The following is a 57,671-nucleotide window of genomic DNA, read 5'->3' on the forward strand; positions in this document are numbered from 1 at the left end:
CGCGCGGGTCGAGGACCTTGCCCGAGAGCGTGAACACGTCGGTCTGGATGTGTCCGGCCGGGCCGTCGATGGCCACGAAGTTGGTATTGAACGGGCTGCCGGTCACTGCCTCGGTGATATTGGGGTCGCCGATGAAGGTATCGGTGGCGCCGGTGTCCGGGTTGAGCTCGGTATAGAAGCCCGTGGCGCTGCGCAGGAACGGCCCGATGTCGCCTTTGAGTGCACCGCTGAAGTCACCTGGAGCGCCGATGCCGATGTCACGGGTGATGTTGATCGCGCGCCGGCCGGGGGTGTTGACCACCACGGTTTCGACACCATAGGGGTGGGTGATGCGGTAGGTGCCAGCGGTCGGCACCGAGGCGCGGATACGAATGCGGGCGAAACTCTGCTGGTCGCCGTCCACCGGGTTCTCGGAGGCGAACGCCGCTTCGATGCCGGCGACGTACACCTCCAGTTCATAGCCGCTGTTGCCCACGGCAGGAATCGACGTTTCGGCCAGGAACCAGAACATCTCAGGCGGCCAGTTATCCGGGAATACCAGCGGCAGTGTGTCGTCATACACGCCCGGCTCTGGCAGCAAGGTGCACATGTACGCAGGTGCTCCGGGTGCGCCGGGTGCCCGTGAGCTGGTGGCGCGCGACTGGCACAGCTCCAGCGACAGTTCGCTGGCGTCCTTGTACCACATCGGATAACCGCCGGTGGCCAGGGTGTAGGGGCCTGGATCGACCTCGGTGAGCGCAGCCGATACCGCGCCGCTGAGAGAGAGGGAGAGCCCGGCGGCGTAAAGCGCCCGGCGCGGCCAAGTGTTCATGCTGCCTCCTTGAAGGCGAAGCCTTTGTCTGTTCATGGCACCAGCACCACGTCTTCGCTGTCGCTACCGCCGTTGTCGCTGGTGACGTGCACCTTCGCGGGCGGAATCGGCGAAAGCCCTGTGCTCAACGTCTTCACCGCACCGTCGCCGGAGAGGCTGCCGATCAGCGCGCCATTGCCGGTGCGCGCGACCATGGGCGGTGGGGAGGTCTCGTCGCTGCTGCTGGCGACCAGGGTCAGCTGACCGCTGGACAAGCTGTATTCGGCGCGGGTGATGGTCACCAGGTCGGTCAGCGGCAGATTGGCGGTGGTGGCGGTGCTGGTGGGAATGGCCAGGCTGTTGTCGGCGCTGAGGGTCAGGGTGGCCGGCAGCGTCGGGTCGAGCGTGGACTGGCCGTACCAGGTGCCGGTCTTGTTGGCTTCGGTCAGCGGCAGGTTGGGGGACTGGCTGGTCAGGCTGACCGTGGCCGGTGGCGGCGGCGCCAAGGCGAACACATCCTGCTGGGCGCGCAGGTCCCCATTTTCGGTGTGCCGTGAGTAGGTGCTGCGTTGAGGCAGCAACGGGGTCGGCAGGTTGACCGTGGACAGTTTGCCGGACACGGCGAACAGCTCGGTACGCAGGTCGATGCCGTTAGGGCCCTCGATGCGTACGAAGTTGGTATTGAACGGGCTGCCGGTCACGGCTTCGTTCAGGTTGGGGTCGCCGATGAACTGCTCGCTGGCCCCGGTGCTGGGATTGGTTTCGGTGTACGGGCCGTTGACACTGCGCAGGAACGGGCCGATGTCACCTTTGAGCGCACCGATGAAGTTGCCTGGCGAGCCGATGCCGATGTCGCGGGTCATGTTGATGGCCCGACGGCCCGGGGTGGCCACGTCGAACACCTCGACGCCGTAGGGGTGGGTGATGATGTAGGTCCCCGCAGTGGGGACATCGACGCGGATGCGCACCCGGGCGAAGCTGACTTGGTCGCCTTCGAGAGGGTCGCCACCGCCGAACGCGGCCTCGATCGCCGAGACATAGCCCAGGTTGACTCCGCGGGCGGCATCATTGATGGCCGCGTCGGCGGTGAACCAGAACGCCTCGTCAGGGAAGTTGCTGGGGAAGACGATCGGCTGGGTATCGTCGAACACGCCCGGGGTCGGCAGCAACGTGCACATGTACGACGGCGCGCCTGGAGCACCTGGCACCCGTGAGCTGACCGCTTTGGTCAGGCACAGGTCCAATACCCGGCCATGGGTGTCCTGATACCACGCGGCGAAGCCGCCGTTCTCCGGTGTGTAGGTGCCCTGGTCGACTGCATTGAGCGCAGCCTGGGCCGGAAGCTGGAGCATGCTGGCGAAGATCGCCACTGCCAGCGGGTGGGGTGTCGGTCGGTGCATGAGTCAAACCCTCCTGCAAACGGGCCCATGGGTTGGGGCGTCTGCACAGGGATCGGCAACAGCCGTGCCAGTTTTTTGATATTGCGCTGCAGGCCTTGCAGGACTTGGCGTCTGGCACACTGCAGGTTGCTTTTTCGCCAGCCGGTGGTGGGCTGAGTCCCCCAGCATTGGGGAATTGGGGCGCGACTTGTGGGGCGTCGTCTTGGCGGTCAGGCCCGCTCCCTCAGGGGGCACGCCGACCGGTAGCGCGGATACACCTGCGAAAGGTCGCGCACCGGCAGTCAGTGCCTTTACGTAAACGTAAGCTTTATGCCAACCTCCACCTCAACCGGATGACGGCCCGGGGATTCTGACGCACACTGCAACAAGTCCCGGAGCCCTTCCCCTGTGGGGGCACAGCTGGAGTAAACGATGGCGCGACAATACCCAATAACAAACGCCTCTGACCCTTTGCAGGAATCCCGCCAGGCCCGGCTCAAGCTGGCCAACGAAGGCGAACTGCCCTCCGGGATGCTGCGCGAGGAGATCGATGCTTCCTGGCGCCGCAGCCTCGGCCATGGCCTGGACTGCCTGCAGGACGAACAGGTGGGCCTGGGCACCCAGCAGGGGCTCGACCTGCGCTCGCTGCTCGAACACAACCGCCTGCTGATCGACGCGGTCGCCCCGGAACTCGATTACCTGGTCAAGCGCCAGGGCAAAAGTGGCATCGTCATCCTCGGTGACGCCCAGGCCAACGTCCTGGCCATCGAGGGGCAGACCCACGTGCTTGGCCGTGAAGGCCTGCGTGATCTGCACCCGGGCAGTTGCTGGAGCGAGGCGCTGCGCGGCACCAATGCCATAGGCACGGCGGTGGTCGAAGGCCGACCGACCCTGATCAACTGCGGCGAACATTATCTGGACCGCCTGAGCCCGTTCTCGTGCACCTCGGTCCCCCTGCGTGACCCGCATGGCGAGGTGATCGGCGTGCTGGACATCACCCGCGAAGGGGTGATGACGCAACCCCAGGACAACCTCTCCACGCTGATGCTCGCCGCCGGCAACATCGAAAGCCGGCTGTTCGGCCTGTGCCACCGCGAGCATCTGGTGCTGGCATTGCACAGCCGTCCGCAATACCTCACCAGCGCCTGGCAGGGGCTGTTGGCACTGAGCCTGGACGGCGAAGTGCTGGCGGCCAACGACAACGCCTGCCAACTGTTGCAGGTCTCACGTCAGGCGCTGATCGGTCGGCGCAGCAGCGACCTGCTCGGCGAGCGCTCACCGGCGTTCATCGCCCGCTTGTGGCAGGGCGGTGTGAGCAGTGTGCAGACCGCCAAGGGCGAGTTCTTCTTCCGCGCCTTGCAACTGCCGCGTCACGGCAACCTCAGCGTCAACGTAGCGCCTGGCAGGGCGTCTGCCTCGAACCAATCCCCAGCCCTGCAAGCCCTGGCCGGTGGCGATGCGCGTCTGTCCCGAGGCCTGCGCATGGCGCGGCAGGGCCTGGTCAATGGCCTGCCCGTGCTGCTGCTGGGCGAGACAGGCACCGGCAAGGAAGTGGCCGCCCGTGCCTTGCACCAGGCCAGCCCGCGCGCGGACAAACCCTTCGTTGCCGTCAACTGCGCGGCGATTCCCGAAGGCCTGATCGAGTCTGAATTGTTCGGTTACCGGGAGGGCGCCTTCACCGGCTCGCGCCGGGGCGGCATGGTCGGACGCCTGATGCAGGCCCATGGCGGCACCTTGTTCCTCGACGAAATCGGCGACATGCCCCTGGCCTTGCAGGCCCGTCTGCTGCGGGTGTTGCAGGAACGCCGCGTGGCGCCCTTGGGGGCTGGCGAAGAGCAGGAGATCGACGTGGCATTGATTTGCGCCACCCACCGCGACCTCAAACGCCTGGTGGCCGAACAGCATTTTCGCGAGGACCTGTACTACCGGGTCAACGGCGTCTCCCTGCGCCTGCCGGCGCTGCGCGAGCGGGACGATCTGGCGAGCATCATCGAAGGCCTGCTGGACAAGTTCGGTGCCAAGGGCGTGACCCTCGACCCGCCCCTGGCCGAGCTGCTCGAGGGCTTCGACTGGCCGGGCAACATCCGCCAGCTGGAAATGGTGCTGCGCACCGCCCTGGCCATGCGCGAGGACGATGAGCAGGTGCTGAGCCTTGAGCACCTCACCGACTGCCTGCTGGACGAGCTGGCCAGCGGCGCGGCGCCCTCCGGCAGCCTGCGCGAAAACGAACTGGAACTGATCCGTGGGGCCTTGACCCGGCACCAAGGCAATGTCTCGGCCGCCGCCGAGGCCCTGGGCATCAGCCGCGCCACGCTGTACCGCAAGCTCAAGCAGCTGCGCAGCTGACATGGGCGGGCTGTTCGCACGGCTGGTGGAAACCAGTGACCCGCAACTGATGCGCCAGGCTCTGGCCTGGTTGTACAGCTTCGTGCGCCCGCACCGGCGGGCCATCGCCATGCTCCTGGGCTTGTCGCTATGCGCCTCGCTGTTGGCCCTGGCCCAGCCTTGGCTGGTCAAGACCCTGATCGACGAGGGCCTGTTGGCACGCGATTACACGACCCTCTGGCACATGGCTGCGGTGATGATCCTGGCCGGCGTGTTCGGCACGCTGCTGGCGGGCATCAACCGCTACCTGCACACGCGCTTGTCGGGGCGCATCCTGTTTGCCCTGCGCGATGACCTCTATCGGCATTTGCAGCAGCTCTCGCCGACGTTCTACGGGCGTCGACGTACCGGCGACATCCTCTCCCGGCTCGACGGCGATGTCGCCGAGATCCAGCGCTTTGCCGTGGACTCGCTGTTCTCGGCGGTGTCCAGCGTGATCGGCTTGCTCGGCGCGTTGGCACTGATGCTGATGCTCTCCTGGCAATTGTCGCTGTTGCTGGCGCTGTTGATTCCCATCGAAGTGCTGTGGCTGCGCTGGATGCGGCGCAAGGTCGAGCGCGAGGTGCGCAGCCTGCGCGAGCGTTCGACGGATGTGTCGTCGTTTCTGGTCGAAACCTTGCCGGCCATGAAGTTCATCCAGGCGGCGGGGCAGCAGGCCCGCGAGGCCAGGCGCCTGGAGCAGCTCGGTCAGGGCTACATGGGCCAGTTGCTCAAAGTCCAGGTCACCGAGTTCTTCACCCAGGCGGTGCCCGGGACGCTGACCTCCCTGTGCCGCGCCTGTGCGTTTCTGGTCGGTGGTTGGTGGGTGATCCAGGGCACCTGGCAGTTGGGCGCCCTGATCGCCTTTTCCACCTACCTGGGGATGGCAGTAGGGCCGGTACAGAGCCTGCTGGGCCTTTATGTGGCGGTGCAGCGTATGGCGGTGAGCCTGGGCAGGGTGATGGAGCTCAAGCAGGAACCGCTGGCGGTGCATGAGGCCCAGACGCCCAGGCCCATGCCCGATGGTCCGGGCGAGCTGCGTCTGGAGCAGGTGGCTTTCGCCCACGAAGGACGCCAGGGCGCGGTGCTGCAGGACGTGAACCTGTGCATACCGGGCGGGCTGAAGGTTGCCATCAGCGGCGCCTCGGGCGTTGGCAAATCGACCCTGATCGACCTGCTGCAACGCTTTTACGACCCCGATGCCGGGCGCATCCTGCTGGACGGCACGGACCTGCGCGAGCTGGACCTGCAGGCGCTGCGCCGACGTATCGCCGTGGTCAGCCAGGACATCGTGCTGTTTCGTGGCACCTTGGCGCAGAACCTGGCCTACAGCACGCCCGAGGCCAGCCTGGCCGATCTTGAGCGCGTGGTGCGTCTGACCCAGCTCCAGAGCCTGGTGCAAAGCTTGCCGCTGGGCCTGGATGGCCTGCTCGGCGAGCGTGGCCAACAGTTGTCCGGCGGGCAGAAGCAACGCATCGCCATTGCCCGCGCGCTGCTACAGGACCCTGCGATCCTGGTGCTCGACGAGGCCACCTCGGCGGTGGACGAAGCCACCGAACGTGAAGTCATCGCGGCCATCGACCAGCTGTTCGCCGGCCGCACTCGCATCCTCATCAGCCACCGTGCCTCGACCCTTGCCGATGCCGACCTGCACCTGCAGGTGCAGGATGGCCAACTCAAGGTCAGGCCCCGGGAGGTTGCCGGCCATGGCCACTGAACTGCGCATCGGCGTGATCGACAGCGGCTGCTCGCCTGAGCAGGCCGCGACGTTGGTGGCGGCTCGGCGCTTTCGGCTCGAAGAAGGTGTGCTGTGCGAAGGGGAGCCGGTGCCCGACCACCTGGGACATGGCAGTGCGGTGTTGGCCCGCCTGCAATCGGAGGCCGGCCAGTTGCCGGCGCTGATGGCCCAGGTCTTCGATCGACAGTGGAGCACCAGCGCCCTGCAGGTCGCCGGGGCATTGCTCTGGCTGGTGGAAGAGGGCGCGACCCTGGTCAACCTGAGCCTCGGCCTGCATCAGGACCGACCTGTGCTGCGCCAGGCCTGCGCAGAGGCACAGGCCGCTGGCGTGCTGCTGTGCGCCTCAAGCCCCGCCCGGGGTGGGCCGGTGTATCCGGCCAGCTATCCTGGCGTGCTGCGTATCACCGGCGATGCCCGTTGTGCGCCAGGGCAGTGGTCCTGGCTGGGCAGCGGCCAGGCCGACCTCGGCGGGTATGTCGGCGGGCAGGGCATGGCCGGTGCGAGCCTGGCCTGCGCGGCCTTGAGCGGGCAGATAGCGCGTCTGCTGGCGCAACACCCGGACATGGATCATCCGCAGTTGCTGGCGCACCTGCGCGACGCGGCCGCCTTCACCGGCCCTGAGCGCAGAGGTGCCTACAATGGCTGACCCGCGCATCCTGGTATTGGGCGCAGGCCCTGCGGGCGCGGCTACGGCCCTGGGCCTGCGGCGCCTCGGCTACGCCGTCACGGTCGTCTCGGACTGGCGCCGTTTCGCCGCGGTCGAGGGGATCTCCGAGCGGGTGCTGGAGGGGCTGCGCCATGCCGGTCTGGGCAGGGCGCTGGGCGAGGCGGTGAGCCTGGCGAAGCGCCAAGTGCTCTGGAATGGCGAGCATCTGCGACTGAATCAGGAATACTTGCTCGACCGCCCAGCGTTCGACCGTGCCTTGCGTGGCGATCTGCTGCGGGCAGGCGTGACCGTGATCGAAGGCCGGGTGCGCGAGCTCCTGCACGAGGACGGGCACCAGGTACGGCTGGAAGATGGCCAGGTTTTGCGGGTCGATTTTCTGGTGGAAGCCCGTGGCCGCCAGGCACCGCTGGCGGCTGACCGATCACGCGGTCCGGAAACCGTCAGCCTGCTCAACCGTTGGCAGGGTGCGCCCGGGGAACCGGCATCGGCGGTGCAGAGCCTGGACGACGGCTGGGCCTGGATGGCACGCCTGGCTGATGGGCAGTGCTACTGGCAGATCACGCTCGATGCCGGTGCGGCAAGCCTGCCGGGCAAGGCCGCGCTGCCGGCGTACTGTGCCGCGCGGCGTCGGCAGTCGACGCTGGTGGCACAGCTATTCGACGAGCAGGCGTTGCTGCCTTGCCAGGTGCATGCCCGTAGCAGCACAGCGATCCTGGCAGGCGAGTGTGTGGGCAATGATTGGATCCGGGTGGGCGATGCGGCCATGGCCGTGGACCCGCTGTCGGGCAATGGCATCTTCCAGTCGCTATCGTCAGCGCTGCAGGCACCGGTGGTGATCAATACCTTGTTGCGCCGGCCCGAGCGCGCGGTCTTGGCGCGGCAGTTCCACCAAGCGCGGGTCGAGCAACTGTTCCTGCGCTTTGCCCGCATCGGACGGGACTTCTACGCCCAGGAGCAGGGCCGTGCCGAGCACACGTTCTGGGCCCGGCGCCGCGCGTGGCCAGACGCTCAGCCGATGCACGCCGAGGCGCACTGGCAGGCTGTGCAGGTGGCGCGTCGACCGGTGCTGCGCGACGGCCTGGTGGAGGAGGCCGAGGTGGTCGTGACTCGGGACCAGCCATTGGGGATCTGGCATCTGCATGGGGTCGAACTGGCACCGGTGGTGCGAGCCGTGCAGGCGGGCGAGGCGTTGCAGTCGGTACTGGCCGGGATGGCTGTGGAGCAGCAGGGGATGGTGCGCCGGTGGTTAGCCGAGCAGGGGTATCGGTGAGAGCGTTGAGGCCCATCGCAGGCGAAGCTGCGATGGGCCGCTCAGCAACTGCGCGTTGCTAGAAGAAGGTCCCGACCAACAGTTGCAGGTAGGTTCCGGTATCCCGCCCACCCAACTGAACGCCGCCGTCACTGGCGCTGCGCTCAGGTTTGTAGAACCCCACCAGAGGGCTGATCAAGACGTGGTCATTGACCATCCATTCCACATACAGGTCCAGTTCACGCCCGCCCAGATTGCCTTGGTCGGTTTCGAGGGTATCGAAGTCGAAATACAGTGCGCCCAGGGTCAGGTTGTCCCTTGGCTTTGCCTTGAGCCCCACGTGATGCACCTGGGTGTTGCTGTTGAATGGCCCGGCATAGTTGGCCGCTACCTCGCCCTGGAACCAGGTGCCATAGCCACGGCTGGCGCCATAGAACAGCGGGTCGAAGTCTTCGGAGAAGCGGCTGTAGCGGTAGGTGGCCGTCGGCGACCAGGGCACGTCGGAGAAGGTCCAGTTACCTTCCAGGTACCAGGCGTCCTCGCGCCCGCCGGTACGGTCCTGGGTGACGTATTCCGCTGCCAGTTCCAGGTCTTTCACTCCTAGGCTGCCGCGCCCGCGCAGGCTGTAGGTATCCATACCGTCGCGGTGCTCCAGGCCCATGATCTGGGCATAGCGCCGGTCGACGTCCAGCCCTCGGATCCAGCTCACGCCAAGGGTACCTGCGTCGGCGACATGCTCCAGATTGGTCACGGCCAGGGAGGTGTCCGCCTGGTAGTGGTTGTCGGATTTGAGCCACATCAGATCGCCTCGCCAGCCCTGGCTGCCACCCAGGCGCAGCACGGCGGTACGGTCGAAGGCCTTGCGTGCGGCCAGGTAATACGCGCCACCTCGGTCGAAGTTGGCGCCCAGATCGACGTTGCCGAGATTGACCGGGTCGCCCTGGATCAGGAAACCATCGCCCAACGTCACCACCTGGCGTCCGCCGGAAACATCGATGCCATCTTCGCCCAATGCCGGGAACAGGGTACCCGAGCGCCAGCCCAGGTAAGCGTCCTCGACGGCGGTGCGGCGCTCATCGCCCAAGGACAATCCGGCAGCATCGCCATCGCCCCAGGTCGCGGAACTGAGCAGGCTGAAGGCGCCATACAGCGTGCCGGTGCCGGCCAGCGCCTGGCTACCGCTAAGCCCATACTTGACGTAGCCCTCGCGCCAGTCACTGCTGCCCGGTCGGCGGTTGCCGGCCAGGTTGAAGCTCTCGTCACTGTGGAACGCGCCGAACAGGGCCTCGAGCTCAGCGTTCAGGACGGTGCCCTCCTGGTTGTAGAGTTCGTGGGCCTGGGTCAGAGGGGCGGCGGCCAGCAGGGCCAACGTGCAGGCGAGTGTGTGCCTCATGGTGTGCTCCATGTTTGTTTTTGTTGTGTGTGTTGCCTGCTCCGGCCTGTTCGCGGGGGTTCACACAAACCCCGGGGGAGCGGGTCTACCCGCGAACGGACCGCAACGGCGTGCGCGTCAAAGCTTGATCAGCACCGACTTGAGCTCGGTGTAGTGCTCGATGGCATTGGCCCCCATCTCGCGACCGACCCCAGAGAGCTTGTAGCCGCCGAAGGGCAGGGATGGGTCCAGGGCGCTGTGGCAGTTGACCCACACCGAGCCGGACTTGATACGCGGAATCATCCGGTGCACCGCGCCCAGGTCGTTGGACCAGATGCTCGCACCCAGCCCGTAGGGGTTGTCGTTGGCCAGGCGCACCACTTCGTCGATGTCGTCGAAGGGCATGGCCACCAGCACGGGCCCGAAGATCTCCTCCTGCACCAGGCGATGGCGTTGGTCGACATCGACGATCACCGTTGGCTTGACGAAGTAGCCTGGCCCGAAGCCCTCGCCGCCGCAGGCAATGGTGGCGCCCAGCTCACGGCCGAGCTCGATGTAGCCGGTAACCCGATCCTGTTGCTTGGCCGAAATCAGCGGACCCATCTGCACCGACGGGTCCAGGCCATTGCCCAGCTTCATGCCATTGGCAATGCCGGCGATGTCGGCGACCACATTGTCGAAATGCTTGCAGTGCACATACAGACGCGAGCCGGCGCAGCACACCTGGCCCTGGTTGAAGAAGATCGCCGTGGCGGCGCCGGCGGCGGCCTCCTGCAGGTTGGCGTCGGGCATGACGATGGTCGGCGATTTGCCGCCCAGCTCCAGGGTGACCCGGGTCATGTTGTCCATGGCCGCCTTGCCGATCTGTTTGCCGACTTCGGTGGAGCCGGTAAAGGTCAGTTTGTCCACCCCAGGATGGCTGCTGAGGGCGGCGCCAGCGTTAAGGCCGGTGCCGGTGACCACGTTGAAGACCCCGGCCGGATAGCCGGCTTCATCCACCAGCTCGGCAAGCTTGAGCGCGGTCAGCGGGGTTTCGTCGGCGGGCTTGAGCACCAAGGTGCAACCGGTCGCCAAGGCCGGGCCGAGTTTCCAGCAGGCCAGCAGCAGCGGGAAGTTCCAGGCCACGATGGCGCCGACCACGCCCACCGCCTCGCGACGGATGAACCCATGGAACTGCTCGTTCGGCATCAAAGGCAGGGACGGCTCGACCGTGCTGCCTTCGATCTTGGTCGCCCAACCGGCCATGTAGCGCAGAAAATCGATGGCCAGCTGCACGTCCATCACCTGGGCCACGGCAGCGCTCTTGCCGTTGTTCAGGCACTCGAGCTCGGCCAGTACTTGGGCGTCGCGCTCCATCAAATCGGCCAGGCGCCACAGCAGGTTCTGCCGCTCCCGTGGGCGCAGGCGGCTCCAGGGCGAGTCGTCGAAAGCCTGGCGCGCGGCTTTGACTGCGCGGTCCACATCCTGCGGGTCGGCCGAGGGCACTTCCCCCAGTACCTCGCCAGTGGCCGGGTTGCGAAAACTCATGGTCCGTCCGCTGGCGGCGTCCTGCCAATCGGCGCCGATGCGCATTTTCAGCTTGCGCTCGAGAAACGCACGGGTGGCAGGGAGGAGGGGCAGTTGGCAATGCATGGTTCGGTGCCTCTTGTCATGGGAGTGTGGAGGCACCTGCGCAATGGCCGTGCCAAGGCCGGGCGGGTGCGGCAATGGCCTTGAACGACAGGGGTTTGGTGCTGGGTGGAGGTCGACTGCCAAGGGCTATGCTGTTGCACATTGAGACGGGATGAGACGGTGCTGAAACAGTGGGGCCGGGCCGGGTGCTTCGCGGGTTTGGCGCCGCGAAGCGCCCGATGCCGGAGCTGTGTCTCACACTGAAACAGTCTGTCGCGAAATGGGACGTTCCGGTTTGCCGGTGGCTAGATGAAATCCTCGGCGAAAAGCCCCCAATCTATTGAAAACAAAGGTTTTTGCGCAGGCTGGCACACTTTCTGTATCAGCCCTCGTCACATGCACCAGCGGTATCAGAGCGTGCGATAACGATAAGAACAACACCGTGGAGGTCTGACCTTGAAGACGACTCGACTCCGGCGGCATGCGGGCAAACTGGCGCTGGTCGCCGCCGCACTGCTGAGCACCCAGGCCATGGCGGCCGAGCAGGGCCCGAGCCTGTTGCAATCGAAGTGCATGGGGTGCCACATCCCCGAAGGTAACGACAGTTACAGCCGCATCAGTCACCAGCGCAAGACCCCCGAAGGCTGGCTGATGAGCATTGCGCGCATGCAGGTGATGCATGGGCTGCAGATCAGCGACGATGACCGTCGCACCCTGGTCAAGTACCTGGCGGACAAGCAAGGCCTGGCACCCAGCGAGACCGAAGGCGTGCGTTACGCCATGGAGCGCCGGCTCAATACCGTCGAGCATTTCGACGACCAGACCAGCCAGATGTGCGGCCGTTGCCACTCCGGTGCCCGCGTCGCCTTGCAGCGTCGCCCGGCCCAGGAATGGGAACACCTGGTCAACTTCCACCTCGGCCAGTGGCCGTCCCTCGAGTACCAGGCCCAGGCCCGCGACCGCGACTGGCTGGACATCGCGCTCAAGCAGATGGTCCCGGACCTGGCCAAGCGTTACCCCCTCGACAACCCGGCCTGGACCCAATGGCTCAAGAACCGGCCCAAGGCCGATGCCTTGCCGGGCCAGTGGGCCTTCAGCGGGCACATGCTGGCCAAGGGCGATGTGCGCGGTGTGATGAGCGTGACTGCCGACAAGGACGACACCTTCAAGGTCGAGGTCAAGGGCACCTACGCCGACGGCACGCCGTTCAACGGCAGCGGCTCGGCGATTCTCTACAACGGCTATGAGTGGCGCGGCACTGTGAAGGTCGGCGACAGCAACCTGCGTCAGGTGTTCGCCGCACTCGATGGCGAGATGAAAGGCCGCATGTTCGAGGCCGAGCACGACGAGCGTGGCCTGGACTTCAGCGCGGTGAAGGAGGGCAAGGCACGCCTGCTGGCGGTGCAGCCGGCGTTCATCAAGGCGGGCAGCGAAAGCGAGATCACCCTGGTCGGCAGCGGCCTGTCCGGCAAGCCGGCATTGGGCGCCGGGGTCGAGGTGACCGAGGTGCTGGAGTCCACGCCGACGCAGGTGCGGGTCAAGGCACGCGCTGCGGCCGATGCCGCGCCGGGTCAGCGCGAGGTGGCCATTGGCGCGCTCAAGGGCGTGAATCTGGCGGTGTACGACAAGGTCGAGGAGGTCAAGGTGGTCCCGGCCTTCTCCATCGCCCGTATCGGTGAGAACGGCGGCTCCACCCCCAAGGTCCAGGGCCGCTTCGAGGCCGAAGCCTGGGGCAAGGACGCCAGTGGCCAGCCACTGCGTATCGGCTACCTGCCGGCCAAGTGGAAGGTCGAGCCGTACAACGAGCGCGCCGTGGAAGACGAGGACGTGAAGTTCGCAGGCCAGATGCAACCTGACGGCATCTTCATGCCGGCCGGTGCCGGCCCCAACCCCGAGCGCAAGATGATGACCAACAACGCCGGCAACCTGAAGGTCATCGCCGAACTCGAAGACGGCGGCCAGAAGGGCGAAGGCCACATGATCGTCACCGTGCAGCGCTGGAACAACCCACCGTTGCCATGACGGCCGGGTGTCGCGCGTGCCATCCAAGAACGGGCTGAAGAATCATCGAGAGGTCGCCATGGGCGCACTATTGAACCTGGTCGAACGCAACCTGCACGAGGTGCGGGTGGATGCCGACCGCATGCTCTTTCATATCCCCAGCAGTTCGCTGTTCGCCGCCGACGCGGTGACCGGCGACATCATCGACACCCTGCGCCAACAGGGCTGCTCGGCCGAGGAGCTGGTACAACGCCTGGGCCAGCGCTTCGCCGGCCAGGACGTCGAAGACACGCTGCGCGAGCTGATCGCCTTGGAGCTGGTCAGCGACGGCTCGCCACTGACGCCGGAGATCGCCCTGCGCAAGGTCGAGCGCACGGCGCTCAACACTGTGGTGCTCAACGTCAATACCGGCTGCAACCTCAGCTGCACCTACTGCTACAAGGAAGACCTGGACAAACCCTCGGCCGGCAAGAAGATGAGCGCCGCCACCGCCGAGGCCTCGGTGGAGATGCTGCTCAAGGAATCGCCCGACGAGCAGCGCTACAGCGTGGTGTTCTTCGGCGGCGAGCCGCTGTCCAACCGGCCGCTGATCGAGCACATGGTCGCCTACTGCGAGCGGCGTTTCGCCGAGGCGGGCAAGCAGGTCGAGTTCATCATGACCACCAACGCCACGCTGCTGACCGAAGAGATCGTCGACTGGCTCAACGCCCATCGTTTTGGCCTCTCGGTGAGCATCGACGGACCCAAGACCGTGCACGACCGCAACCGCATCACCGTGGGCGGGCAGGGCACCTATGACGTGGTGCGGCGCAAGGTCGACATGCTGCTGTCGCGCTACCACAGCCGGCCGGTGGGTGCGCGGGTGACCCTGACCCGTGGCATCACCGATGTGGAGACCATCTGGAACCACCTGTTCAACGAGCTGGGGTTCGCCGAAGTCGGTTTCGCCCCGGTCACCTCAGGCGACATGGCCAGCTTCAACCTGACCGGCGAGGAGCTGGTGCAAGTCTTCGCCAACATGAAAGCCCTCGGGCAGCGCTACCTGGAGGCGGCACTGGAGCATCGCAACATCGGTTTTTCCAACCTGCATCAGCTGATCACCGATATCCACGAGGGCCACAAGAAGGCCCTGCCGTGCGGTGCCGGGCTGAAAATGCTGGCCGTGGACCACGAAGGCGAGCTCAACCTCTGCCATCGCTTCACCGGCTCCAGCCTGCCCACCTTCGGCAATGTGCACCAAGGCGTGAAGCAGGCGCAGCTCAATGATTTTCTGTCCCAGCGCCTGGACCGCAGCGGCACCGGTTGCGACAGCTGCCGTATCCGCAACCTGTGCTCCGGTGGCTGCTACCACGAAAGCTATGCGCGCTATGGCGACCCCACCCACCCGACCTATCACTACTGCGAACTGATGCGCGACTGGGTGGACTTCGGCATCGAGGTCTACAGCCGCATCATGGCCGCCAATCCGGCCTTCATCGATCGCTACATCACTCCGCGGAAGGCGCACTGACATGAAGCACTTGAAGCCCCTGAACAACAAGGCCCGCATCCTTGAGCAGGCCGCCGCCGAAGACCGTGTGGAAGAGGTCGTGGCCATGAGCGCGGTGGCAGGCTGCACCGCCACCACCGACCCGGGCTGGGAAGTGGACGCCTTTGGCGGCGTCAGCTCCCTCTGCCAGCCGATGGAGGCGGACCTGTATGGCTGCTCCGACCCGTGCTGGTGGCCTGCCCAGGTGCCGGACATGATGAGCACCTACCAGGACTGGAACGCCCAGGCCACCAACTCGATGGAAGACTGGCGCAACCTGGGCACCGTATTCCCGAAAGACAAGTGACCGGCCAGACAAGAACAACAAGGGGAAACCGCATGAAACCTGGATTCTGCGCACAGCTCGCGCTCACCGCCGCCGTCTGTGCCGGCGCCTGGACGGCCCAGGCGGCCGACACCGGGCCCGCCCTCACGGCCGGCCACGAATACCTGATCGCCACCAACTACCCGAACAACCTACACGTGGTGGACGTGGCCAGCGACACGCTCTACAAGACCTGCCGCATGCCCGACGCCTTCGGACCCGGCACGGCGATGATGGCGCCGGACAAGCGCACCGCCTACGTGCTGAACAACCATTTCGGCGACATCTACGGCATCGACCTGGACACCTGTGGCACCACCTTCCATGCCAACCTGTCCAATGTACCGGGGGAAGTGGGGCGTTCGATGTTCTCCTTCGCCATCAGCCCCGACGGCAAGGAAGTGTATGCCACGGTCAACCCGACCCAGCGCTTGAACGATCACTACGTGGTCAAGCCGCCGCGCCTCGAGGTGTTCCGCACTGCCGATGGGCTCAATGCCAAGCCGGTTCGCCACTTCCCCATGCCGCGCCAGGTCTACCTGATGCGCGCCGGGGACGACGGCAGCCTGTACGTGGCCGGGGCGGACATCTACAAGATGGACGTGAACACCGGCAAGTACGAAGTGGCCTTGCCCCTGCGCAACTGGAACCGCCCAGGCTATAGCGCGCCGGACGTGCTGTACTTCTGGCCGCACCAGACTGGCCGTCACGAGTTCTCGATGCTCTACACCGTGGCCAAGTTCAAGGACGCCAAGCAGGACCCGAACGAGGCCGCGCTGCTGTATGGCTACCTGAGCGTGGACCTGAAAACCGGCAAGACCCACACCCAGGAGTTCGCCGACCTCACCGAGCTGTACTTCACCGGCCTGCGCTCGCCCAAGGACCCCAACCAGATGTACGGCGTGCTCAATCGCCTGGCCCGCTATGACATCAAGGAGCGCAAGCTGATCCAGGCTGCGAATTTGGACCACACTTACTATTGCGTAGCGTTCGACCGTGCTGGCAGCAAGCTGTACCTGGCCGGGACCTTCAACGACATCGCGGTGTTCGACCCGCAGACGATGAAGAAGGTGAAGAACATCAAGCTGCCCGGCGGAGACATGGCGATCACCACCACCCAGGTGTTCGTCCGCTAGGTCGGTGTGGGCTTCTTCGCGGGTTTACCCGCGAGGAGGCCGATCGGTAAACGCCAGAACAACAAGAGAACCCCCATGCCTGAGCCAAGCTACTCCCAGGGCAGCCCGGACAAGGCCTTGCTCACTCACTGTATCGGCGACGCCTTCGACGCCACCGTCGCGCGCTTCCCTGATCGCGACGCCCTGATCGTCCGTCACCAAGGGCTGCGCTACACCTGGCGCGAGCTGGCCGAGGCCGTCGACCGCCATGCTCGTGCATTGATGGCCCTGGGTGTACAGGCCGGCGATCGTCTGGGCATCTGGGCACCGAACTGCGCCCAGTGGTGCATCACCCAGTTCGCCAGCGCCAAAGTCGGGGCCATCCTGGTCAACATCAATCCGGCGTATCGCAGCAGCGAACTGGACTATGCGCTGGGGCAGGCTGGTTGCCGCTGGGTGATCTGCGCAGGTGCCTTCAAGACCTCCGACTACCACGCCATGCTGCTGAGCCTGGTGCCGGGGCTGCAGGGCAGCCGCCCAGGTGAGCTGCACTGCGAACGCTTGCCTGAGTTGCGCGGGGTCATCAGCCTGGCCAAGGAACCGCCGGCGGGCTTTCTCGCCTGGGATGATTTGCAGGCACGTGCCGATGAGGTCAGCGCACAGGCGTTGGCCGAGCGCCAGGCGCAGTTGCAGCCAAACGATCCGATCAACATCCAGTACACCTCGGGCACCACCGGTTTTCCCAAAGGGGCGACCCTGAGCCACCAGAACATTCTCAACAACGGCTACATGGTCGGCGAAAGCCTGGGCCTGACCGAGCACGACCGCCTGGTGGTGCCGGTGCCGCTGTATCACTGTTTCGGCATGGTCATGGCCAACCTGGGCTGCCTCACCCACGGTAGCACCCTGATCTACCCCAACGACGCCTTCGACCCGCTGGCCACCCTGCGCGCGGTGGCCGAGGAACATGCCACCGCGCTCTATGGGGTGCCGACGATGTTCATCGCCGAGCTCGATCATCCTCAGCGCGGTGAATTCGACCTCTCCAGCCTGCGCACCGGCATCATGGCGGGCGCCACCTGCCCGATCGAGGTGATGCGCCGGGTGATCGACGAGATGCACATGGCCGAGGTACAGATCGCCTACGGCATGACCGAGACCAGCCCGGTGTCGCTGCAGACCGGCCCGGACGATGAGCTGGAACTGCGCGTGACCACGGTGGGCCGTACCCAGCCTAGGCTGGAAAACAAGATCATCGACGCCGAAGGTGCCACCGTGCCCCGAGGGCAGATCGGCGAGCTGTGCACCCGCGGCTACAGCGTGATGCTCGGTTACTGGAACAACCCCAAGGCCACCGCCGAGAGCATCGACGCCGAGGGCTGGATGCACACCGGTGACCTGGCGGTAATGGACGAGCATGGGTATGTGCGCATCGTCGGGCGCAGCAAGGACATGATCATTCGTGGCGGCGAAAACATTTATCCGCGTGAGTTGGAGGAGTTCTTCTTCACCCATCCGGCGGTGGCCGATGTGCAGGTGATCGGTATTCCGTGCAGCAAGTATGGTGAGGAGATCGTGGCCTGGATTCGCTTGCATCCTGGGCATGTCGCCAGCGAAGAGGAACTGCGCGAGTGGGCCAAGGCCCGCATCGCGCACTTCAAGGTGCCGCGTTACTTCCGCTTCGTGGAGGAGTTTCCGATGACGGTGACGGGGAAGGTGCAGAAGTTTCGGATGCGGGAGATCAGTATCGAGGCGTTGAAAGGGTAGGTTTGGGTTTTTTTGGTTGTGTCCATTTTTTTGTGGTGGCACGGCTGACGCTTTCCGCCTTTACGGCGGGTTACTTTGGTCTTGGCCAAAGTAACCAAAGCCGTTGGCTCCCCCATACGGCCCCTGCGCTGCGCTCCGGGGTTCCCTGCGCTCCGGTGCCTTGCGGGGCTTCGCGGCCTCCGGCTTGCTGCGCAAGCCTCCATCTCGCGACTTCGGCTGCGCCGAAGGGCGCTGCGCGCCAACCCCTCCAGACACCTCCACTTGGCCTTCTGAGGTCGCGATAGGTGGTGTCTGGACTGGCGTGTAGTAAGTATCCGTGCGGTCGGTGAAGGTGTCTGGGCTGGCGTGTAGCAAATATCCGTACGGTCGGTGGTGGTGTCTGGACTGGCGTGTAGTAAGTATCCGTGCGGTCGGTGGTGGTGTCTGGGCTGGCGTGTGGTAAGTATCCGTGCGGTTGGTGGTGGTGTCTGGGATGACGTGTAGTAAGTATCCGTGCGGTCGGGGATGGCGCTTGGGGGTACTGGCCAAGCCTGCTATGGGCCGCGCAGCGGCCTTGGTCACTGTTCGAGCCACTGGGGGCTGTTGAAGTTGCTCAGCCGACTATCTGTCTCGGTACATTCCAGCCCTTGCACGGACGTGCGCAACAGGGCCTTCTGCAAGCTCCGTTCGCCAGTGCTCCAGGCCTGTTCCAGCAGCGGCAATACCTTGCGTGGCAACACACTGAACATCGGCTGCCAGAACCCACCTTGGCGCACCATGGCCGGGCTGTCGTGCTCGACTGCCAGGCGCAGCAGGTCGGTGACCAACGCTTGATCCAGGCGTGGGGCATCGCACGCCAGCACCACCACCCAGTCATGCCGTGCTGCCGCGAGCCCGGCGATCACGCCGGCCAGCGGGCCGGGGAAGTCCGCCTCGGCGTCGGACACCAACTGATCGGCATAGGCCCGGTATGCCTCGTGGTTGCGGTTGCACGAGATCACCACATCGTCACTCAGCGGCCGTACCACCCGCTGCACATGGGCCACCAGCGGCTCGCCGTGCCAGGGCACCAGGCCTTTGTCGCGGCCGCCCATGCGCTGGCCGCGGCCGCCGGCAAGAATGAGAACGGAACAAGGGGGCAGGGGAGCAGACATGAAAAAGGGTTCCAGGCAGTCATTGCCCGGAACCCTCCCATGTCACGCAGGTGTTGTCCAGTCAGGCTTCGTGGGGCTGCGCCTGGCTGTCCTTGGCCTGGCGTCGCCCGGCCAGGCGCATCACCACCACGAAGAACACCGGCACGAACACCACCGCCAGGGTGGCGCTGAGCATGCCGCCGATCACGCCGGTGCCGATGGCTTGTTGGCTCGCCGAACTTGCGCCTGTGGCGATGGCCAGGGGCACCACGCCGAGGATGAACGCCAGCGAGGTCATCACGATTGGCCGCAAGCGCAGACGCGCGGCCTGCACCGCGGCGCTGACCGGGTCTTGGCCCTGGTCCACCAGGCTTTTGGCGAACTCGATGATCAGGATGGCGTTCTTCGCCGACAGGCCGATCAGGGTGATCAGGCCGACCTTGAAGAACACATCGTTGGGCATGCCGCGCAAGGTCACCGCCAGCACGGCGCCGAGCACGCCCAGCGGGACCACCAGCAACACTGCGGTGGGGATCGACCAGCTCTCGTACAGCGCCGCCAGGCACAGGAACACCACCAGCAGCGACAACGCCATCAGCAGCGGCGCCTGGCTGCCGGACAACCGCTCCTGCAGCGATAGGCCCGTCCACTCAAGGCCTGCGCCGGCCGGCAACTGGTCGACCAGGCGCTGGATTTCGGTCATGGCCTCGCCGGAGCTGTAGCCAGCGGAAGGCTCTCCGGAGATGGACACCGCCGGGTAGCCGTTGTAGCGGGTCAACTGCACCGGTCCACTGACCCACTTGGCCTGCACGAACGCCCCCAGAGGCACCATCTTGCCGCTGCTGTTGCGCACGTGAATCTTGAGCAGATCTTCCACCTGACTGCGTTGATCGCCTTCGGCCTGCACCACCACCCGCTGCATGCGGCCCTGGTTGGGGAAGTCGTTGACGTAGTTCGAGCCCACGGCCGTGTCGAGCACCGCGCCGATGTCGGCGAACGACACGCCCAACGCGTTGGCCTGGCGTCGGTCGATCTCCAGCTGGACCTGCGGGCTCTCGGCCAGCGAGGCTTCGCGCACGTTGGTCAGCACTTTGCTCTTGCGGGCCTCGTCCAGCAATTGGTCTCGGGCTGCCATCAACGCCTCGTGGCCCATGCCGCCGCGGTCCTGCAAGCGGAACTCGAAGCCGGTGGACTCACCCAGCCCGTCGATGGGTGGTGGCAGCACGGAATACGCCACCGCGTCCTTGAGCTGGGCAAAGGCCTCGGTTGCGCGGTCGGCGATCGATTGGGCGCTGTCCTTGGCACCGCGCTCGGACCAGTCCTTGAGCGTGGTGAATGCCAGTGCGGCGTTCTGCCCGCTGCCCGAGAAGCTGAAGCCCAGGATCAGCGTGGTGTTGCCCACGCCAGGCTCGCCGGCGTTGTGCGCCTCGATCTGCGCGGCCACCTGCTCGGTGCGCATGCGACTGGCACCCGGCGGCAACTGGATGTCGGTGATGGTGTAGCCCTGGTCCTCGGTGGGCAGGAAGGCGCTCGGCAGTTGGCTGAAGCCATAGCCGAGCACCGCCAGCAGTACGCCGTAGACCAACAGGTAGCGGCCGCTGCGCTTGAGGGCATGCACCACCCAGTGTTGATAGCCTTCGCTCATGCGTTCGAAGCGACGGTTGAACCAGCCGAAGAAGCCCTTGCGCTCGTGGTGCTCGCCTTTGGCCAAGGGCTTGAGCAGGGTCGCGCACAGGGCCGGGGTCAGGCTCAGGGCCAGGAACGCCGAGAACAGGATCGATACCGCCATCGACACCGAGAACTGCTGGTAGATCACCCCCACCGAGCCCTTCATGAAGGCCATCGGCAGGAACACCGCCACCAGCACCAGGGTGATGCCGACGATGGCGCCGCTGATCTGGCCCATGGCCTTGCGCGTGGCCTGCTTGGGCGAGAGGCCTTCCTCGGCCATGATCCGTTCGACGTTCTCCACCACCACGATGGCATCGTCCACCAGAATGCCGATGGCCAGGACCATGCCGAACAACGTCAGCACGTTCACCGAAAAGCCCAGTGCGAGCATCGTGGCGAAGGTTCCCATCAGCGCCACGGGCACCACCAAGGTCGGAATCAGCGTGTAGCGGATGTTCTGCAGGAACAGGAACATCACCAGGAACACCAGCAGCATGGCCTCGAACAGGGTGCTGATCACTTGCTGGATCGACACCTTGACGAAGGGTGAGGTGTCGTAGGGGATGTCATAGCGCACGCCCTCGGGGAAGTAACGTGCCAGCTCTTCCATCTTGGCCCGCACCAGGGTCGCGGTCTCCATGGCGTTGGCGCCCGGTGAGAGCTGGACGCTGAAGGCGGTGGACGGTTTGCCGTTGAGGCGTGTGCCGTACTGGTATTCCTGGGCGCCGATCTCCACCCGGGCGACATCGCCGATGGTCACCGTGGAGCCGTCGGGGTTGGCGCGCAGGACGATGGCGGCAAATTCCTCGGGTGTGCCCAACTGGCCCTTGACCACCACGTTGGCGGTGATTTCCTGAGTGCCGCGCCCCGGCAGATCGCCGATGCTGCCGGGGGCGACCTGGGCGTTCTGCGCGGCAATGGCGTCGGCCACGTCATTGGGCGTGAGGTTGAAACCGATCAGCTTCTGCGGGTCGATCCAGATCCGCATGGCTCGCTCCGAGCCATACAGCTGGGCCTTGCCCACGCCCTTGAGGCGGCGGATCTCGTTCATCACGTTGCGCGCGAGGATATCGGAAAGGGCGGTCTCATCGAGGCTGCCGTCCTCGGAAGTGAGGGTGGCCAGCAGCAAAAAGCCCGTGGAGACCTTCTCCACTTGCAGGCCCTGCTGCGTCACCGGGCGTGGCAGGCGTGACTCGACCACCTTAAGGCGGTTCTGCACGTCCACTTGGGCCAGGTCCGGGTGGGTGCCCGGCTCGAAGGTGGCAGTGATGGTGGCGCTACCCAGGCTGCTCTGGGACTCGAAGTACAACAGGTTGTCGGCGCCGTTGAGCTCCTGCTCGATCAGGCTGACCACGCTTTCGTCCATGGTCGCCGCCGAGGCGCCCGGGTAGACCGCGTAGATCTCCACCTGTGGCGGCGCCACGTTGGGGTATTGGGCCACCGGCAACTGGGGCAGGGCCAGGGCGCCGGCAAGCAGGATGAACAGCGCGACCACCCAGGCGAACACCGGGCGGTCGATGAAGAACTGCGGCATGAATCAGGCCCTCACTGGCCAGTGTGCTGAACGATGGGCAGGGTATCTGGGGCAGTGTCGACCTGGACCTGGTCGCCTGCCTTGACGTGTTGCAGGCCTTCGATCACCACGCGCTCGCCTGCGGCCAGCCCCTGGGTGACGATCCAGCGATCGCCCTGGGCGTTGCCCAGTACCACCTGGCGTTCGCTGATGCGCGCCTGCTCATCGACCACCAGCACCTTGGGCACACCGGCGCTGTCGCGCAGGATCGCGCGCTGCGGCACGCTGATGCCCTTCGGTTGCACGGCCTGGTCCAGGCGCACGCGCACATAGCTACCCGGCAGCAGGTCGAGGTCCGGGTTGGGGAACTCGCTGCGCAGGGTGATCTGGTTGGTGCTCGGGTCGACGCTGATGTCTGAGAACAGCAGCTTGCCCGGCAGCGGATAGGCCGTGCCGTCGTCCTGGATCAAGGTCGCCCTGGCCTGGCCTTCGCCGACCTGCTGCAACTCGCCGGCGCGCATGGCCCGGCGAAGGGTGTTGAGCTCACGGGTCGACTGGGTGACGTCGGCGTGGATCGGGTCCAACTGCTGGATGGTCGCCAGCGGTGTGGTTTCGTTCTGGCCCACCAATGCGCCCTCGGTGACCAGGGCCCTGCCGATGCGTCCGGAAATCGGCGCGGTGACCGTGGCGTAGCCTAGGTTCAGGCGGGCACGTTCCAGGGCTGCCTTGGCCTCGGCCACGACAGCGCCGGCCTGGAGGAAGGCGGCGCGGGCATTGTCGTACTCCTGGCGGCTGACTGCCTTGTCGTCCACCAGCTCGCGGTAACGCTGCTCTTGCAGGCGCGCCTGGTACAGGTTGGCCTCGGCTTTGGCCAGGGTGGCGCGGGCGGCGTCGTGGTCGGCCTTGAACGGCGCAGGATCGATCAAGAACAGGACATCGCCCTGTTTGACGTCGCTGCCTTCGCGGTACACGCGCTTGAGCACCACACCGCTGACCCGTGCGCGGACCTCGGCGGTGCGCGGCGCGAGGATGCGACCGCTGAGCTCAGTGCTTATGGCCAGGGGCTGAACCTGCACGGTTTCGACCCGAACCTGGGGCGGGAGTGTCTGTGCGTCCTGCTCGGCGGCGTTGTCGCAGCCGGCCAACGACAGGGTCAGCAGCGCCAGAAGCGCCAGGGGGCGCAGACGAAAAGGGAAAGAAATTGACATGCGGATCTTCCGAAAATGACCGAGCCTATGCTAAGGCAGCCGCTCCTGCGTTGGCTGTGAAGCTATGTAGGGCGAATGTGAAAAAGTGTAAGAATTCTCATTGACGGCCATGGGATTCTATATCCTGCAGCGCGTCAATCCTCTTCATTCACCCGTTCTTCTCACCGCCTATGCCGAATATTCTCCTGGTCGAAGACGACAGTGCCTTGTCCGAACTGATCGCCAGCTACTTGCAACGAAACGATTTTCACGTCCGGGTGATTGCCCGAGGCGACCACGTGCTGGAAGAGTTCCGCCGGCAAAAGCCCGATCTGGTGGTGCTTGACCTGATGTTGCCGGGTCTGGATGGCCTGCAGGTATGCCGCTTGCTGCGTCAGGAGTCGCAATCCCTGCCGATCCTCATGCTCACTGCCCGCGACGACAGCCACGACCAGGTGTTGGGGCTGGAGATGGGCGCCGACGATTACGTCACCAAGCCGTGTGAGCCGCGCGTGCTGCTGGCACGGGTACGCACTTTGCTGCGTCGCAGCACGGTCAACGAACCTCGCCTGGACAGTGACCTGATCCAGGTTGGGGGCTTGCGCATCGACCTGGCCGAGCGTGTCGTCACCTGGCGCGGCGACGAGGTGGAGCTGTCCAGCAGCGAGTACAACCTGTTGGTGGTGCTGGCCCGCAATGCCGGCGAGGTGCTCAGCCGCGACCGCATTCTCCAGCAATTGCGCGGCATCGAGTTCAACGGCACCGACCGCTCGGTGGACGTGGCCATCTCCAAGCTGCGGCGCAAGTTCGATGACCACGCCGGTGAGGCGCGCAAGATCAAGACTGTGTGGGGCAAGGGTTATCTGTTCAGCCGGGTCGAGTGGGAGTACTGACACGCCATGCTGAAGATTCTGGTGCGCCTGTATCTGGTGATCATCGCCGCCTACGCCGGCGCCCTGCTGTTCATCCCCGACACCATCGTCGGCCTGTTCCATGACCGCTTCATGGCCTACAACCTGGAGCAGGCCAAGGGCGTGCAATCGCTGCTGGTGCGCCAGTTCCAGCAAACCCCGCGCGAGCAGTGGCCGCAGGTGGAGCGGCAATTGGCGCAGAGCTTCGCGCCACTGGAAATCAAATTGCTGCGCATGGACCAGGCCGAACTGACGGCGCCGGAGCGCGCGCGCCTGACGCAAGGCCAGAACGTGGTGCGTATCGCCGACTGGGGCTACTACGACACCGCCCTGGCGCCGTTGGACCAGGACTGGCTGGTGAGCCTGTACACCCCACCGGACCCGTTGGACATCAACCTGTTGTCCTGGGGAGTCACGGTGCTGATCGGCGCCGCCATGCTCGGTTGCCTGCTGCTGTGGGTGTGGCCGCACTGGCGTGATCTGGAACGCCTGAAGGAAACCGCCCGGCGTCTGGGCCAGGGGCAGATGGCCGAAAGGACACATATTTCACCACGCTCGAACATCGGCGAGCTGGCCGGGGTGTTCGACACCATGGCCAGCGACCTGGAGCGGCATGTCAATCAGCAGCGCGAGCTGCTCAATGCGGTGTCCCACGAGTTGCGCACACCGTTGACTCGGCTGGATTTCGGCCTGGTGCTGTTGTTCGATGAGGTGCCACCACCATGCCGCAAGCGCCTGCTGGAACTGGTCGGGCACGTGCGTGAACTCGATGAGCTGGTGCTGGAGCTGCTGTCCTACAGCCGCCTGCAGAACGCCGACCAGGCCCGCGAGCGGGTCGAGGTGTCATTGCTGGAGCTGGTCGACAGCGTGCTCGGCGGGTTCGCCGAAGAGCTCGACGGGCGGGGCATTCAGTGGGAAGTGCGGGCCGAGACCCGGTTGCCGCGTTTCGTGCTCGACCCCCGTCTGACCGCGCGCGCCGTGCAGAACCTGGTGCGCAATGCCATGCGCTATTGTGACGAGAGCCTGCTGCTGCGCCTGCGCGCGGAAGAAGACGGCGCGTGCCTGGTGACCGTGGAAGACGACGGCATCGGCATTCCTCCCGAGGAACGCGAGCGGATCTTCCAGCCGTTCTACCGGCTGGACCGTAGCCGGGACCGCAGTACCGGTGGTTTCGGGCTGGGGCTTGCCATCAGCCGGCGGGCCATCGAGGGGCAGGGCGGGACACTGACCGTGGCCCAGTCGGCGCTTGGTGGCGCGCAGTTCAGGATTCGTCTGCCGGCAGGTTAGAGAACGGCCAGGTTGTTCCGACACCAAGGTGCGTTCTTGGCGGGTAAATCGGAGTGCGCAACCCAGCCACTAGGCACCTTTTGCCAGTTGCGCCGACCAGCAGACGAACCGGTCCTTGCCACTGTGCTTGGCTTCGTACAGCGCCTGGTCGGCCCGCACCAGCGCCATGCTCAGGGTGTCACCCTGCTCGACGCGGGTCAGGCCGATGCTGATGGTCACCGGGTGCGCGTTCAGGTCTTCGCGCACCCGCTGACACAGCGCTCCCACTTGCCGCTCGGCACCTTGCTGATCCAGCCCTTGGAAATAGATGGCGAACTCTTCGCCGCCCAGGCGTGCATAGGCATAGCTGGCCATGCTCGCCTTGATGTGCGCGGCCACACGCTTGAGCACCTCATCACCGATGTCATGGCCGAAGCGGTCGTTGACCCGCTTGAAATTATCGATGTCGATCATCGCCAGGTACTGCCCGGATGGGGCCTGTTGCAACTGCTGTTCGGCCTTGAGCATGAACGACCGGCGGTTTGGGATTTCAGTCAGGGCATCGATGTAGGCCTGCTCCATCAGGACCTTGGACAGGTAGAAGTTGTGCAGCTTGGCTTGGCGCATCCGCAAATAGGCGTAGATCACCAGCCCGCAAAGAAACACCGCATAGCTCGTCAACATCGCACCTTCGAGTTCGAGAAACTCGATACGCGTGTGCTGGAAAGGATTGAGCACCAGCCAAGTGATGGCCATGGCACAGAAGAACGACCAACGCTGTACCGGCAGCACCGAAACGCTGTAGAGCACCGTCGACACCCCCAACACCAGCCACACGGGGCGCAGGGCAATGGGAATGCCGTCTATCACCAGGCGCATGCCTAGGGTGATGGTCGCGATGAACATCAGGTTGAGTACGTCGAAATGCTGGCTTTTGCGGATAAACCCAAGCACGACCGTGATGGCGCACAGTGCAGCGAGAAACACCATCGATCGCCAGGTGAATTCCTGATCGCCCAGGTAGCTGACGATCAGGTCGAAGATCAGCCAGATGACGATGCTGACGCTGAATATCAGCAGGCAGAACCGGCGCATGGCCTCGAATTCGTGCTGGCGGAATTCGGCGCGCAGCGCAGCGGGGGCCACCTGCTTGCGCAACTGGTCTTCGATGGTCTTGAACATGCTGGACGGGAACTCCTTGAAGTTCTCTGGTGTTTGATTGGCGCTGTGCTGCAGCGGATGTCTCCGCCCTCAGAGAGTCAAGCCCAGACTGCTCAACTGGTCCAGCCAAGTGCTGGCGTCCCGTCGGGCGAACGTCTGCTACTGCTACCGCGGCGTCGACTGCCGCTCGCCAAGCGCTAGATTGACGCGCTTAATGCCTGGCGGGGAATTTACCTGAAAGAGGAGGTGTTGACTTCCTACGGGGTGGCGGGCTAATTTCCCAACCCATGAACCCATACCTGCAGCGTCGCGCCATTATTATTACCGCCATTATCGGATTGGCGGGCTAGCGCGTACGTGCACCGAACCCGCCCTGGAGGCGGGTTTTTTCTTTCCGACTCCTGGGCCCTCGAAAACACCAGGAGTCATCGATGACCAACCTCAGCGTCAGCCCTCGTAACACCGCCTCGCCCGCGCAGCTGCTTTCAGAGCAGGTGCGCCGCATTCTCAGCGCCCCGGTGTACGACCTGGCCATCGAGACACCCCTGCAACTGGCACCCGCGCTGTCGGCCACCTTGGGCAACCAAGTGCTGCTCAAACGCGAAGACCTGCAACCGACGTTTTCTTTCAAGATTCGCGGCGCCTATACCCGTTTGTCGCGCTTGACCCCAGCCCAGCGCGAGCGCGGCGTGATCACGGCGTCGGCGGGCAACCATGCCCAAGGCGTGGCGCTGGCCGCCTCGCGGCTGGGCATGCGGGCGACCATCGTCATGCCGACCACCACCCCGGAACTCAAGGTGCAAGGGGTGCGCTCGCGCGGGGGGCACGTGGTACTGCATGGCGAAAGCTTCCCCCATGCCCTGGCCCATGCCCTGCAACTGGCCGACAGCGACGGCGCGACCTTCGTGCCGCCGTTCGACGACCCGGACGTGATCGCCGGCCAAGGCACCGTGGCGATGGAAATCCTGCGTCAGCAACCCGGCGCCCTGGACGCGATCTTTGTGCCGGTGGGGGGCGGTGGCCTGGTGGCGGGCATCGCGGCGTACGTCAAGTACCTGCGCCCGCAGGTCAAGGTGATCGGGGTCGAGCCTGAGGATTCCAATTGCCTGCAGGCTGCCCTGGCGGCGGGCGAGCGGGTGATCCTGCCCCAGGTCGGTACGTTCGCCGACGGCGTGGCAGTGGCGCAGGTCGGTGCCCATTGCTTCGAGTTGTGCCGCCATTTTGTCGATGAGGTGGTGACGGTCAGCAGCGACGAGTTGTGCGCGGCCATCAAGGACATCTACGACGACACCCGCTCGATCACCGAGCCCTCCGGTGCCCTGGCGGTGGCCGGAATCAAGAAGTATGTGGCCCGCGAAGGCGTCCAAGGCCAGACCCTGGTGGCGATCGATTCCGGCGCCAACGTCAATTTCGACCGCCTGCGTCACGTGGCCGAGCGCGCCGAACTGGGTGAGCAGCGCGAGGCGATCATCGCCGTTACCATCCCCGAGCGCCCCGGCAGCTTCCGGGCGTTCTGCCAGGCGCTGGGCAAGCGCCAGATCACCGAATTCAACTACCGCTATTTTCCTGGGAAGGAGGCGCGGCTGTTCGTGGGCGTGCAAACCCACCCCCAGCACGACCCGCGCGAGCGCCTGCTGGCCAGCCTGCGCGAACAGGGCTACAACGTGCTGGACCTGACCGACAACGAACTGGCCAAGCTGCACGTGCGCCATACGGTGGGCGGCCATGCTGCGCCAGGGGCGGATGAGCGGGTGCTGCGCTTTGAGTTCCCCGAGCGCCCCGGGGCATTGCTGGGCTTTCTCGAGCGCTTGGGCAAGCGCTGGAACATCAGCCTGTTCCACTACCGCAACCACGGTGCGGCTGAGGCGCGGGTGTTCGCTGCGCTGGAGGTCCCGGGCGATGAGCTGCCAGGCCTGCCCCAGGCCCTGGATGACATGGGCTATCGCTATTGGGATGAAACCGACAACCCGGCGTATCGGTTGTTCCTGGGCTAGGGCAGCGCTCGAGCGCGGATTTCGTGCAGAACCTAGCGCGCAGGGACCGCTTTGCGGTCCTTCAGCGTGTCAGCCACGCTGCGTTTGTAGGCGTGGCCTTGCGCTGGATCAACACCCCTCACTGCAATCAGGCAGATCCTCGAAGACAAACAGACTTTTCGCGAGGGTTCGGCCATGAGCAGCACGTTCTTCATTCCCGCCGTCAACATCATGGGTATCGACTGTCTGGAGGAGGCGATGGCCGCCATCGCAGGTTTCGGCCTGCGCAAGGCACTGATCGTCACAGACCCTGGGTTGGTCAAGGCCGGGGTCGCCGAGCGTATCGCCGGCATGCTGGCCATGCGCGACATCGATTCGGTGGTGTTCGATGGCGCCAAGCCCAATCCGAGCATCGCCAACGTCGAGGCGGGGCTGGCCTTGCTGCGTCAGGCGCGGTGCGACTGTGTGGTTTCCCTGGGCGGTGGTTCGCCCCACGACTGCGCCAAGGGCATCGCCCTGTGCGCCACCAATGGCGGTCACATCAGTGATTACGAGGGCGTCGACCGTTCCAGCAAGCCGCAGTTGCCGCTGATCGCGATCAATACCACCGCCGGCACCGCCAGCGAGATGACGCGGTTCTGCATCATCACCGACGAGGCGCGGCACGTGAAAATGGCCATCGTCGACCGCAACGTGACGCCGATCCTGTCGGTCAACGACCCGGCGTTGATGGTCGGCATGCCGCAGAGCCTCACCGCCGCGACCGGCATGGATGCCCTGACCCATGCCATCGAGGCCTATGTGTCCACGGCGGCAACGCCGATTACCGACGCCTGTGCACTCAAGGCCATCACCCTCATCAGCGACAACCTGCGACAGGCCGTGGCCGATGGTGGCGACCTGAAGGCGCGGGAGAACATGGCCTACGCCCAGTTCCTCGCCGGCATGGCGTTCAACAACGCTTCGCTTGGGTATGTGCATGCCATGGCGCACCAGTTGGGCGGTTTCTATGACCTCCCTCACGGCGTGTGCAATGCGGTGTTGCTGCCCCATGTGCAGCGCTTCAACGCCCAGGTCAGCGCCGCACGGCTGCGTGACGTGGCCAAGGCCATGGGCGTGAAGGTCTGTGCGCTGGATGCCGAGCAGGGCGCTGGCGCGGCGATTTCGGCCATCGAGCATCTGGCGGCGGCGATCGGGATCCCGGCGGGGTTGGCGGAGTTGGGGGCGAAGGTCGAGGATGTGCCGCTGCTGGCGGCCAATGCCCTGAAGGATGCCTGCGGGCTAACCAACCCACGCCCTGCGAGCCAGGCGCAGATCGAGGAGATCTTCAAGGCGGCGTTCTAGGCCAAGTCTTGGGGCGTCTGTACTGACGCTTTGGCGGGTAAACCCGCTCTCACTGGCACCGCGCTGTGCTTCAGGGCAACAGCGAACCTGTGGGAGCGGGTTTACCCGCGAAGAGGGCAGCGCAGGCTTCAGCGCTCGCGCATGAAGAAGCCGGCGACGAACTTGCGGAAGGTCTCAAGGCTCTTGAAGTCGGCGTAGCGCTTGAAGTTCTCGGTGTCTGGCTCAGGTCCGATCGGTTGTTCGAGCAGTGACACTGACAGCACCCGGTCCTGATCCGAGGTCAGCACCAGCTCATCCATCACCTGGCCGCCGATCACCGGCCTGCGCATCAACACCTTGACCCCCTTGCTCGCCATCCAGTCGATCAACGACACCAAGGCTTTGAGCGGCTCGCGCTCTTCGTCGCGGTACACCGGGAACAGGTGCCCACGTGACAGCACCGGGACGCTCGCCACGTGGATCAGCTCGTAGAAATGGCTGCCGGCGGTGGTCGGTGAATAGAGCATCAGTGCCAGCAACGGCCCGCGCGTCTTGCCGCCGTCCCAATACAGGTGGTGGCCCTGGAAGTCGAAGCCGTCCTCGGTGCGGGCGTTGAAGACCTTGCGTCCCTTGATCTGGTCGACACAGTCGAGCAACAACCCATGACGGCGATGATTACCGAAGGCCTTGGCTTCGCGCAGACGGGACTTGAGCATCATCATGTGCTTCATGTCCAGGCGGGTTTCCAAGTAGTTGCTCGCCGGTACACGCTCGACCAGCGGGTAACGGGCAGCCACGCCGCGCAGGTCGGCGAACTGAGCGGTGAGGTCTTTCTTCAGATGCGTGGCATAGACGTTGAGCCCGCTGGCTTCCATCCAGGTCAGCAGCACCGAGAGCAAACGCTGCTGTTCGCGACGTTCCGTAGCGGTTCCGGCGCTGGCTGGGCCACCTTCGCTGGCAGCGTGGAAGTCGCCCAGCAGACGCAGTGGAGTATCGGGCGCCAGCCACGCGGCAGGTTGTGCGGCCTGCTCAGTGCGCTCACTGGCTTCGCGCTCGACCTTCGTGAACGGGCAGCCCGGAGCGTGCTCGGGGGTGTCAGGGTTGTTGCGCAGGAACAAGGTGCCGGTACTGCCGTTGAGGGTGATGTTGAGCACCGGCAGGGCATCGCGCCGGCAATCGCAGGCCAACCACTGGTTGGCGCTGCGCACTTTCATCAGCCACTGGTTGGCTTGCAGCAGGCGCGGGCCGGCGAGGGCGCCAGTGGCAAAGCCGACCAACAGTTCCTCTTCGGCCGGGGTCAGGCTGCGCACTTGCGCGGCGGTTTTGTCGATGATTCGCATGAAGCAGCTCCAAGCTACGAGCGACAAGCTTCAAGCAAACGCGCCGCGCATTCAACCGTGCTCAGTTGCCGCCGAACATCTTCGCGGCGCGGGCGCGGATTTCGTCGGGGGTGAGGTCTTCTTTGTGGGTGGAGACGAACCAGATGTTGCCGAACGGGTCTTTCAGGCTGCCGCTGCGGTCACCGTAGAACTGGTCCGTCACCGCGTGCAGCTGTGTCGCGCCAGCAGCGAGGGCCTGGGCGAAGACCTTGTCCGAATCCTCCACATACAGATGCAGGCCTACACCGGCGCCGGCGAGCTTCTGGCTGGCGGTCAGGCCGCCTTCCATATCGCAGGGATCGCCAAGCATCAGCGAGGAGTCGCCGATCTTCAGCTCGGCATGGCCGACGCGTCCGCCGGGGGCGTCCAGGCGGAACATTTCGACCGCGCCAAAGGCTTTTTTGTAGAACTCGATGGCCTTGGCGGCGTCGTTGATGGCCAGGTATGGGGTAATACTGTGCTGGCCTTCGGGAATGGGTTTGACTGCCATGTTCGATTCTCCTTCGCGTGAGGGCGCCGGTTGGCGCCCTGTTGCTTAGAGTCGTTTGCGCACGGAGAAAATCGACAGGTCGGTTAGATCGATTTTCTATAAGCGCCGGCGTCAGAAGATGTAATCGGTGGTCAGGAAACTCGACTGACGGTTGCGGATGATCTCGCTGATCAGCTCCTTGTTGGCTTGCTGGAACTTGGTCGCCACCAGGGTTCGGATCGAGAACACGCGCAGTGCGTCATGCACCGACAGGGTGCCTTCGGCGCTGTTCTTGCGGCCGTTGAACGGGTAGGTGTCTGGCCCGCGTTGGCATTGGGCGTTGAGGTTGATACGCCCGACCTGGTTGGCGAAGGTGTCCACCAGCATGCCGATGGTCTGCGGGTCGTTGCCGAACAGACTCAGCTGCTGGCCGTAGTCGGAGTCGAGCACGTAGTCGATCACCGTTTGCAGGTCGCGGTAGGGCACCACGGGCACCAGGGGGCCGAACTGTTCTTCGTGGTAGACGCGCATGTCGGCGCTGACAGGGTAGAGCAAGGCTGGGTAGAAGAACGAGCCGCGGCTGAGCCCACCCCCTTCGTTGAGTACCCGCGCACCCTTGGCGGTGGCATCGGCCACTAGACCGTCCAGGTAGTCAATCTTGCCCGGCTCGGGCAGCGGCGTGAGGGCCACGCCTGGCTCCCACGGCATGCCGGGCTTGAGCGCAGCGAGCTTGCGCTGGAACTTGTCCAGGAACGGCTCGACCACGTCTTCATGAACGAACAGGATCTTCAGGGCCGTGCAGCGCTGGCCGTTGAACGACAGGGCGCCGGTCACGGCCTCTTCGACGGCGTTGTCCAAGTCCACCTGGGGCAGGACGATGCCGGGGTTCTTGGCGTCAAGGCCCAGGGCTGCGCGCAGCCGATGCGGGCGTGGGTGTAGCTTCTTGAGGTCGCTGGCGGCTTTGTGGGTGCCGATGAAGGCGAACACGTCGATCTTGCCGCTGGCCATCAGGGCGCTGACCGTCTCGCGGCCACGGCCATAGATCACGTTGATCACCCCCGGCGGGAAGCTGTCGCGAAATGCCTCCAGCAGTGGGCGGATCAGCAGTACGCCGAACTTGGCCGGCTTGAACACGACGGTATTGCCCATGATCAACGCCGGAATCAGCGTGGTGAAGGTCTCGTTGAGCGGGTAGTTGTAGGGGCCCATGCACAGCGCGACGCCCAGCGGTGCGCGGCGGATCTGGCCGAGGGTGCCTTGCTCGAGCTCGAAGCGGCTGGAGCGCCGGTCCAGGTCTTTGAGGGCGTTGATGGTGTCGACGATGTAGTCACAGGTGCGGTCGAATTCCTTTTCCGAATCCTTGAGGTTCTTGCCGATCTCCCACATCAGCAGCTTGACCACCGCCGTGCGCTGCTCGCGCATGCGCGCCAGGAAGGCTTCGACATGCTGGATACGCTCGGCCACGCGCAGGGTCGGCCAGGTGCCTCGCCCTTTATCGTAGGCCTGTACGGCGGCGTCCAGAGCGGTGAGGGCGGTGTCGGCATCGAGCAGCGGCGCACTGCCCAGGATCACCTGGCGTTCCTCGTCGCCTTCCTTTAGCCAGACCGGGCTGCGCACCGTGGCCAATGGGCCGTCCCAGCGGCGCAGTTGGCCGCCGACCAGGTAGTCGCGTTGCTCCAGCGGGGCGCCCAGGCGCCAGGCTTCGGGAATGTCGTCGGCAGCAGGAAACAGCGAATCGAGCAAAGGATCCATGGGTACGGCACCTCACGTTGTTTTTGGCTTGGTGAAACGCTTCAGCTGGTGAGCATGCACCCTGTCGTAGAAAAACACCAGTGTGGCTCAAATTTGCCCCCCGCACGCCGATACAGGATCAATCGAACTCGACCGTGGCCCATGAACACTCTTCAGCTCTCCCTCGATGAACCGGCTCCGCCCGCAAAATGCGCGCTGCGGCGCACGCTCCATCGCCTGTTGCCGGTCGGTTTCGCCGTGGTCGGCATCGGCCTGTCGGTGGTACTTGGACACTTGGACAACCAGCGTGAGGAAAGCGAGCAGATCGCCAATATCTCGGCGCGTTTGTCTGGGGTGCGTGGTGCCCTGGAGGCCCAGTTGCGCGCAGCCTTCGGCGAGGCCGAGGGCATTGCGCAACTGATCGCCACCGATGGCCGCATCAGCGAGGCGCATTTTCAAGGCATGGCCTTCGATGCCCTCGAGTCGGTGCCCTACATGCATCACATCGCCCTGGCTCCGGATGATGTGATCACTGATGTCTACCCGCGTGAAGGTAACCTCGCCATCATTGGGTTGGATTACCGTCGCCTGCCCGACCAGTTCCCCATGCTGCAATCGGCCCGTGAGCATCGCCAGGCGGTGCTGGCCGGGCCGGTCCAGCTGTTCCAGGGCGGCCGGGCGCTGATCTATCGGCGGCCGGTATTCGTCACGGGCAAGCGAGGGGTGAGGTTCTACTGGGGCAATGTATCGATCGTCGCGGATATCGATCGCTTGCTGTGGGCTGCGGGCCTGCGACCGGACATGGACTTCCAGGTGGCGGTCCGCGGTACGGACGGCAAAGGCGCCGAGGGTGCGATGATCTGGGGTGATCCGCATTTGTTCGATGAGCCGCTGCTCAGCCAGGTGGTGGAGGTGCCCGGCGGCCATTGGCAAATGGTCGCCGCCCCACAGGGCGGATGGCCAGTGCTGGGCTTGTTCACGTCGCCGCTGTTCATGTTTGCCTTGACCTGCACGGGGCTGTTCAGCGTGTTCGTCGCTCAGCTCAACGGCAACCAGCGCCTGCTGAAACAGCGTAACCGCGAGCTGCGACAGTCCCAGGCTCAGCTCGAACGCCTGGCCCATTACGACACTATTACTGGCTTGCCCAACCGTGTCTTGTTTCAACGCCAACTCGCCGAGGCGATTGCCCAAGGCCATGGTCTGGCGGTGCTGATGCTCGATATCGATGGCTTCAAGCAGGTCAATGACAGCCTCGGTCATCCGATGGGCGATCTACTGTTGCAACAAGCCACTGCACGTTTTCTGCAGGAACTGCACAGCGCCGATCGGCTCTGCCGTCTGGGCGGTGACGAGTTTGTGTTCATGCTTCAGGGCAGCCAAGGCCAGGTCAATCTCCAGATACAAGCCTTGTTGCGGTGCCTGCAGCGGCCGTTCGACCTCAATGGCAATGCCGCGTTGGTCACCGGCAGCATTGGCGTGGCCCGGTGCCCGCAGCATGGGGAGGACGCCGACAGCCTGCTGCGCCACGCCGACACGGCGATGTACGCGGCCAAGGAGGGCGGGCGTAACGCCTGGCGCCCCTACCAGGCGGAGATGACCGAGCGCCTGCAACAGCGCCTAGAACTGGAGCGCAACCTACGCCGGGCATTGGAATGCGATGAGTTCGAGCTGTGGTACCAGCCCAAGGTGGACCTGTTCAGCGGTCGGCTTGAAGGGGTCGAGGCCCTGTTGCGCTGGCGCGATCCTGACCATGGACTGGTCTCGCCGGGCGAGTTCATCCCCTTGGCCGAGCGCACCGGGCTCATCATCCCCCTCGGTGAGCGGGTGCTGGAACTGGCCTGCGCCCAGCTGGCAGCCTGGCGTGCGGCGGACTGCCTGCCTGGGCCGCTGGCGATCAATGTGGCGGCGTTGCAGATCGAGCGCAGCGACTACGTCGCCAGCTTGGCCACGGCCCTGGCGCGCCACGAACTACCGGCCAGCCTGCTGGAGGTGGAGATCACCGAAAGCCTGCTGATGGAAAGCCAGCAACAGGCCTGTGCGGTGCTGGCGCAATTGCAGGCCATGGGCGTGGTCACGGCGGTGGACGACTTTGGCACGGGCTATTCGTCGTTGGCCTATCTGCGGGCACTGCCGATCGATCACTTGAAGATCGATCGGGCGTTCATCAAGGACCTGCCAGGGGATGATGACGCCGAAGCGGTGGCCCGAGGCATCATCGACCTGGGCCATGCGTTGGGCTTTCGGATCACTGCCGAGGGGATCGAGACCCAGGCGCAGTACGAATTCCTGCGCAACGTTGGCTGTGACCAAGGCCAGGGCTTTTTGCTCGGGCGGCCGATGCCAGCTTCAGTGCTGGAGCGTTGGCTGGCCGACCACCAAACCAAGGGGCGTTCGCTGGGCCTCTGACCGGCTCTGGCGCCATCGTTTTTGAACTTTGCCGCGCTGGACGATTCCACCGGATGCCGGGGGCGATTTCGTCCGCCCGGCATTGTCAGAGGAGCGGCGCTATGAATACCGATACCGAATTCGACGAACTCAATCAGCTTCCTCAGGCCAGCGAGCGACCCGAGGACGATCCAGAGGTCATGCCCGACGACCCTGACTTGCAGGGCCTGCCAGGCGAGGACAAGCTGCCGGGCTGATGCCGGTAGCAAGGGAGGACCGCCGGCATGAAATTCGACCGTTTCGCCCAATGGCTGGCCAAATGGGCCGGCCGACCGCTGACCTTCGCCATCGCCTTGTTGTTGATCCTGGCCTGGGCCGTGAGCGGGCCGTTGTTCGACTTCAACGACACCTGGCAACTGGTGATCAATACCTCGACCACCATCATCACCTTCCTGATGGTGTTCCTGATCCAGAACACCCAGAACCGCGATAACGACGTCTTGCACATCAAGATCGACGAACTGCTGCGTACTACGCACAAGGCACACAAGGCGCTGCTGGACCTGGAGCACATGGATCCGGCCAAGTTGCACGCCCTGCGCAAGCAGTACCAGCAGATGGGCGAGGGCTGCGACGACTTGCCACCGGCCGCCACCGACGAGTCCGACTGACCGTCTGCCCGCTTCACTGGACTGATTTCGCCAACTTTGGAGGCAAGCATGGCCAGACACATCATTCACTTCACCGGCCCCATCAATTCATCCACCTGCGGCAACCTGATCACCACCTGCACCCGCGCCCTGCAACAGGGCGCGGATATTCTGCAAATCAACATCGCGACCATGGGCGGGGAGTGCAGCTACGGCTTCACGCTCTACAACTTCCTGCGCTCGTTGCCGGTGCCGGTGCATACCCACAACCTGGGTACGGTCGAATCCATGGGCAATATTCTGTTCCTGGCGGGCGAGCGGCGCACCGCATGCGTGCTGAGCAAGTTTCTGTTCCATCCGTTCCACTGGACCTTGCACGGCTCGGTGGACCACTCGCGGATGGCCGAATACGCCATGAGCCTGGACTACGACCTGCGCCTGTATGCCCAGATCGTGGCCGAACGGACCGAGGGGGCTAGCGAAGTGCTCGATGTGCCGCGTTACCTGATGGCTTATCCGCGCATCCTGGGCGCCAAGGAAGCTCTGGCCAGCGGCATGATCGACGCCATCGACGAAATGCCGATCGAGGCCGATGCCTGCCAGCACAGTGTCCATGCGTGATTCAGGCTGATGTGCCCTTTTCGCGGTAAACCCGCGAAGGGGCACCGCCGAAAACCGGTCAAGTATCAACGCACGGATTCAGCCAGGCCACGATCACAGGCGAGTAGCGACTGGATCAGCAGCCTGATGTCATCTTTGAGTTCGGGCACCTGATCCAGATGCGCGAAGCAGCAATCGGCGATCTCGTGGCTGGCCGTGGGCCGCGGGGCGTCGGCGAATTCGGCTTCGAAGACGTAATGCACCCGGGCGGGCGACTCATAGCGCATCAGGAAGGTCAGCTCCCGGGCCCTGAGCCCGGTTTCCTCCAACAGCTCGCGTTCGGCCGCCTCCACCGGGGTCTCGCCTGGCTCGATCTTGCCGCCTGGCAATGTCCAGGCGGCTTTGGGCTTTCTGACCCATAACCACTTGCGGGTTTTCCTGCCATGGCGGCAGATCACGGTAGCGCGATGCTTGAGGGGCTTCATGCAGACTCCAGGCAAAATCCAGTATTCCTACTGAATTGGGCCTTAGGTGCCAGCTGGAAGTTGTACCCGCCAGGATGAGCGGTCAGTAAGGCTGCGAACCGCTCAATGCCTCGATCGCTTCCACGAGCTCGTCGTAGGCCACCGGCTTGTTCAAATGGCGGTCGAAGCCTGACTGGCGTGATTTGTACTGGTCAGCGCTGGCGCCATAGCCGGTCAGGGCGATGGCGGGTATGTCATGCAGGTGCGGGTGCTCGCGCAATGCCTTGATCAGCGCATGGCCATCCATGACCGGCATGCCGATGTCCGAAAGAATGATGTCGTACTGCCCGTTGGCCGCGGCCTTCAGCGCCGCGCGCGGATCAGTGAAGGCATGGACCTGCGCCCCTTCCATCTCCAGCAGCTGTTGCATGATTTCCAGTACATCCGGTGAGTCGTCCACCAACAGCACCCGGGTATTGTCCAGCCGTGGGGCCATCTGCTGCTCGCCTGGGTTGTGCTGCGGTTGCGGACTGAAGTGGCACAGCGGCAGGCGGACGGTGAAGGTGCAGCCTTTGCCCAGCCCCGGCGAGCTGGCCTGAACGCTGCCGCCATGGGCTTGGGCCAGCTGGCGTACCAGCGACAGGCCGATGCCCAGGCCTTCGCGGCTGTGGCTGGTGACTTGCGGGGTGGCCTGGGTGAACAGGTCGAAGATGTTCTCCAGGCTTTCCTCGCTCAGCCCCAGCCCCTGGTCGATCACCTGCAGCAGCGCCTGTTCGCCGTGGTTGGACAGCACCAGGCGGATCTCGCTACCGGCGGGGCTGAACTTCAGCGCGTTGTTGAGCAGGTTCCAGATGATCTGCTCCAGGCGGGTGATGTCCCCCTCTATGAACAGGGCGTTGTCGTCTGCCGGCAACTCCAGCACCACGTCGCACGGGTGTTGCTCGCTACGCACCACGGCATGGATGTCACGCAGGATGGTGCACAGGTTCACAGGTTCGGTCTTGAGCTTGAGCTTGCCGGTGCGGATGCGTGCCACATCGAGCAGGTCGTCGATGATCCGCGCCTGGCTGGCGACGGCTTCGCAGATGGTGCCGACGGCCTTGCTGGCGGCGCTGGTGTTCTTCACCGAAGGCAGGCGGCGCAAGATTTCGGCATTGAGCTGGATCAGGTTGAGCGGGTGCTTGAGCTCATGGGACATGATGGCGAAGAACTCGTCCTTCATGTGGCTGCTGCTCTGGGATTCGGCCAGTTGCTTGCTCTGCTCCTCGTGCAGGCGCTTGTGGCCGGTCAGGTCACGGGCGATCTTGACGTAGCCAAGCAGGCTAGTGCCTTTGAGCAGGGAAACTTCGCCGCTGCAGAAGAAGCGGCTGCCGTCCTTGCGCACGTGCCAGCGCTCGTCCTGGCCACGACCGTTGAGGCGGGCACCGCGCAGCTCTCGGCTGGGCACGCCGTTGGCGCGGTCCTCCTCGGTGAAGATCAGCTCGTAATGGCGGCCGACCACCTCGTCTTTTGCGTGGCCGAAGATCAGCGTGGCGCCGGTGTTCCAGTCGGTGATCACCCCGTGTTCATCGAGCAGGATGATGGCGAAGTCATGGGTGCTTTCAGCCACCAGGCGCATGCGTTCTTCGCCCAGGCGCAGGCGCTCCTCGGCGGCACGGCCTTTGCTGATATCGATGAACGTGAGCACCGTACCGTCGATCTTCTGCTCGTTGGCCCGATAAGGCAGCAGGCGGGCCAGGTACCAGTGCTGGTTTTCACCGCACACTTCGCGCTCGATGGACGTGGTGCCCTGGGCCACGGCGCGGGCATCGTCGGCCAACTCGGGGTAATCCAGCCGGTGGGTGATGTCGAGCAACGAGCGCCCGGTATCCACGGGCAGGATGTTGAAGATGTCGGCGGCGCGGGGGGTGAACCAGCGAATGCACAGGTTACGGTCGACGAACACCGTGGCGATGGCGGTGGAGGCGATCAGGTTGCTCAGGTAGTCGTTGACCTTGTCGGTCTCCTCGACCTTGTTCTTGAGTTCATAGTTGACGGTCAGCAGTTCTTCGTTGATCGACTGCAGCTCTTCCTTGCTGGTTTCCAGCTCCTCGCTGGCCGAACGCAGCTCCTCGTTGATCGCCTGCATTTCTTCATTGGAGGCGGTCAGCTCTTCGCTGGAAATTTCCGATTGCTCGATGGTTTCCTGCAACTGAAGGCGGGTGCGTTGCAGCTCGCGCTCCAGGTTGTTCAGGACCATGCTGTCGGTCTGGCGAATGGCGCTGGTTGGCAGCAGGGAAGGGTCGGGCACGCGCTCCTCGAACACCACCAGCAGGCATTCGCTGCCGCTGGGTTCGTCCTTGTGCGGATGCACGGCGATTTCCACCTGCATCTGGCCCAGTTCTACCGGCCGCGAGGTCACCGCCTCGTTGCCATGGCGAGCCTGGAACAAAGTGCTGCGCAGGGCCAGGCGCAGTTCTGGCAGCACCAGGTTGATCAGGTTCCGGCTGGGCTCGCCGCCGACCAGGTGCAGGAAGCGCCCGACGCCATCGCTCATGTGCAGGATATTGCCGTCGCCATCGAGAATGAGGCTGGGCGGGGTTCGCTTGGCCAGGGCGCGGTGATGCACCTCGGCATAGGAGATCTTCCGGCCGGGACGTAGCTTGGCCTGGCTGTCCTGCAAGGCGACGGATACTTCGGCGCCCGGCAGCTGCCGGCCGGAAGAGCGAATGATCGGTCTGGCCGGGCTTGCGCGGAAGATACGGTTGCGCTTGTCCACCGGGATGAACAGCTCGCTGGCCACATCCACCGATTCGGACGTGCCCAGGAACAAGTGCCCACCCGGGCGCAGGGCGAAGTGGAACATCTGCAGAATGTCGCGCTGCACCTCGCGATCCAGGTAGATCAGTAAATTGCGGCAGACGATCAGGTCGATTTGCGAGAACGGCGGATCGGACAGCAGGTTGTGCCGGGCGAACAGCACTTTTTCGCGGATTTCCTTGCGCACCCGGTAATGCTGGTCTTCCTTGACGAAGAACTGGCGCAGCCGGGCCGGCGGTACATCGGTGACGATCGACTCTGGATAGAGGCCGGTACGGGCGGTGCCGATGGCACGCTCATCCAGGTCGGTGGCGAACACCTGGACCTTCGCTGCGCGCCGCTCCAGCGCCAGTTGCTCGCATACGAGCATGGCCAGGCTGTACGCCTCCTCACCGGTGGAGCAGCCGGCCGACCAGACACGCACCTCGCTTGGTCCCTCACCGCTTTCGCCATCGCTGACCAGCTCCGGCAGGACATGGCGCTCCAGGGATTCAAACGCTTCGCGGTCGCGGAAAAAGTTGGTCACGCCGATCAGCATGTCTGCCAGTAGCTCGGCAGATTCGGCCGGGTGCTGCTCGAGGTAGCGCTGGTAGGCAGCCAGGTTCGGCTGCCCGGTGACGTGCAGGCGCCGCTCGATGCGCCGCAGTACGGTGGCACGCTTGTAGTGTTGGAAGTCATGGCCGGTATTGGTGCGCAGCAGCAGGAGGATTTCATCGAGCAGCGGCTCGGCCTGGGCGGGGTCGCCGCTACGGGTGCCCAGGGCAGGGGGCAGGGTGTCGTCCTCGATGGTCGGCAGCCTCACCTGGCGAGCGTTGCGCCATAGCTCCATGAGCTTTTGCGGCATCTCGGCCACCGGCAGCATGGCATCGACCATGCCCGTCTCCAGTGCCGCCCGCGGCATGCTGTCATAGAGGGCATCATCGGGGGACTGCACCAGAGTCACGCCGCCCTGTTCTTTGATCCGCGACAAACCTACCGCTCCGTCGGCGCCGGTGCCGGAGAGGACCACGCAAAACGCATGGTCCTTGTGCACATCGGCCAGATCGCGGAAGAACAGGTCGATCGCCACATGATCGCCCCGGCGACGGTTGGCCGGGCTGACACGCAGGTAGCCATCGTTGGTGGACAGGCGGTTGGCCGGTGAAATCACGTAGACATGATTGCGCTCGATCGGCACCGGTTCGCTGACCTGCCGCACCGGCATGGCGGTGGTTTCCTGGATGATGCGGTCGGCGACGCTCTGGTGGTCCGCCGACAGGTGCAGCACCACCACGAAGGCCATGTCGCAATCGGCGGGCATTTGCTTGAAGAAAGTGCAGATCGCCTCCAGCCCACCTGCCGAAGCGCCGATGCCGACCACCGGAAAGTCCAGGTGGCTCGGGCTCAACGTCGGATTCTGAGGCGAGGCGACGGCGGGCTTGGAGGATGACTTCATGGGTGCAGCCTTCTGCAGACCTAACGATTCGGCCCATCGAAGCATCGCCGGGCGGTTGATGCGCGATTATAGGCCCGCTCTCAACGGCGCGGCGAGTGCTCTTGGGCCTCGTTGCCCGCGTCGAACGTTCGCTCGATCAGCGCCAGGTGTTCCAGTGCCTCCTGATAGCGTTCGGCCGCCTTTCGCCGCAACGTTTGGTAGCGGTCGAAGCGGCTGGCATCGAGCCCGGGGCGGTCAAGCAAGGCGAAGGCAGTGTGGTCGAGTTGGTAGGCCTGCTGGAGCAGACGGCGGTTCTGTTCCAGGGCGAGTTGTCGGCAGGCGTGGGCGGGGTGGGCATGGATCATGGCACGGTTCCTGGTCGAGGAATAATGGGCGTCCCTGTATGACCGCGCCGCCACTTTCAAAGTGCCAAAAAATCCTCCACCCAGAGACTCGCGTACAAATGTTTGGCTCAAGCATTGTTTGGCGCCACTCGTCCGAGCCTCGACAGACCGATTGAGCAGAGCCTGCCCTGACCGGTTCGGAACTACTGCACGGTGCGATTCCGTGCCCAGCTAATCCACTTGTAAGGAGAAACGACATGGCTCGTGATCAAGAAAACAGCGGACAACGTGGCGGCACCAAGGAAACCAACCCGGGCAACTTCGCCAACGACCGCGAAAAAGCCTCCCGCGCAGGCCACAAAGGCGGGCAGAACTCCGGGGGCAACTTTGCCAACGACCGGGAGCGCGCTTCCGAGGCCGGCCGCAAAGGTGGCCAGCACAGCCACGGCGGCGGTCGCAATCAGTGACGCACGCCCGCTCCAGCCCGGTGTAGTACCTGCCGGGCACCGACCCTGGGCAAGTAGCCACGTGCCGCTTGCCCAGGGTCGTTCCTGTTCTGATGGGAGATTGAAGCATGCGCGCACTCACTTACCACGGCGCCGGAGACGTTCGGGTCGACACCGTACCGGACCCGGTCATCGAGCAGAACGACGACATCGTGCTGCGGGTGACCGCCACGGCAATCTGTGGCTCAGACCTGCACCTTTATCATGGCAAAGTCCCGGCGATGGAGTCCGGTGACATTCTGGGCCACGAATTCATGGGCATTGTCGAGGAGGTCGGCAGCGAGGTGACCGCTGTGCGTCCCGGCGACCGGGTGGTGATTCCCTTCGTGATCGCCTGCGGCAGCTGCTTCTTCTGCCAGCATGATTTGTTCGCGGCCTGCGAGACCACCAATACCGGACGCGGCGCCATCCTCAACAAAAAGAGCATTCCACCGGGGGCGGCCTTGTTCGGCTACAGCCACCTCTATGGCGGTGTGGCCGGTGGCCAGGCCGACTACGTACGGGTGCCCAAGGCCAATGTCGGGCCGTTCAAGGTGCCGGGGCAGTTGGCGGACGATAAGGTGCTGTTTCTTTCGGACATCCTGCCGACGGCCTGGCAGGCGGTTCTCAACGCCGAGGTCGGGCAGGGCGCGTCCCTGGCCATCTACGGGGCGGGGCCGGTGGGCCTGCTGTCGGCGGCTTGCGCACGTCTGCTGGGCGTCGAGCAGATCTTTATGGTCGATGGCTGCGGTTATCGGCTGGAGTACGCACGCCAGGCCTATGGCGTGATTCCGATCGACTACACCCACGATGACGACCCGGCCGACACTATCATCCGCCAGACCGCGGGCATGCGTGGCGTGGATGGGGTCATCGACGCGGTGGGCTTCGAGGCCAAGGGCAGCACCACCGAGACCGTGCTCACCGCGCTGAAACTCGAAGGCAGCAGTGGCAAGGCGCTGCGCCAGAGCATGGCGGCGGTGCGTCGAGGGGGCGTAGTGAGCGTACCGGGTGTCTATGCCGGCTTCATCCACGGTTTTCTGTTCGGCGATGCCTTCGACAAGGGGTTGACCTTCCGCATGGGGCAGACCCACGTGCAGCGCTATCTGCCTGAGCTGCTCGAGCACATCGAAGCGGGGCGGCTCGACCCTTCAGCCATCGTCACCCATCGCCTGGCGTTGGAAGAGGCGGTGCGCGGCTACGAAATGTTCGATGAGCAGCAGGAGCGTTGCCGAAAGGTCATTCTGGTGCCTGGCGCCGCACCGAGCGCCTAGCAAGATTCAGGTATCGGGCCACTCATTGGAATTGTTCGACAATCTTTTGAATCTTCGCGCAAAACCTTGATCCATCTGGATGTCATCCATGGAGAAGAGGAGGGCCCCTACGATGCCAACCCCACAGCTGTACATCATCGACTACCGGCTGCATGGCCAGCCGCGCAGTTTCATCATCCGTCTGGAGCGCATGGACAATGCCGAGGCCTGGCATTGGGCAAGCTGCGATGCTGGGGTGGGGATCATTCCGAAGTTCGGCCGAGAGAAGATCCGCAAGGTAAGCCGGCCCATGGCCGAGCGCTATGGCCTGAGTGACGTGAGCTGGCGACTTTCGGGCAGCGGACCGGCCTTCGTACCGCGGTCGGGCCCAGGCGATGGCCTGGGACAACCTGAGGTTGGTTCAACCCAGGAAGACGCGGCGACCGCCTGACCTGCGGCTGATCCATGCGGGGCAAGTCTGCATTCCTGCACCTGCAGGGACACAGGCTTGCCCCGTGTACGTTCAGGCTCCTGATTCAGGGTCGCTGGCTGGAACGCCGGGGCGGTTGCCGTCGTCTTCCAGGTCCGGATCGGTATCGGGATCATCGGCGCGGTCGTTGCGCTGATCAGGGTTGAGTTCTGGCCAGTCGTCCTGGACGTTGCCGCCGCCCATCTGCAATGTGGTGTGCATGGTGACCTCCTCGGGTTCGAAAAAAGGGCCCGCCAGAAACGCGGGCCGAACACAGGAGTGGAGGCGAAGCCGTTGCCGCACCTCTCATGGATTGAGAGCCTTGATGGGACGAGTGCGATCGGTTTTTCGTGCAGGACCTGCGACCAACGGTCCTGTGGGGCTTGGCCGTTTACCCGCGAATGGGCCGATACGGCGCTCAGCCATCGGACTGCTCTTCTGGGGGGACCTGGCCTTCCGGCCAGTCGGGGGCCTCCTTCTCCGGTGGTGGCACCGGTTCTCCGGGATTGTGAGGGATGTTGTCCACATAGGGATCGGGATCATTGGGCTGCTTGGGATCTGCCATGACTGGCCTCCGAGACGGGTTGGCTTGCCTGGCATTAGGTTCGTGGGCCGAGGGATGCGTTCACTGCGGCGGTACGAACGGCAGCTCACCCCGAAGGGTGATGGTCGCCCTGGTCAGCGCGTGAAACAATCCCAGCCAGCCACGAACACGTACAACAACCCTGGCGGGGACCTGAGACATGAGCAAAGACCAGCTGAAATCGCCCGACTGGTACGAGCAGATGGCCCGTGTCATCGAGGCCATCGGCACGCCAGGCTTCGTCGAAGCGCTGTTCGGCGCGCTCAACTGCCTGGCCCAATGCCAGGCCATCACAGTGTTCCTCTACCCACGCAAAGGTCTGCCTTCGGCCTTGTTCGAGAAAGACGAAGAGGGCCCTTGGTTGCCTGAAGGCAACGTGCAGAAGTACCTCGAAGGTTATTACCTGCTGTGCCCGTTCTACCGCGCCTGCATGGAAGGGCTGGCCCCTGGCTGCTATCGCCTGAGCGACGTGGCACCGGACCACTTCAAGCGCAGCGAGTACTACCTGTCGTTCTACCAGCACGCGCACCTTGAGGACGAACTCAACTACATCGTCCCGCTCGATGCGCAACTGACCATCGCCGTGGCCCTGGGCAGCACCCGGCGCCTGAGCGCGGCGCAGGTCACCGACCTCAAACGCATCGCCCCGTGGGTGGTGGCGGTCGTGCGCCGGCACTGGGGCCAGCTGGATGCCGACAGCCTGGGCGGACGCTTCGAAAGCGCCCTGGGCCGGCAGATCAACGCCGCCCTGAACAATTTCGGTTCCTCCCTGCTGACCGAGCGCGAATGCCGGGTCGCCCAATACTTGCTGCGCGGCCACTCGACCCGCTCGCTGTCGGAACGGTTGGGTATCAGCGAAGACACGGTCAAGACCCACCGCAAGAACCTCTACACCAAGCTGGACATCGCCAAGCAGTCCGAGCTGTTCTCGTTGTTCATCGATTCGTTGGCCCAGGCTCAGGAAGGCTTGAGCAAGGATCCGCTGGAAAGTTACCTGCGAAGGCGCTGACCGGCCTACCGCATCACCCCACCTACAACCATAACCAGCGGCCGCCCAGGCGGTCGCAAGGGAGTCCTGCGTGCATACATTGAGCGATTGGCAGCAGCGCGCTGCGCAACAAAGCTTCATCGACACCGCGTTGATCGACGGCCGCCGCGTGGCTGCCTGCTCGGGCGCGACCTTCGAGGCCATCAACCCGGCCACTAACCAGCTATTGGCCAAGGTTGCCGCCTGTGGCGAGCTTGAGGTCGATCAGGCGGTGCGCTCTGCCCGTCGGGCCTTCGAGCAAGGCCCCTGGGCCCGCATGGCGCCCACGGCCCGCAAACGCATCCTGCTGCGCCTGGCCGAGTTGATGCTGGCCCACCGCGAGGAACTGGCCCTGCTCGATTCGCTGAACATGGGCAAACCGGTCATGGACGCCTACACCATCGATGTACCGGGTGCGGCGCACGTCTTTGCGTGGTATGGCGAGGCCCTGGACAAGCTTTACGACCAGGTGGCGCCGACCGCAGGCAACGCGCTGGCCACCGTCACCCGCGAAGCCCTTGGGGTGGTGGGGGCGGTGGTGCCCTGGAACTTCCCCTTGGACATGGCCGCCTGGAAAGTCGCGCCGGCCTTGGCGGCCGGCAACAGCGTGGTGTTAAAGCCCGCCGAGCAGTCGCCGTTCTCTGCCCTGCGCCTGGCTGAACTGGCCTTGGAGGCCGGCCTGCCGGAAGGGGTGCTCAACGTGGTGACAGGCCTTGGCGAGCAGGCCGGTAAAGCCCTGGGCCTGCACCCGGATGTGGACTGCCTGGTGTTCACAGGCTCCACGCAGGTGGGCAAGTACTTCATGCAGTACTCGGCGCAATCGAACCTCAAGCAGGTCTGGCTCGAATGTGGCGGCAAGAGCCCGAACCTGGTGTTCGAGGACTGCCGCGACCTGGACCTGGCGGCGGAAAAGGCAGCCTTCGGCATCTTCTTCAACCAAGGCGAAGTCTGTTCGGCCAACTCGCGCCTCTACGTGCAGCGCTCGATCCACGACGAGTTCGTCGAACGCTTGCTGGCCAAAGCCCGCGACTGGATGCCGGGCGACCCCTTGGATCCGGCCAGCCGCGCCGGGGCCATCGTCGATGCCGGGCAAAGCGCACGCATCAGTGCGGCCATCGACCAAGCCAAGGCCGACGGTGCACGTCTGCTGTGCGGTGGCCAGCGCCTGAGCATCAACGGCTCGGACAACTTCATCGCACCGACGATATTCACCGGCGTGAGCGCCGACATGGCGTTGGCCCGCGAGGAGGTCTTCGGCCCGGTGCTGGCGGTCAGCACCTTCGAGGACGAAGAGCAGGCCCTGCGCCTGGCCAATGACAGCATCTATGGCCTGGCCGCCTCGGTATGGAGCGATGACCTCAACCGCGCCCACCGTGTGGCCCGGCGTCTGAAGGCAGGCACCGTGTCGGTCAACACCGTCGATGCCTTGGATGTGGTGGTGCCGTTCGGTGGCGGCCGCCAGTCCGGCTTCGGCCGCGACCTCTCGCTGCATTCGTTCGACAAGTACACCCAACTGAAAACCACCTGGTTCCAGCTGCGCTGATATTTCTACGGAGAACAACAATGAACGCACCTTTCCAGCCACAACGCGAAACACGCGACTACCAGAACGCCGATGCCGCCCACCACATCCATGCCTTCCTCGACCAGAAGGCGCTGAACGCCGAAGGCCCGCGGGTCATCGTGCGGGGTGAAGGTCTGCACCTGTGGGACAACGACGGCAAGCGCTACCTGGACGGCATGTCCGGCCTGTGGTGCACCCAGCTGGGCTATGGCCGCAAGGACCTGACCGCTGCCGCCGCCGCACAGATGGACCAGTTGCCGTACTACAACATGTTCTTCCACACCACCCATCCGGCGGTGATCGAGTTATCCGAACTGCTGTTCAGCCTACTGCCGGGGCACTACAGCCATGCCATCTACACCAACTCCGGCTCCGAATCCAACGAAGTGCTGATCCGCACCGTGCGCCGCTACTGGCAGGTGATGGGCAAGCCTGAGAAGAAGATCATGATCGGCCGCTGGAACGGCTATCACGGCTCGACCCTGGCCGCCACGGCCCTGGGCGGCATGAAGTTCATGCACGAGATGGGCGGGCTGATCCCGGATGTCGCGCACATCGACGAGCCGTACTGGTACGCCGAAGGCGGCGATCTGACCCCTGCCGAGTTCGGTCGTCGCTGCGCCCTGCAACTGGAGGAAAAGATCCTCGAACTGGGCGCCGAGAACGTTGCAGGTTTTATCGCCGAACCGTTCCAGGGCGCCGGCGGCATGATCTTCCCGCCAGAGAGCTACTGGCCGGAAATCCAGCGCATTTGCCGCCAGTACGACGTGCTGCTGTGCGCCGACGAAGTGATCGGTGGCTTTGGTCGTACCGGCGAGTGGTTCGCCCATCAGCACTTCGGCTTCCAGCCGGACACCCTGTCCATCGCCAAGGGCCTGACCTCTGGCTACGTGCCCATGGGCGGCCTGGTGCTGAGCAAGCGCATCGCCGAGGCGCTGGTGGAGCGCGGCGGGGTGTTCGCCCATGGCCTGACCTACTCCGGTCACCCGGTGGCGGCGGCCGTGGCCATTGCCAACCTCAAGGCTCTGCGCGATGAAGGCATCGTGCGTCAGGTCAAGGACGACACCGGCCCGTACCTGCAGCGTTGCTTGCGCGAGGTGTTCGGTGATCACCCGCTGATTGGCGAGATCCAGGGCGCCGGCCTGGTCGCGGCGTTGCAGTTCGCCGAGGACAAGGCCACCCGCAAGCGCTACGCCAACGAGAACGACCTGGCCTGGCAGTGCCGGACCTATGGTTTCGAGGAAGGCGTCATCATCCGGTCGACCCTGGGCCGGATGATCATGGCCCCGGCCTTGGTCGCCAGCCGTGGCGATATCGATGAGCTGGTGGCCAAGACCAAGAGTGCCGTGGACCGCACGGCGCGGGGTTTGGGCTTGCTGTAAGCCGTCGGCAGCGTGAAAGGGGGCCGCTTCGCGGCCCCTTCGCGGCTCGAACCGATCCTGTCGATAACGTGCGCTACTGCAGATGAGGGAACCGGTCGATCAGAAGGTGTAGCTTACGCCGGCCTGCACGGTACGTGGCGCACCGGGGTAGACGTAGTTGTTGAAGGCGCCTTCGTCGTATTCCTTGTTGAACAGGTTCTTCAGGTCCAGGTTCAGTCGTACGTGCTCGTTGACCTGATAGAAGCTCAGCAGGTCGACCACGGTGTACTGCTCCATGGTGTAGGTCTGCGGCGCGGTCTGGCCGGCGCGGTCGTCCACGTACTTCACGCCCATGCCCAGGCCCAGCCCTTTGAGGCCACCGTCCTGGAACTCATAGGTGTTGAGCAGGCTGAAGCTGTTGCGCGGAATGTTGGCCAGGCGGGTGCCGGTCGGCAGGCTGGTGTCCTTGGTCACTTCGGCATCGACGTAGGCATAGCCACCGATCATCCGCCACTCGGGGGTGAGATTGCCGGCCACGGTGATGTCCAGGCCGCGGCTGCGTACTTTGCCGGCGGCCACCTTGTAGGTGCCGGTGGGGTCCAGCGGGTCGTTGGCCAGGACGTTTTCCTTGACGATGTGGTAGATCGCCGCATCGACGCTCAACTGGCGATCCAACGCCTCCCACTTCACACCCACCTCGTACGACTTGCCTTTTTCCGGGTCGAAGCCCTGGCCTTGGCGGCTGGCACCGCTATTGGGCTTGAACGAGCGGGCGGTGTTGGCGTAGACGGCGAGCGTGTCGGTCAGGTCGTACATCAGACCCAGACGAGGGGTGACGGCGTTATCGGCGGCGGTCCAGTCAGCAGCGCCCGGCAGGTAGTTGTCGTACTGGTGTTCGAATCGCTCGAAACGCAAGCCCGCCAGGGCCTTGAGGCGGTCGGTGAGGGCCACCTGGTCCTGGATGAACGCTGCCCAGGTCTTGAGGTTTTCCTTGTCGTCGGTAGTGGTGCGGGTGAGGGCAGGGCGTGGCTGGCCCAAGACTGGATCGAACAGGTCGATCGGGTAGGCCGTGCTGCCTTTGGCCGAGCGCCGGATGATGGATTGGTAGTCGTAGTCTTCGTATTCGATGCCGGTCAGCAAGGTATGGGCGTAACCTGCGGTTTCAAAGTGCCCGGTCAGGTTGAGCTGGTAGTCCCGATCGGTCCATTGCAGTTTCCGATAGCTGAAATTGCGCCCGAGGGTACGGCCATCGGCTTGCAGTTCATTGGCTTCCACCGCATTGCCCTTGAGCGTGCCGTCGAGCCACTGCATGCCACCGCCCAGGGTCCAGTCCTCGTTGAGCTGATGCTCGAAGCGCAGCTGGGCCATGTTGTTGTCGTTGTGCAGCAGGTTGTCGGAGCCTTTTTCCCAGACGTTGGTATCGCGCGAAGCTCGGTCGCGCTGATTGGCAAAGCGTGTCAGCCCGCGGTCCAGAGGGTGGTTGTTGCGCATGAAATCGCCTTCGAAGACGATGCGTGTGGTGTCGTTGACCTGCCAGCTGAGCACGGGTGCGACGTCGTAGCGCTCGGTCTGCACGTCGTCGCGGAAGGTCTCGCCGCCTTCGCCGAGTACGTTCAGGCGATAGGCCAGGCGGCCTTCCTCGTCGAGCGGACCGGTGGCATCCAGGGTGGCGCGGTGCATCCCTTGGTCATCGAACTGGCTGCCCAAGGTGACTTTGGGGTCGGCCAGCGGCTGCTTGCTGACCACGTTGAACGTGCCACCGGGATCGCCACGGCCGTACAGGCTGGTCGCCGGGCCGCGCAGGATCTCCAGACGCTCGACGGTGTTGGCATCCGGCGCGTTGGGGTAGCCGCGGTTGATGGGGAAACCATTGCGGTAGAACTCGCCAGTGGTAAAGCCGCGCACGGTGAAGGTGGTCAGGCCCTGGCCGCCGAAGTTGTTGGCTCGTCCCACACCACCGGCATAGTCCAGCCCATCCTGCAAGCGGGTGGCGGCGGCGTCTTGCAGCACATCGCTGGGTACCACGCTGATCGATTGAGGCGTCTCGTGCAGCGCGGTGTCCGTGCGTGTGGCACTGGCTGAGCGCGTAGCCTTGTAGCCGATCACCGGACCGTCGGCGCGCTCCAGGTCGCTGGTGGCATCGATGTTGACCGCTTGCAACTCAAGAGCAGGCGAGGCCTGCGAGTCGGCCAGGGCAACGGGAGAAATAGCGGGAATCAGGCAGAGAGAAACGAACGTACGACGCATCGACAGCACGATCCTAGGGAGGGCGGGAGCTGCGGATCTTAACTGATAGGTATTATCATTTACAGTGGTATTTGGTGTACCACAGTACCAATTTCGAAGCGTCGTGAGCGGGCACGAAAAAGGGGGCACAGGGCCCCCGGTTTCGTCATCAGTGCGGTGCGCGCGGGATGGTCTTGAGCAGGTCTTCCGGGCTGATGTGTCCGACCACCTGGGCTACGGCGCTGCCCGGGCTTGGCAGGTCGATGATGTGGTCTTTCATCTTGCCGATCACATGCATCTCGCAGGGCTTGCAGTCGAACTTCAGGGTCAGCACTTCATCGCCATGCACCAGCTGCATCGGCGCGACCTTGGTGCGTACGCCGGTGACGCCCTTGGCCTGCTTGGGGCACAGGTTGAAGGAGAAGCGCAGGCAGTGCTTGGTGATCATCACCGGCACCTCGCCGTGCTCTTCGTGCGCCTCGAAGGCGGCATCGATCAGCTTGACCCCGTGACGATGATAGAAGTCGCGGGCCTTCTGGTTGTAGACGTTGGCCAAGAACGACAGATGCGCCTCCGGATACACCGGTGGCGGTGTGGTCTCGGCTTTGCGCCCGCCACGGGGGTGGGCCTTGACCCGCGCCTCGGTCAGCGCCTCGATGGCTTCGCGGCGCAAGGCCTTGAGCTGCGAGTTGGGGATGAAGTACGCCTGCGGGGCGTCCAGCTCGATGGCATGGGCGTAGTACTGGGTGGTGCCCAGTTGACCGAGCAAATCATGCAATTGGTCCAAGGCCTGCTGGGGCTTGTTGGCTTCGCCGAACGGGCCGTCCAGGGCGACCTGCACGCTGACGCCTTCTTCGCTGGTGGCGGTCAGCGCCAGGCGCTGTTCGCGCAGCACGGCGTGCCACTCGACGCCCACACGACGTTCGGCGGAGGTGCGTTGCAGCGCCTGTTGCCAGTTGTGGTCCAGGTTGCGCGAGAGCGGATGGTTCGGGCGCAGCTTGTGCAGGCCTTCGGGCATTTCGTTGGGCTCGACGCGGTAGCGATAGCGCTTCTGGCCGTCCTCTTCGAATTCACCTTTGGGTTCTGCGATGTTGGCACGAAAGCCCACCACCTCACGCTTGACCAGCACGTTGAGGCCGTCGCCGTTGGTCAGCGGCACCTCGGTGAACACGTATAGGTCGCGCTTGCCGACTTTTTCCACCACGCCCACCGGCAAGCCGGTGAAGGTGGGCGAGTCGAAGGCGCCAATGTCGATCTTGCGGTCGGTTACGAAGTAATCGGTGCTGCCGCGGTGGAAGGTTTTGTCCGGATCCGGCACGAAGAAATGCTCGGTGCGACCGCTGGAGGCGCGGGCCAGGTCCGGGCGGTCCTCGAGGATGGCGTCGAGTTCCTTGCGATAGTGGGCGGTGATGTTCTTCACATAGCCCATGTCCTTGTAGCGGCCTTCGATCTTGAACGAACGCACGCCGGCATCGACCAAGTCGCGCAGGTTGGCGGTCTGGTTGTTGTCCTTCATCGATAGCAGGTGCTTCTCGAACGCTACCACGCGGCCCTGGTCATCCTTGAGGGTGTAGGGCAGGCGGCAAGCCTGGGAGCAGTCGCCACGGTTGGCGCTGCGCCCGGTCTGGGCGTGGGAGATGTTGCACTGGCCGGAGAAGGCCACGCACAGGGCGCCATGGATGAAGAACTCGATGGCCGCGTCGGTTTCGCTGGCGATGGCGCGGATCTGCTGCAGGTTCAGCTCGCGTGCCAAGACCAGTTGGGAGAAGCCGGCCTGGTCGAGGAACTTGGCCCGCTCCAGGGTGCGGATGTCGGTCTGGGTGCTGGCGTGCAGCTCGATCGGTGGGATGTCCAGCTCCATCACCCCCAAATCCTGGACGATCAGCGCATCGACGCCTGCATCGTACAGCTGGTGGATCAGCTGGCGGGCAGGTTCGAGCTCGTTGTCATGCAGGATGGTGTTGATGGTGGTGAAGACGCGCGCGTGGTAGCGGTGGGCGAACTCCACCAGCTCGGCGATATCGCTGACTTCGTTGCACGCGTTGTGGCGGGCGCCAAAGCTCGGGCCGCCGATATAGATGGCGTCAGCGCCGTGCAGGATCGCTTCGCGGGCGATGGCCACGTCACGGGCGGGGCTGAGCAGTTCCAGGTGATTCTTTGGGAGGGACATGTCGTTAGGGTCGGGCTGTCACGGTCAAGGCGCGCATTGTACCGGTGAAATGGCCCGGGGGCATCCATCGGCTGTCCGATGGCGTGCCCCGTGTGGTGGGGCGCTGGGCAATCCGCAGGTGCGTCGGTGATTTCGCGACCGCATTCGCGGGTAAACCCGCTCCCACAGGGCCTGGCGCGACCCGTGTGGGAGGCAGGGCTTTAATGACGCCCGGCTTTGAGGACCGGCTCAGGCCTTGGCTGCCATTGCCGTGACTTCCACCCGCATCCCCTCGACCGCCAGGGCCGCCACGCCAACCGCCGCGCGCACAGGCCAAGGCTTGGCGAAGAAACGCTGGTACACCTCGTTGAACGCCGGGCGATCGGCCATGTCGGTCAGGTAGATGGTCAGGTGCAGTACGCGGTCCATGGAGCTGCCGGCGCGCTCCAGGGCGTCCTTGAGCGCTTGGAGTGTGCATTCGCTCTGCTCGACGATGCCGCCAAGCTCCAGGCTGCCGTCGGCGCGGGTCGGGATCTGGGTGGTGACCAGCAGGCCGCGAAAATCCGCGACGTCGGAGGAAATGGACTCCGGGTCCGGGTCCGGGATGAAGGTGATGTCTACGTTTGCCATGAGGGTATTTGCCTTGCAACGGAAGGAAACCAGCAAGCCTACGCGAGCGGCCCAGGCGGGTCGAGCGGTGGCTCTGGTCGGCGGTATTTGAAATGCCGGGCATTGCTCGTCAGAATCGCGCCCCGAACCGGCCACTGGCGCCGGTCGATTGATGCGAAAAGGGGCAAGGGTTGAACGAACAGACATTGTCGATGCGCCTGGAGCGCGTGGCCGCCCATGTGCCGGCTGGGGCACGCCTGGCCGATATCGGCTCAGACCACGGCTACCTGCCGGTGGCGCTGATGCTGCGTGGCCGTATCGAAGCCGCCGTGGCCGGCGAGGCGGCGATGACGCCGTTTCGCTCGGCCCAGCGCAAGGTGCGCAAGAACGGCCTGGAGCAGGCGATCACCGTGCGCCTGGCCGACGGTCTGGAAGCCATCGAGCCACAGGATCGCATCGACGCCATCAGCCTGTGTGGCATGGGCGGGGAGAAGATCCGCGAGATCCTCGAGCGGGGCAAGCATCGCCTGAGCGGCAAGGAGCGGTTGATCCTGCAGCCGAACGTGCGTGAAGGCACCCTGCGCGAGTGGTTGATGGAAAACGACTACCGTATCGTTTGCGAGGAGTTGCTTGAGGAAAACGGGTTCACCTACGAGATCATCGTGGCCGAACCGTGTCAGGCGGTAGCGTACTCCCCAGAGGAGTTGTATTTCGGGCCGTTGTTGATGCAGGAGCGCAGCCCTGCGTTTCTGGCCAAATGGGGCCTGAACCTGCAACGCAAGCAGCGGGTCATGGCCCACTTCGCCCGTGCCCGGCAGGCGGTGCCGACACAAAAGGCCCAGGAAGTGGCTCGACAGGTGCGCTGGATCGAGCAGTTGCTGGCGTAATTCCTGTTACAGCTGCGAGCAGTTGCCCATTTCCCGGTAGTCGACCTTGTGGGTCTGGCCCTGGTGATCGATGTAGACCATATGGGCGGTGCCCACCGCGCAATCGGCCGCATTGCTCGCCGGGGTGATGGAAATCACCTTGGCCACATCCAAGGGCATCCCGTATTCATAGGTCTCGCTGGTGGCCGCTACGGGCTGGCTGTTGGCAGGATCGGCGACGGCACCGAACGAAGCCAGAGCGGCGAACAAGGTGAAGAAGGCGATCGAAGGTTTCATGGCGATGTTCTCGTTTGGCGTTGACTCATGATGTGTTTCTTGGGTATCGCCAATAAAGACTCTGATCCGTGATAGATTCCTGCCTCGAATGCACGAATAGGTCACAGGGAAAGACACATCATGGACATGCTGCACGCCATGCGAACCTTCGCCCGGGTTGTGGAATGCGGCAGTTTCGCCGCCGCCGCCAACGCCCTGGACATTTCTGCCGCACAGGTGTCGAGGATCGTCGCGGAACTGGAAAACCAGCTGCAGACCCGCCTGCTGCACCGCACCACCCGGCGTCTGCGCATGAGCGAGGCGGGCGAGCGGTTCCTCGAGCGCTCGCGGCAGATCATGCTGCTGACCGAAGAAGCCATGGACGAGGCACGCGGAGCCCACCTCACCCCCCGTGGTCGATTGCGCCTGCATTGCACTCATGGTCTGGGGCTGTTGATGATGCCGCTGGTGGCCCGCTACAACGCCACCTGCCCGGAAGTGGTCATGGAACTCACGTTGTCCCAGCGCAACCCGGACCCGCTGGCGGACGGCCAGGACGTGGTGATCGCCATCGGCCAGGGCCTGCCGGACTCGCAACTGATCGCCATCCCCCTGGGCAGCATCCACAGCATTCTCTGCGCTTCGCCCGATTACCTGGCACGTCATGGCGTGCCTCAGCGCCCGGAAGACCTGCACCAACATGTGTGCCTGCGCACAGTGGACCCGTTGTTCGAGGAGGACTGGTCGTTCGAAGGGGCAGACCCTTGCGTGATCGTGCCCCAGGACACCTTCCTGACCAATGTGGCAGACGCCATGCTCAAGGCGACGGAGCTTGGCATGGGCATCGGCCTGTTGCCGTATTACTCAGCTACCCAGGCCATCGAGCAAGGCCGCCTGTGCCGATTGCTCGCGCCCCATCGGCTGCGTCAGCGGGAGATCTATGCGATCTACCCGTCGCGGCATTACCTGGACGCCAAGGTCCGCACCTGGCTGGATTTTCTCAAGGAGCAGTTGCCGGTGTTGTTCCAGGCCCATGAACAGGTGGTGGACGACCCGCGCTACTGGCGGTGACCCTTGCGGAGCGGCCTGAGGTGGCCTCTTGGCGGTTGAACCCCCCACACGATCCAGGTCAGCACCTCATGCCATCCTCGGGTTTGGCCCCGCATCTATTCCAGGCCAATCCAACGTCTGCTCAGCGGCTGTCCTGATCCTCGGCGGCACCGCCCGAGGCGCCTGCACCGGTGCCGGTGGCCTCGCCGGTGTTATTGGAGCCTCCGGTAGTGCCGTCGGGCACGTCAGAGCTGGAGTTGGTATCGGTGCTGTCGTTATCGCGGGTGCTATCAGGGTCGTTGACGCTGTTGCCTTGGCTCCCGGTGGTGCCTTGGGAATGCTCACCGGAGGAATGGTCGGCCTTGGGGTGGGTGTCGGTGCCGTTCATATCGGTGGCGGCCAGGCTGGCAGTGGTGGTCAGGCCCAGGCACAGGGCGAGGAACAGGGGCTGGAAACGAACCATGGCGAATCTCCTGTCGGGATGATTGTCCTGCGTTCGGCCATGGGAGACGGGGCAGGGTGCCCTTCAGGCGACGGATGGTAAGGGGAGAAGGGATAAGTGGGAGCTTCGGCCTGACACTCCCACAGGGCCTTGCCCGGTCAGCCCATCAGGAGGAGGGTTCTGTGCGCGACGACGGGGTCTCGCCGTTCGCTGTCTCGCCCATCGGCGGATGCTCCTGGGCCGCATGCATCAGCTCCTCGGTCACCCGCAGCTCGGCGCCGGTGGGCGAAAAGGTGGCCGTCGGCGCGAAGGGCGCGGGATGTTCCGGGGCCGGGCGCTTGCCGCGGCGCCACAGGAAGAAACCCACCATCGCCAGGTTGATCACCGCAAAGGCCCAGAACAGCCCCGTCTCGCCGTAGACGTTCATCACCGGAGAGATCGCCAGCGGGGCCATCGACGAGCCCAGCGAGTTGATCAGCAGCAGGCCTTGGATCATGGGCACCAGCGCATCGGCTGGGGCACGGTCGGCCGCGCTGCTGACCGCCACCGGGTACAAGGCGAATACGCCGCCGCCGAGCAAGAACAGCATCGCTGGCAACCACTGCGACTCAGCCGGCAGCAGAACGATCACCACCGACAGCACGGTGCACATCGCCGCCAGGGCGACCAGCACGCTTTGCCGGTCCTTGCGGTCCGACCAACGCCCAACAGGATATTGCAGCAACATGGCGCCGAGGATCACCCAGGCCATCATGTTGCCCACCTCGCCTACGTCCAGGCCGATGCGTTGCAGGTACAGCGGCAGCAGGGCGTAGATCCCGGCGATGGCCACGCCCGAGCCAAAGCAGCCGACCAAGCCGGTCGGGGCGATGCCCAGGAGCTGGCGCGGTTTGAGCGGTTCGACCTGATCGAGCAGTGGCGAGACCCGCGGCAGAATCACGATCGGCAGCACCGACAGGGTGGCGAGCATGCCGGCGACCATGAACGGTGCGGTCTCGCCCCAGCCGGTGACTTCGCCCAGCGTCGCCTGGGCCAGGACCCCGGCGCCGTAGA

At 64.5% G+C, this 57,671-nt stretch carries 46 protein-coding genes and 1 pseudogene (2 of these 47 cut by a window edge); 25 read left to right on the forward strand and 22 right to left on the reverse strand.

The window, feature by feature from the left end:
• On the reverse strand, window positions 1–811 hold the beginning of the coding sequence (locus DQ397_RS11790) for an Ig-like domain-containing protein (protein WP_102081715.1). 1,421 nt of this gene lie to the left of the window's left edge; the window shows 811 of its 2,232 coding nt (coding positions 1–811); its start codon is at window positions 809–811; its stop codon lies beyond the left edge, outside the window.
• 32 nt (window positions 812–843) lie between these two features.
• A complete protein-coding gene (locus DQ397_RS11795) occupies window positions 844–2,190 on the reverse strand; it encodes a hypothetical protein (RefSeq protein ID WP_043214452.1) in 1,347 nt (448 codons plus the stop codon).
• Between the two features lie 411 nt (window positions 2,191–2,601).
• On the opposite strand from DQ397_RS11795, the gene DQ397_RS11800 reads away from it, so the two are divergent.
• Genes DQ397_RS11800 through DQ397_RS11815 form a run of 4 tightly spaced genes read left to right on the forward strand, consistent with a single transcriptional unit; the run spans window position 2,602 to window position 8,208 of the window.
• Complete coding sequence (locus tag DQ397_RS11800) at window positions 2,602–4,515, forward strand: sigma-54-dependent Fis family transcriptional regulator (protein ID WP_102081713.1); 1,914 nt, start codon at window positions 2,602–2,604, stop codon at window positions 4,513–4,515.
• Between the two features lies 1 nt (window position 4,516).
• Window positions 4,517–6,250, forward strand: a complete 1,734-nt coding sequence (locus DQ397_RS11805; RefSeq protein ID WP_043214456.1) for an ABC transporter ATP-binding protein — start codon at window positions 4,517–4,519, stop codon at window positions 6,248–6,250.
• A complete protein-coding gene (locus tag DQ397_RS11810; RefSeq protein ID WP_043214459.1) occupies window positions 6,240–6,917 on the forward strand; it encodes a S8 family serine peptidase in 678 nt (225 codons plus the stop codon). Before DQ397_RS11805 ends, DQ397_RS11810 begins: the two co-directional genes overlap by 11 nt.
• Window positions 6,910–8,208 carry an NAD(P)/FAD-dependent oxidoreductase gene (locus DQ397_RS11815; protein ID WP_043214462.1) on the forward strand — a complete coding sequence of 433 codons (1,299 nt, stop codon included), beginning with the start codon at window positions 6,910–6,912 and terminating at the stop codon, window positions 8,206–8,208. The genes DQ397_RS11810 and DQ397_RS11815 overlap by 8 nt, the downstream gene beginning before the upstream one ends.
• A gap of 58 nt (window positions 8,209–8,266) precedes the next feature.
• Here DQ397_RS11815 and DQ397_RS11820 read toward each other — a convergent pair whose 3' ends face one another.
• Together DQ397_RS11820 and DQ397_RS11825 are read right to left on the reverse strand one after the other, a co-directional pair.
• Window positions 8,267–9,580 (reverse strand): hypothetical protein, encoded by a 1,314-nt coding sequence (locus DQ397_RS11820; protein WP_043214463.1) that lies wholly within the window; start codon window positions 9,578–9,580, stop codon window positions 8,267–8,269.
• A gap of 117 nt (window positions 9,581–9,697) precedes the next feature.
• The gene (locus DQ397_RS11825; RefSeq protein ID WP_043214466.1) at window positions 9,698–11,191 is read right to left on the reverse strand and encodes an aldehyde dehydrogenase; all 1,494 of its coding nucleotides are present in this window, start codon (window positions 11,189–11,191) and stop codon (window positions 9,698–9,700) included.
• A 435-nt stretch (window positions 11,192–11,626) separates the two neighbouring features.
• On the opposite strand from DQ397_RS11825, the gene peaA reads away from it, so the two are divergent.
• The 5 genes from peaA (at window position 11,627) to DQ397_RS11850 (ending at window position 17,906) form a co-directional block, all read left to right on the forward strand.
• On the forward strand, window positions 11,627–13,192 hold the full coding sequence (peaA, locus tag DQ397_RS11830) for a quinohemoprotein amine dehydrogenase subunit alpha (protein ID WP_043214467.1): 1,566 nt from the start codon (window positions 11,627–11,629) through the stop codon (window positions 13,190–13,192).
• A 58-nt stretch (window positions 13,193–13,250) separates the two neighbouring features.
• Complete coding sequence (gene peaB / locus DQ397_RS11835; protein ID WP_043214468.1) at window positions 13,251–14,681, forward strand: quinohemoprotein amine dehydrogenase maturation protein; 1,431 nt, start codon at window positions 13,251–13,253, stop codon at window positions 14,679–14,681.
• 1 nt (window position 14,682) lies between these two features.
• On the forward strand, window positions 14,683–15,006 hold the full coding sequence (gene qhpC / locus DQ397_RS11840) for a quinohemoprotein amine dehydrogenase subunit gamma (protein WP_043214471.1): 324 nt from the start codon (window positions 14,683–14,685) through the stop codon (window positions 15,004–15,006).
• 32 nt (window positions 15,007–15,038) lie between these two features.
• Window positions 15,039–16,160: a quinohemoprotein amine dehydrogenase subunit beta gene (gene peaD / locus DQ397_RS11845; protein WP_043214474.1), complete on the forward strand. Its 1,122-nt coding sequence runs from the start codon at window positions 15,039–15,041 to the stop codon at window positions 16,158–16,160.
• Window positions 16,161–16,235: 75 nt separating this feature from the next.
• A complete protein-coding gene (locus DQ397_RS11850) occupies window positions 16,236–17,906 on the forward strand; it encodes a fatty acid CoA ligase family protein (protein WP_043214477.1) in 1,671 nt (556 codons plus the stop codon).
• A gap of 557 nt (window positions 17,907–18,463) precedes the next feature.
• On the opposite strand, the gene mobA is transcribed toward DQ397_RS11850, so the two are convergent.
• The 3 genes from mobA to DQ397_RS11865 all read right to left on the reverse strand — a co-directional run bounded on the left by mobA (window position 18,464) and on the right by DQ397_RS11865 (window position 23,410).
• Entirely contained in the window at window positions 18,464–19,039 is a 576-nt protein-coding gene (gene mobA, locus DQ397_RS11855; protein WP_043215940.1) for a molybdenum cofactor guanylyltransferase MobA, read from the reverse strand.
• Between the two features lie 61 nt (window positions 19,040–19,100).
• Window positions 19,101–22,223, reverse strand: a complete 3,123-nt coding sequence (locus tag DQ397_RS11860; RefSeq protein ID WP_148921552.1) for an efflux RND transporter permease subunit — start codon at window positions 22,221–22,223, stop codon at window positions 19,101–19,103.
• Window positions 22,224–22,234: 11 nt separating this feature from the next.
• Complete coding sequence (locus DQ397_RS11865; RefSeq protein WP_043213368.1) at window positions 22,235–23,410, reverse strand: efflux RND transporter periplasmic adaptor subunit; 1,176 nt, start codon at window positions 23,408–23,410, stop codon at window positions 22,235–22,237.
• A 170-nt stretch (window positions 23,411–23,580) separates the two neighbouring features.
• On the opposite strand from DQ397_RS11865, the gene DQ397_RS11870 reads away from it, so the two are divergent.
• Both DQ397_RS11870 and DQ397_RS11875 read left to right on the forward strand, forming a co-directional pair.
• Complete coding sequence (locus DQ397_RS11870; RefSeq protein ID WP_043213365.1) at window positions 23,581–24,282, forward strand: response regulator transcription factor; 702 nt, start codon at window positions 23,581–23,583, stop codon at window positions 24,280–24,282.
• A 6-nt stretch (window positions 24,283–24,288) separates the two neighbouring features.
• A complete protein-coding gene (locus DQ397_RS11875; RefSeq protein ID WP_043213362.1) occupies window positions 24,289–25,587 on the forward strand; it encodes an ATP-binding protein in 1,299 nt (432 codons plus the stop codon).
• A 69-nt stretch (window positions 25,588–25,656) separates the two neighbouring features.
• Here the strand turns inward: DQ397_RS11875 and DQ397_RS11880 are convergent, their stop codons facing one another.
• Window positions 25,657–26,748: a diguanylate cyclase gene (locus DQ397_RS11880; protein ID WP_043213361.1), complete on the reverse strand. Its 1,092-nt coding sequence runs from the start codon at window positions 26,746–26,748 to the stop codon at window positions 25,657–25,659.
• A gap of 410 nt (window positions 26,749–27,158) precedes the next feature.
• On the opposite strand from DQ397_RS11880, the gene ilvA reads away from it, so the two are divergent.
• On the forward strand, window positions 27,159–28,721 hold the full coding sequence (ilvA, locus tag DQ397_RS11885; RefSeq protein ID WP_043213359.1) for a threonine ammonia-lyase, biosynthetic: 1,563 nt from the start codon (window positions 27,159–27,161) through the stop codon (window positions 28,719–28,721).
• A 174-nt stretch (window positions 28,722–28,895) separates the two neighbouring features.
• Window positions 28,896–30,044, forward strand: coding sequence for an L-threonine dehydrogenase (gene yiaY, locus DQ397_RS11890; protein ID WP_043213356.1), 1,149 nt, complete (start codon window positions 28,896–28,898; stop codon window positions 30,042–30,044).
• Window positions 30,045–30,172: 128 nt separating this feature from the next.
• On the opposite strand, the gene DQ397_RS11895 is transcribed toward yiaY, so the two are convergent.
• From DQ397_RS11895 to DQ397_RS11905, 3 genes are all read right to left on the reverse strand, one after another.
• Window positions 30,173–31,363 (reverse strand): hypothetical protein, encoded by a 1,191-nt coding sequence (locus DQ397_RS11895; RefSeq protein WP_043213354.1) that lies wholly within the window; start codon window positions 31,361–31,363, stop codon window positions 30,173–30,175.
• Between the two features lie 61 nt (window positions 31,364–31,424).
• Window positions 31,425–31,892, reverse strand: coding sequence for a VOC family protein (locus tag DQ397_RS11900; RefSeq protein WP_043213352.1), 468 nt, complete (start codon window positions 31,890–31,892; stop codon window positions 31,425–31,427).
• Window positions 31,893–32,003: 111 nt separating this feature from the next.
• Entirely contained in the window at window positions 32,004–33,623 is a 1,620-nt protein-coding gene (locus DQ397_RS11905) for an NADP-dependent glyceraldehyde-3-phosphate dehydrogenase (protein WP_043213350.1), read from the reverse strand.
• A gap of 141 nt (window positions 33,624–33,764) precedes the next feature.
• Here DQ397_RS11905 and DQ397_RS11910 point away from each other — a divergent pair, with 141 nt between their 5' ends.
• The 4 genes from DQ397_RS11910 to DQ397_RS11920 all read left to right on the forward strand — a co-directional run bounded on the left by DQ397_RS11910 (window position 33,765) and on the right by DQ397_RS11920 (window position 37,258).
• Complete coding sequence (locus DQ397_RS11910; RefSeq protein WP_043213347.1) at window positions 33,765–36,008, forward strand: bifunctional diguanylate cyclase/phosphodiesterase; 2,244 nt, start codon at window positions 33,765–33,767, stop codon at window positions 36,006–36,008.
• A gap of 101 nt (window positions 36,009–36,109) precedes the next feature.
• Window positions 36,110–36,244 carry a hypothetical protein gene (locus DQ397_RS24730; RefSeq protein ID WP_256664376.1) on the forward strand — a complete coding sequence of 45 codons (135 nt, stop codon included), beginning with the start codon at window positions 36,110–36,112 and terminating at the stop codon, window positions 36,242–36,244.
• 27 nt (window positions 36,245–36,271) lie between these two features.
• Window positions 36,272–36,658 carry a low affinity iron permease family protein gene (locus tag DQ397_RS11915; protein WP_043213346.1) on the forward strand — a complete coding sequence of 129 codons (387 nt, stop codon included), beginning with the start codon at window positions 36,272–36,274 and terminating at the stop codon, window positions 36,656–36,658.
• 48 nt (window positions 36,659–36,706) lie between these two features.
• Entirely contained in the window at window positions 36,707–37,258 is a 552-nt protein-coding gene (locus DQ397_RS11920; RefSeq protein WP_043213344.1) for an ATP-dependent Clp protease proteolytic subunit, read from the forward strand.
• Window positions 37,259–37,323: 65 nt separating this feature from the next.
• On the opposite strand, the gene DQ397_RS11925 is transcribed toward DQ397_RS11920, so the two are convergent.
• The 3 genes from DQ397_RS11925 to DQ397_RS11935 all read right to left on the reverse strand — a co-directional run bounded on the left by DQ397_RS11925 (window position 37,324) and on the right by DQ397_RS11935 (window position 42,279).
• Entirely contained in the window at window positions 37,324–37,722 is a 399-nt protein-coding gene (locus DQ397_RS11925) for an NUDIX domain-containing protein (protein ID WP_043213342.1), read from the reverse strand.
• A gap of 82 nt (window positions 37,723–37,804) precedes the next feature.
• The gene (locus DQ397_RS11930) at window positions 37,805–41,935 is read right to left on the reverse strand and encodes a CheR family methyltransferase (protein ID WP_043213340.1); all 4,131 of its coding nucleotides are present in this window, start codon (window positions 41,933–41,935) and stop codon (window positions 37,805–37,807) included.
• A gap of 80 nt (window positions 41,936–42,015) precedes the next feature.
• The gene (locus DQ397_RS11935; protein ID WP_043213339.1) at window positions 42,016–42,279 is read right to left on the reverse strand and encodes a hypothetical protein; all 264 of its coding nucleotides are present in this window, start codon (window positions 42,277–42,279) and stop codon (window positions 42,016–42,018) included.
• Between the two features lie 290 nt (window positions 42,280–42,569).
• On the opposite strand from DQ397_RS11935, the pseudogene DQ397_RS11940 reads away from it, so the two are divergent.
• The 3 genes and pseudogenes from DQ397_RS11940 to DQ397_RS11950 all read left to right on the forward strand — a co-directional run.
• Window positions 42,570–42,725: pseudogene (locus DQ397_RS11940) on the forward strand (general stress protein); the annotation flags it as partial.
• Between the two features lie 107 nt (window positions 42,726–42,832).
• Entirely contained in the window at window positions 42,833–44,017 is a 1,185-nt protein-coding gene (locus DQ397_RS11945) for a zinc-dependent alcohol dehydrogenase (protein WP_043213335.1), read from the forward strand.
• A 112-nt stretch (window positions 44,018–44,129) separates the two neighbouring features.
• The gene (locus tag DQ397_RS11950; RefSeq protein WP_238556631.1) at window positions 44,130–44,447 is read left to right on the forward strand and encodes a DUF6555 family protein; all 318 of its coding nucleotides are present in this window, start codon (window positions 44,130–44,132) and stop codon (window positions 44,445–44,447) included.
• Between the two features lie 72 nt (window positions 44,448–44,519).
• Here the strand turns inward: DQ397_RS11950 and DQ397_RS24505 are convergent, their stop codons facing one another.
• Together DQ397_RS24505 and DQ397_RS24510 are read right to left on the reverse strand one after the other, a co-directional pair.
• Window positions 44,520–44,687 carry a hypothetical protein gene (locus DQ397_RS24505; RefSeq protein ID WP_167358052.1) on the reverse strand — a complete coding sequence of 56 codons (168 nt, stop codon included), beginning with the start codon at window positions 44,685–44,687 and terminating at the stop codon, window positions 44,520–44,522.
• A 196-nt stretch (window positions 44,688–44,883) separates the two neighbouring features.
• Window positions 44,884–45,030 carry a hypothetical protein gene (locus tag DQ397_RS24510; RefSeq protein WP_167358054.1) on the reverse strand — a complete coding sequence of 49 codons (147 nt, stop codon included), beginning with the start codon at window positions 45,028–45,030 and terminating at the stop codon, window positions 44,884–44,886.
• Window positions 45,031–45,208: 178 nt separating this feature from the next.
• Between DQ397_RS24510 and DQ397_RS11955 the strand changes: the two genes are divergently transcribed.
• From DQ397_RS11955 to DQ397_RS11965, 3 genes are all read left to right on the forward strand, one after another.
• Window positions 45,209–46,057 (forward strand): helix-turn-helix transcriptional regulator, encoded by an 849-nt coding sequence (locus DQ397_RS11955; protein WP_043213333.1) that lies wholly within the window; start codon window positions 45,209–45,211, stop codon window positions 46,055–46,057.
• 70 nt (window positions 46,058–46,127) lie between these two features.
• Window positions 46,128–47,618 carry an aldehyde dehydrogenase gene (locus tag DQ397_RS11960; RefSeq protein WP_043213331.1) on the forward strand — a complete coding sequence of 497 codons (1,491 nt, stop codon included), beginning with the start codon at window positions 46,128–46,130 and terminating at the stop codon, window positions 47,616–47,618.
• A 20-nt stretch (window positions 47,619–47,638) separates the two neighbouring features.
• Window positions 47,639–49,021 carry an aspartate aminotransferase family protein gene (locus DQ397_RS11965; RefSeq protein WP_043213329.1) on the forward strand — a complete coding sequence of 461 codons (1,383 nt, stop codon included), beginning with the start codon at window positions 47,639–47,641 and terminating at the stop codon, window positions 49,019–49,021.
• Between the two features lie 99 nt (window positions 49,022–49,120).
• On the opposite strand, the gene DQ397_RS11970 is transcribed toward DQ397_RS11965, so the two are convergent.
• The 3 genes from DQ397_RS11970 to DQ397_RS11980 all read right to left on the reverse strand — a co-directional run bounded on the left by DQ397_RS11970 (window position 49,121) and on the right by DQ397_RS11980 (window position 54,005).
• The gene (locus tag DQ397_RS11970; protein WP_043213326.1) at window positions 49,121–51,247 is read right to left on the reverse strand and encodes a TonB-dependent siderophore receptor; all 2,127 of its coding nucleotides are present in this window, start codon (window positions 51,245–51,247) and stop codon (window positions 49,121–49,123) included.
• 148 nt (window positions 51,248–51,395) lie between these two features.
• Window positions 51,396–53,396, reverse strand: a complete 2,001-nt coding sequence (locus DQ397_RS11975) for a U32 family peptidase (RefSeq protein WP_043213325.1) — start codon at window positions 53,394–53,396, stop codon at window positions 51,396–51,398.
• A gap of 228 nt (window positions 53,397–53,624) precedes the next feature.
• Window positions 53,625–54,005 (reverse strand): RidA family protein, encoded by a 381-nt coding sequence (locus DQ397_RS11980; RefSeq protein WP_043213322.1) that lies wholly within the window; start codon window positions 54,003–54,005, stop codon window positions 53,625–53,627.
• 170 nt (window positions 54,006–54,175) lie between these two features.
• Between DQ397_RS11980 and DQ397_RS11985 the strand changes: the two genes are divergently transcribed.
• A complete protein-coding gene (locus tag DQ397_RS11985; protein WP_043213320.1) occupies window positions 54,176–54,871 on the forward strand; it encodes a tRNA (adenine(22)-N(1))-methyltransferase TrmK in 696 nt (231 codons plus the stop codon).
• Between the two features lie 6 nt (window positions 54,872–54,877).
• Here DQ397_RS11985 and DQ397_RS11990 read toward each other — a convergent pair whose 3' ends face one another.
• On the reverse strand, window positions 54,878–55,147 hold the full coding sequence (locus tag DQ397_RS11990) for a DUF2790 domain-containing protein (RefSeq protein ID WP_043213319.1): 270 nt from the start codon (window positions 55,145–55,147) through the stop codon (window positions 54,878–54,880).
• 120 nt (window positions 55,148–55,267) lie between these two features.
• Here DQ397_RS11990 and DQ397_RS11995 point away from each other — a divergent pair, with 120 nt between their 5' ends.
• Window positions 55,268–56,197 (forward strand): LysR family transcriptional regulator, encoded by a 930-nt coding sequence (locus DQ397_RS11995; protein ID WP_043213317.1) that lies wholly within the window; start codon window positions 55,268–55,270, stop codon window positions 56,195–56,197.
• 121 nt (window positions 56,198–56,318) lie between these two features.
• On the opposite strand, the gene DQ397_RS12000 is transcribed toward DQ397_RS11995, so the two are convergent.
• Window positions 56,319–56,639, reverse strand: coding sequence for a hypothetical protein (locus tag DQ397_RS12000; protein ID WP_070573800.1), 321 nt, complete (start codon window positions 56,637–56,639; stop codon window positions 56,319–56,321).
• A 145-nt stretch (window positions 56,640–56,784) separates the two neighbouring features.
• On the reverse strand, window positions 56,785–57,671 hold the 3' portion of the coding sequence (locus tag DQ397_RS12005; protein ID WP_043210748.1) for an MFS transporter. The gene runs 418 nt beyond the window's last position; 887 of the gene's 1,305 nt are visible here — the last part of the coding sequence; its start codon lies off the right edge, out of view; it ends in the stop codon at window positions 56,785–56,787.

This window comes from Pseudomonas sp. CK-NBRI-02 (assembly GCF_008124495.1).
GTDB classification, from domain to species: domain Bacteria; phylum Pseudomonadota; class Gammaproteobacteria; order Pseudomonadales; family Pseudomonadaceae; genus Aquipseudomonas; species Aquipseudomonas guariconensis.

Coding starts and splice junctions, on each gene's coding strand:
- DQ397_RS11795 (WP_043214452.1), bottom strand. CDS start 2,190: ATGCACCGACCGACACCCCACCCGCTGGCAGTGGCGATCTTCGCCAGC.
- DQ397_RS11800 (WP_102081713.1), top strand. CDS start 2,602: ATGGCGCGACAATACCCAATAACAAACGCCTCTGACCCTTTGCAGGAA.
- DQ397_RS11805 (WP_043214456.1), top strand. CDS start 4,517: ATGGGCGGGCTGTTCGCACGGCTGGTGGAAACCAGTGACCCGCAACTG.
- DQ397_RS11810 (WP_043214459.1), top strand. CDS start 6,240: ATGGCCACTGAACTGCGCATCGGCGTGATCGACAGCGGCTGCTCGCCT.
- DQ397_RS11815 (WP_043214462.1), top strand. CDS start 6,910: ATGGCTGACCCGCGCATCCTGGTATTGGGCGCAGGCCCTGCGGGCGCG.
- DQ397_RS11820 (WP_043214463.1), bottom strand. CDS start 9,580: ATGAGGCACACACTCGCCTGCACGTTGGCCCTGCTGGCCGCCGCCCCT.
- DQ397_RS11825 (WP_043214466.1), bottom strand. CDS start 11,191: ATGCATTGCCAACTGCCCCTCCTCCCTGCCACCCGTGCGTTTCTCGAG.
- peaB (WP_043214468.1), top strand. CDS start 13,251: ATGGGCGCACTATTGAACCTGGTCGAACGCAACCTGCACGAGGTGCGG.
- qhpC (WP_043214471.1), top strand. CDS start 14,683: ATGAAGCACTTGAAGCCCCTGAACAACAAGGCCCGCATCCTTGAGCAG.
- peaD (WP_043214474.1), top strand. CDS start 15,039: ATGAAACCTGGATTCTGCGCACAGCTCGCGCTCACCGCCGCCGTCTGT.
- DQ397_RS11850 (WP_043214477.1), top strand. CDS start 16,236: ATGCCTGAGCCAAGCTACTCCCAGGGCAGCCCGGACAAGGCCTTGCTC.
- mobA (WP_043215940.1), bottom strand. CDS start 19,039: ATGTCTGCTCCCCTGCCCCCTTGTTCCGTTCTCATTCTTGCCGGCGGC.
- DQ397_RS11860 (WP_148921552.1), bottom strand. CDS start 22,223: ATGCCGCAGTTCTTCATCGACCGCCCGGTGTTCGCCTGGGTGGTCGCG.
- DQ397_RS11865 (WP_043213368.1), bottom strand. CDS start 23,410: ATGTCAATTTCTTTCCCTTTTCGTCTGCGCCCCCTGGCGCTTCTGGCG.
- DQ397_RS11870 (WP_043213365.1), top strand. CDS start 23,581: ATGCCGAATATTCTCCTGGTCGAAGACGACAGTGCCTTGTCCGAACTG.
- DQ397_RS11875 (WP_043213362.1), top strand. CDS start 24,289: ATGCTGAAGATTCTGGTGCGCCTGTATCTGGTGATCATCGCCGCCTAC.
- DQ397_RS11880 (WP_043213361.1), bottom strand. CDS start 26,748: ATGTTCAAGACCATCGAAGACCAGTTGCGCAAGCAGGTGGCCCCCGCT.
- ilvA (WP_043213359.1), top strand. CDS start 27,159: ATGACCAACCTCAGCGTCAGCCCTCGTAACACCGCCTCGCCCGCGCAG.
- yiaY (WP_043213356.1), top strand. CDS start 28,896: ATGAGCAGCACGTTCTTCATTCCCGCCGTCAACATCATGGGTATCGAC.
- DQ397_RS11895 (WP_043213354.1), bottom strand. CDS start 31,363: ATGCGAATCATCGACAAAACCGCCGCGCAAGTGCGCAGCCTGACCCCG.
- DQ397_RS11900 (WP_043213352.1), bottom strand. CDS start 31,892: ATGGCAGTCAAACCCATTCCCGAAGGCCAGCACAGTATTACCCCATAC.
- DQ397_RS11905 (WP_043213350.1), bottom strand. CDS start 33,623: ATGGATCCTTTGCTCGATTCGCTGTTTCCTGCTGCCGACGACATTCCC.
- DQ397_RS11910 (WP_043213347.1), top strand. CDS start 33,765: ATGAACACTCTTCAGCTCTCCCTCGATGAACCGGCTCCGCCCGCAAAA.
- DQ397_RS24730 (WP_256664376.1), top strand. CDS start 36,110: ATGAATACCGATACCGAATTCGACGAACTCAATCAGCTTCCTCAGGCC.
- DQ397_RS11915 (WP_043213346.1), top strand. CDS start 36,272: ATGAAATTCGACCGTTTCGCCCAATGGCTGGCCAAATGGGCCGGCCGA.
- DQ397_RS11920 (WP_043213344.1), top strand. CDS start 36,707: ATGGCCAGACACATCATTCACTTCACCGGCCCCATCAATTCATCCACC.
- DQ397_RS11925 (WP_043213342.1), bottom strand. CDS start 37,722: ATGAAGCCCCTCAAGCATCGCGCTACCGTGATCTGCCGCCATGGCAGG.
- DQ397_RS11930 (WP_043213340.1), bottom strand. CDS start 41,935: ATGAAGTCATCCTCCAAGCCCGCCGTCGCCTCGCCTCAGAATCCGACG.
- DQ397_RS11935 (WP_043213339.1), bottom strand. CDS start 42,279: ATGATCCATGCCCACCCCGCCCACGCCTGCCGACAACTCGCCCTGGAA.
- DQ397_RS11945 (WP_043213335.1), top strand. CDS start 42,833: ATGCGCGCACTCACTTACCACGGCGCCGGAGACGTTCGGGTCGACACC.
- DQ397_RS11950 (WP_238556631.1), top strand. CDS start 44,130: ATGCCAACCCCACAGCTGTACATCATCGACTACCGGCTGCATGGCCAG.
- DQ397_RS24505 (WP_167358052.1), bottom strand. CDS start 44,687: ATGCACACCACATTGCAGATGGGCGGCGGCAACGTCCAGGACGACTGG.
- DQ397_RS24510 (WP_167358054.1), bottom strand. CDS start 45,030: ATGGCAGATCCCAAGCAGCCCAATGATCCCGATCCCTATGTGGACAAC.
- DQ397_RS11955 (WP_043213333.1), top strand. CDS start 45,209: ATGAGCAAAGACCAGCTGAAATCGCCCGACTGGTACGAGCAGATGGCC.
- DQ397_RS11965 (WP_043213329.1), top strand. CDS start 47,639: ATGAACGCACCTTTCCAGCCACAACGCGAAACACGCGACTACCAGAAC.
- DQ397_RS11970 (WP_043213326.1), bottom strand. CDS start 51,247: ATGCGTCGTACGTTCGTTTCTCTCTGCCTGATTCCCGCTATTTCTCCC.
- DQ397_RS11975 (WP_043213325.1), bottom strand. CDS start 53,396: ATGTCCCTCCCAAAGAATCACCTGGAACTGCTCAGCCCCGCCCGTGAC.
- DQ397_RS11980 (WP_043213322.1), bottom strand. CDS start 54,005: ATGGCAAACGTAGACATCACCTTCATCCCGGACCCGGACCCGGAGTCC.
- DQ397_RS11990 (WP_043213319.1), bottom strand. CDS start 55,147: ATGAAACCTTCGATCGCCTTCTTCACCTTGTTCGCCGCTCTGGCTTCG.
- DQ397_RS11995 (WP_043213317.1), top strand. CDS start 55,268: ATGGACATGCTGCACGCCATGCGAACCTTCGCCCGGGTTGTGGAATGC.
- DQ397_RS12000 (WP_070573800.1), bottom strand. CDS start 56,639: ATGGTTCGTTTCCAGCCCCTGTTCCTCGCCCTGTGCCTGGGCCTGACC.